This is a genomic window from Geobacillus sp. CCR (assembly GCF_052906625.1).
Genome location: NZ_JBREBQ010000012.1, coordinates 1 through 57,671, shown reverse-complemented (window position 1 = coordinate 57,671; position 57,671 = coordinate 1). Strand labels below are relative to the sequence as shown.

Annotated in this window: 54 protein-coding genes and 2 pseudogenes (1 of these 56 running past the window's edge); 13 read left to right on the top strand and 43 right to left on the bottom strand. The window is 52.3% G+C overall.

What is annotated here, in order from left to right; translation table 11 throughout:
* Positions 1-404, bottom strand: the 5' portion of a protein-coding gene (locus tag ACVBDQ_RS08185; RefSeq protein ID WP_011231316.1) for a metal-dependent hydrolase. The gene continues 100 nt to the left of window position 1, outside the view; 404 of the gene's 504 nt are visible here — the first part of the coding sequence; it begins with the start codon at positions 402-404; its stop codon lies beyond the left edge, outside the window.
* Between the two features lie 171 nt (positions 405-575).
* Between ACVBDQ_RS08185 and ACVBDQ_RS08180 the strand changes: the two genes are divergently transcribed.
* From ACVBDQ_RS08180 to narI, 4 genes are read left to right on the top strand one after another with little or no spacing between them, the layout of a single operon-like run.
* A complete protein-coding gene (locus ACVBDQ_RS08180) occupies positions 576-4,262 on the top strand; it encodes a nitrate reductase subunit alpha (RefSeq protein WP_021322597.1) in 3,687 nt (1,228 codons plus the stop codon).
* A complete protein-coding gene (narH, locus tag ACVBDQ_RS08175; protein ID WP_021322596.1) occupies positions 4,252-5,721 on the top strand; it encodes a nitrate reductase subunit beta in 1,470 nt (489 codons plus the stop codon). The genes ACVBDQ_RS08180 and narH overlap by 11 nt, the downstream gene beginning before the upstream one ends.
* A 53-nt stretch (positions 5,722-5,774) precedes the next feature.
* Complete coding sequence (gene narJ, locus ACVBDQ_RS08170) at positions 5,775-6,350, top strand: nitrate reductase molybdenum cofactor assembly chaperone (protein WP_014195921.1); 576 nt, start codon at positions 5,775-5,777, stop codon at positions 6,348-6,350.
* Positions 6,326-7,030 (top strand): respiratory nitrate reductase subunit gamma, encoded by a 705-nt coding sequence (gene narI, locus ACVBDQ_RS08165; RefSeq protein WP_014195922.1) that lies wholly within the window; start codon positions 6,326-6,328, stop codon positions 7,028-7,030. Before narJ ends, narI begins: the two co-directional genes overlap by 25 nt.
* A gap of 217 nt (positions 7,031-7,247) precedes the next feature.
* On the opposite strand, the gene ACVBDQ_RS08160 is transcribed toward narI, so the two are convergent.
* The 5 genes and pseudogenes from ACVBDQ_RS08160 to ACVBDQ_RS08140 form a co-directional block, all read right to left on the bottom strand.
* Positions 7,248-7,775: a hemerythrin domain-containing protein gene (locus tag ACVBDQ_RS08160; protein WP_021322595.1), complete on the bottom strand. Its 528-nt coding sequence runs from the start codon at positions 7,773-7,775 to the stop codon at positions 7,248-7,250.
* A 111-nt stretch (positions 7,776-7,886) separates the two neighbouring features.
* Positions 7,887-7,988, bottom strand: a pseudogene (locus ACVBDQ_RS08155) (pyruvate synthase alpha chain); the annotation flags it as partial.
* A gap of 22 nt (positions 7,989-8,010) precedes the next feature.
* A complete protein-coding gene (locus ACVBDQ_RS08150; RefSeq protein ID WP_014195925.1) occupies positions 8,011-8,805 on the bottom strand; it encodes a uroporphyrinogen-III synthase in 795 nt (264 codons plus the stop codon).
* Positions 8,806-9,014: 209 nt separating this feature from the next.
* Entirely contained in the window at positions 9,015-9,260 is a 246-nt protein-coding gene (locus ACVBDQ_RS08145; protein WP_094238742.1) for a hypothetical protein, read from the bottom strand.
* A gap of 159 nt (positions 9,261-9,419) precedes the next feature.
* Positions 9,420-11,786: an immune inhibitor A domain-containing protein gene (locus tag ACVBDQ_RS08140; protein ID WP_158534153.1), complete on the bottom strand. Its 2,367-nt coding sequence runs from the start codon at positions 11,784-11,786 to the stop codon at positions 9,420-9,422.
* Positions 11,787-12,055: 269 nt separating this feature from the next.
* Between ACVBDQ_RS08140 and ACVBDQ_RS08135 the strand changes: the two genes are divergently transcribed.
* Both ACVBDQ_RS08135 and map read left to right on the top strand, forming a co-directional pair.
* A complete protein-coding gene (locus ACVBDQ_RS08135) occupies positions 12,056-13,360 on the top strand; it encodes an ATP-binding protein (RefSeq protein ID WP_014195931.1) in 1,305 nt (434 codons plus the stop codon).
* A gap of 263 nt (positions 13,361-13,623) precedes the next feature.
* Positions 13,624-14,373, top strand: coding sequence for a type I methionyl aminopeptidase (gene map / locus ACVBDQ_RS08130; RefSeq protein WP_014195932.1), 750 nt, complete (start codon positions 13,624-13,626; stop codon positions 14,371-14,373).
* A 126-nt stretch (positions 14,374-14,499) separates the two neighbouring features.
* On the opposite strand, the gene ACVBDQ_RS08125 is transcribed toward map, so the two are convergent.
* Entirely contained in the window at positions 14,500-14,901 is a 402-nt protein-coding gene (locus tag ACVBDQ_RS08125; protein WP_014195933.1) for a secondary thiamine-phosphate synthase enzyme YjbQ, read from the bottom strand.
* A gap of 90 nt (positions 14,902-14,991) precedes the next feature.
* Between ACVBDQ_RS08125 and ACVBDQ_RS08120 the strand changes: the two genes are divergently transcribed.
* Entirely contained in the window at positions 14,992-15,999 is a 1,008-nt protein-coding gene (locus ACVBDQ_RS08120; RefSeq protein ID WP_069304260.1) for an MBL fold metallo-hydrolase, read from the top strand.
* A gap of 43 nt (positions 16,000-16,042) precedes the next feature.
* Here ACVBDQ_RS08120 and ACVBDQ_RS08115 read toward each other — a convergent pair whose 3' ends face one another.
* The 8 genes from ACVBDQ_RS08115 to ACVBDQ_RS08080 form a co-directional block, all read right to left on the bottom strand.
* A complete protein-coding gene (locus ACVBDQ_RS08115; RefSeq protein ID WP_014195935.1) occupies positions 16,043-16,891 on the bottom strand; it encodes a TIGR03943 family putative permease subunit in 849 nt (282 codons plus the stop codon).
* Positions 16,892-16,906: 15 nt separating this feature from the next.
* Complete coding sequence (locus tag ACVBDQ_RS08110) at positions 16,907-17,773, bottom strand: permease (RefSeq protein WP_031213405.1); 867 nt, start codon at positions 17,771-17,773, stop codon at positions 16,907-16,909.
* 132 nt (positions 17,774-17,905) lie between these two features.
* On the bottom strand, positions 17,906-19,777 hold the full coding sequence (locus ACVBDQ_RS08105; protein WP_020278816.1) for a PTS fructose transporter subunit IIABC: 1,872 nt from the start codon (positions 19,775-19,777) through the stop codon (positions 17,906-17,908).
* Between the two features lie 25 nt (positions 19,778-19,802).
* Positions 19,803-20,714 (bottom strand): 1-phosphofructokinase, encoded by a 912-nt coding sequence (pfkB, locus tag ACVBDQ_RS08100; RefSeq protein ID WP_014195938.1) that lies wholly within the window; start codon positions 20,712-20,714, stop codon positions 19,803-19,805.
* A complete protein-coding gene (locus tag ACVBDQ_RS08095) occupies positions 20,711-21,463 on the bottom strand; it encodes a DeoR/GlpR family DNA-binding transcription regulator (RefSeq protein WP_446663166.1) in 753 nt (250 codons plus the stop codon). Before ACVBDQ_RS08095 ends, pfkB begins: the two co-directional genes overlap by 4 nt.
* A gap of 335 nt (positions 21,464-21,798) precedes the next feature.
* Positions 21,799-23,625, bottom strand: a complete 1,827-nt coding sequence (locus ACVBDQ_RS08090) for a bifunctional diguanylate cyclase/phosphohydrolase (protein ID WP_110107763.1) — start codon at positions 23,623-23,625, stop codon at positions 21,799-21,801.
* A gap of 242 nt (positions 23,626-23,867) precedes the next feature.
* On the bottom strand, positions 23,868-24,464 hold the full coding sequence (locus ACVBDQ_RS08085) for a DUF5317 domain-containing protein (RefSeq protein WP_015374932.1): 597 nt from the start codon (positions 24,462-24,464) through the stop codon (positions 23,868-23,870).
* Positions 24,465-24,865: 401 nt separating this feature from the next.
* On the bottom strand, positions 24,866-25,060 hold the full coding sequence (locus ACVBDQ_RS08080; protein ID WP_023634432.1) for a hypothetical protein: 195 nt from the start codon (positions 25,058-25,060) through the stop codon (positions 24,866-24,868).
* A 191-nt stretch (positions 25,061-25,251) separates the two neighbouring features.
* Between ACVBDQ_RS08080 and ACVBDQ_RS08075 the strand changes: the two genes are divergently transcribed.
* Both ACVBDQ_RS08075 and ACVBDQ_RS08070 read left to right on the top strand, forming a co-directional pair.
* A complete protein-coding gene (locus tag ACVBDQ_RS08075) occupies positions 25,252-25,533 on the top strand; it encodes an AbrB/MazE/SpoVT family DNA-binding domain-containing protein (RefSeq protein ID WP_013523845.1) in 282 nt (93 codons plus the stop codon).
* A 20-nt stretch (positions 25,534-25,553) separates the two neighbouring features.
* The gene (locus tag ACVBDQ_RS08070; protein ID WP_013145233.1) at positions 25,554-25,976 is read left to right on the top strand and encodes a type II toxin-antitoxin system death-on-curing family toxin; all 423 of its coding nucleotides are present in this window, start codon (positions 25,554-25,556) and stop codon (positions 25,974-25,976) included.
* A 178-nt stretch (positions 25,977-26,154) separates the two neighbouring features.
* On the opposite strand, the gene ACVBDQ_RS08065 is transcribed toward ACVBDQ_RS08070, so the two are convergent.
* The 4 genes from ACVBDQ_RS08065 to ACVBDQ_RS08050 form a co-directional block, all read right to left on the bottom strand.
* Positions 26,155-26,364: a hypothetical protein gene (locus ACVBDQ_RS08065; protein WP_021321482.1), complete on the bottom strand. Its 210-nt coding sequence runs from the start codon at positions 26,362-26,364 to the stop codon at positions 26,155-26,157.
* Positions 26,365-26,477: 113 nt separating this feature from the next.
* Positions 26,478-26,624, bottom strand: coding sequence for a FeoB-associated Cys-rich membrane protein (locus ACVBDQ_RS08060; protein ID WP_075261408.1), 147 nt, complete (start codon positions 26,622-26,624; stop codon positions 26,478-26,480).
* A 14-nt stretch (positions 26,625-26,638) separates the two neighbouring features.
* Positions 26,639-28,630, bottom strand: coding sequence for a ferrous iron transport protein B (gene feoB / locus ACVBDQ_RS08055; protein ID WP_446663165.1), 1,992 nt, complete (start codon positions 28,628-28,630; stop codon positions 26,639-26,641).
* Positions 28,631-28,852, bottom strand: coding sequence for a FeoA family protein (locus ACVBDQ_RS08050; RefSeq protein WP_050367315.1), 222 nt, complete (start codon positions 28,850-28,852; stop codon positions 28,631-28,633).
* 226 nt (positions 28,853-29,078) lie between these two features.
* Here ACVBDQ_RS08050 and ACVBDQ_RS08045 point away from each other — a divergent pair, with 226 nt between their 5' ends.
* Complete coding sequence (locus ACVBDQ_RS08045; protein ID WP_446663164.1) at positions 29,079-30,038, top strand: bile acid:sodium symporter family protein; 960 nt, start codon at positions 29,079-29,081, stop codon at positions 30,036-30,038.
* Between the two features lie 163 nt (positions 30,039-30,201).
* Here ACVBDQ_RS08045 and ACVBDQ_RS08040 read toward each other — a convergent pair whose 3' ends face one another.
* The 10 genes from ACVBDQ_RS08040 to ACVBDQ_RS07995 all read right to left on the bottom strand — a co-directional run bounded on the left by ACVBDQ_RS08040 (position 30,202) and on the right by ACVBDQ_RS07995 (position 39,698).
* A complete protein-coding gene (locus ACVBDQ_RS08040; protein ID WP_289666657.1) occupies positions 30,202-31,128 on the bottom strand; it encodes an endonuclease I family protein in 927 nt (308 codons plus the stop codon).
* A 64-nt stretch (positions 31,129-31,192) separates the two neighbouring features.
* On the bottom strand, positions 31,193-32,698 hold the full coding sequence (locus ACVBDQ_RS08035) for a Na+/H+ antiporter NhaC family protein (protein ID WP_446663163.1): 1,506 nt from the start codon (positions 32,696-32,698) through the stop codon (positions 31,193-31,195).
* 173 nt (positions 32,699-32,871) lie between these two features.
* On the bottom strand, positions 32,872-33,720 hold the full coding sequence (locus ACVBDQ_RS08030) for a metallophosphoesterase (protein ID WP_014195957.1): 849 nt from the start codon (positions 33,718-33,720) through the stop codon (positions 32,872-32,874).
* Between the two features lie 60 nt (positions 33,721-33,780).
* Entirely contained in the window at positions 33,781-34,356 is a 576-nt protein-coding gene (locus ACVBDQ_RS08025) for a YkoP family protein (RefSeq protein ID WP_144329590.1), read from the bottom strand.
* Between the two features lie 445 nt (positions 34,357-34,801).
* Positions 34,802-35,515 carry a GntR family transcriptional regulator gene (locus ACVBDQ_RS08020; RefSeq protein ID WP_023634484.1) on the bottom strand — a complete coding sequence of 238 codons (714 nt, stop codon included), beginning with the start codon at positions 35,513-35,515 and terminating at the stop codon, positions 34,802-34,804.
* A gap of 158 nt (positions 35,516-35,673) precedes the next feature.
* Positions 35,674-37,086, bottom strand: coding sequence for a glycoside hydrolase family 1 protein (locus tag ACVBDQ_RS08015; RefSeq protein ID WP_081130700.1), 1,413 nt, complete (start codon positions 37,084-37,086; stop codon positions 35,674-35,676).
* A 26-nt stretch (positions 37,087-37,112) separates the two neighbouring features.
* Positions 37,113-38,432 (bottom strand): PTS cellobiose transporter subunit IIC, encoded by a 1,320-nt coding sequence (celB, locus tag ACVBDQ_RS08010; protein ID WP_021321473.1) that lies wholly within the window; start codon positions 38,430-38,432, stop codon positions 37,113-37,115.
* Between the two features lie 15 nt (positions 38,433-38,447).
* Entirely contained in the window at positions 38,448-38,780 is a 333-nt protein-coding gene (locus ACVBDQ_RS08005) for a PTS lactose/cellobiose transporter subunit IIA (protein WP_020279317.1), read from the bottom strand.
* Position 38,781: 1 nt separating this feature from the next.
* Complete coding sequence (locus ACVBDQ_RS08000; RefSeq protein ID WP_011231349.1) at positions 38,782-39,093, bottom strand: PTS sugar transporter subunit IIB; 312 nt, start codon at positions 39,091-39,093, stop codon at positions 38,782-38,784.
* A 299-nt stretch (positions 39,094-39,392) separates the two neighbouring features.
* A complete protein-coding gene (locus ACVBDQ_RS07995) occupies positions 39,393-39,698 on the bottom strand; it encodes a MerR family transcriptional regulator (RefSeq protein ID WP_011231350.1) in 306 nt (101 codons plus the stop codon).
* A gap of 180 nt (positions 39,699-39,878) precedes the next feature.
* Here ACVBDQ_RS07995 and ACVBDQ_RS07990 point away from each other — a divergent pair, with 180 nt between their 5' ends.
* Positions 39,879-40,094 carry a Fur-regulated basic protein FbpA gene (locus ACVBDQ_RS07990; RefSeq protein ID WP_041467865.1) on the top strand — a complete coding sequence of 72 codons (216 nt, stop codon included), beginning with the start codon at positions 39,879-39,881 and terminating at the stop codon, positions 40,092-40,094.
* A complete protein-coding gene (locus ACVBDQ_RS07985; RefSeq protein ID WP_011231352.1) occupies positions 40,054-40,191 on the top strand; it encodes a hypothetical protein in 138 nt (45 codons plus the stop codon). The genes ACVBDQ_RS07990 and ACVBDQ_RS07985 overlap by 41 nt, the downstream gene beginning before the upstream one ends.
* 81 nt (positions 40,192-40,272) lie before the next feature.
* On the opposite strand, the gene ACVBDQ_RS07980 is transcribed toward ACVBDQ_RS07985, so the two are convergent.
* The 9 genes from ACVBDQ_RS07980 to ACVBDQ_RS07940 form a co-directional block, all read right to left on the bottom strand.
* Positions 40,273-40,779 (bottom strand): MarR family winged helix-turn-helix transcriptional regulator, encoded by a 507-nt coding sequence (locus ACVBDQ_RS07980; protein WP_014195965.1) that lies wholly within the window; start codon positions 40,777-40,779, stop codon positions 40,273-40,275.
* A 276-nt stretch (positions 40,780-41,055) separates the two neighbouring features.
* A complete protein-coding gene (locus ACVBDQ_RS07975) occupies positions 41,056-42,258 on the bottom strand; it encodes a nitrate/nitrite transporter (RefSeq protein ID WP_011231355.1) in 1,203 nt (400 codons plus the stop codon).
* Positions 42,259-42,493: 235 nt separating this feature from the next.
* Entirely contained in the window at positions 42,494-44,641 is a 2,148-nt protein-coding gene (gene nasC, locus ACVBDQ_RS07970) for an assimilatory nitrate reductase catalytic subunit NasC (protein ID WP_446663162.1), read from the bottom strand.
* Between the two features lie 11 nt (positions 44,642-44,652).
* Positions 44,653-44,955 (bottom strand): nitrite reductase small subunit NirD, encoded by a 303-nt coding sequence (gene nirD, locus ACVBDQ_RS07965; protein WP_446663170.1) that lies wholly within the window; start codon positions 44,953-44,955, stop codon positions 44,653-44,655.
* 221 nt (positions 44,956-45,176) lie between these two features.
* The gene (nirB, locus tag ACVBDQ_RS07960; RefSeq protein WP_446663161.1) at positions 45,177-47,603 is read right to left on the bottom strand and encodes a nitrite reductase large subunit NirB; all 2,427 of its coding nucleotides are present in this window, start codon (positions 47,601-47,603) and stop codon (positions 45,177-45,179) included.
* 336 nt (positions 47,604-47,939) lie between these two features.
* Positions 47,940-48,344, bottom strand: a complete 405-nt coding sequence (locus ACVBDQ_RS07955; RefSeq protein ID WP_042380773.1) for a DnaA N-terminal domain-containing protein — start codon at positions 48,342-48,344, stop codon at positions 47,940-47,942.
* 18 nt (positions 48,345-48,362) lie between these two features.
* Positions 48,363-48,764 (bottom strand): acyl-CoA thioesterase, encoded by a 402-nt coding sequence (locus tag ACVBDQ_RS07950; protein WP_446663160.1) that lies wholly within the window; start codon positions 48,762-48,764, stop codon positions 48,363-48,365.
* A gap of 219 nt (positions 48,765-48,983) precedes the next feature.
* A complete protein-coding gene (locus ACVBDQ_RS07945; protein ID WP_446663159.1) occupies positions 48,984-50,171 on the bottom strand; it encodes an iron-containing alcohol dehydrogenase in 1,188 nt (395 codons plus the stop codon).
* A 75-nt stretch (positions 50,172-50,246) separates the two neighbouring features.
* Complete coding sequence (locus ACVBDQ_RS07940) at positions 50,247-51,281, bottom strand: nitronate monooxygenase (protein WP_138187051.1); 1,035 nt, start codon at positions 51,279-51,281, stop codon at positions 50,247-50,249.
* Positions 51,282-51,482: 201 nt separating this feature from the next.
* On the opposite strand from ACVBDQ_RS07940, the gene ACVBDQ_RS07935 reads away from it, so the two are divergent.
* Complete coding sequence (locus ACVBDQ_RS07935; RefSeq protein WP_138187049.1) at positions 51,483-52,007, top strand: hypothetical protein; 525 nt, start codon at positions 51,483-51,485, stop codon at positions 52,005-52,007.
* Positions 52,008-52,050: 43 nt separating this feature from the next.
* On the opposite strand, the gene xylB is transcribed toward ACVBDQ_RS07935, so the two are convergent.
* The 5 genes and pseudogenes from xylB to ACVBDQ_RS07910 form a co-directional block, all read right to left on the bottom strand.
* Positions 52,051-53,550, bottom strand: coding sequence for a xylulokinase (gene xylB / locus ACVBDQ_RS07930; protein WP_446663158.1), 1,500 nt, complete (start codon positions 53,548-53,550; stop codon positions 52,051-52,053).
* Positions 53,551-53,563: 13 nt separating this feature from the next.
* Complete coding sequence (gene xylA / locus ACVBDQ_RS07925; RefSeq protein ID WP_446663157.1) at positions 53,564-54,901, bottom strand: xylose isomerase; 1,338 nt, start codon at positions 54,899-54,901, stop codon at positions 53,564-53,566.
* 259 nt (positions 54,902-55,160) lie between these two features.
* Positions 55,161-56,207, bottom strand: coding sequence for an aldose epimerase family protein (locus ACVBDQ_RS07920; RefSeq protein ID WP_011231367.1), 1,047 nt, complete (start codon positions 56,205-56,207; stop codon positions 55,161-55,163).
* 16 nt (positions 56,208-56,223) lie between these two features.
* Complete coding sequence (locus ACVBDQ_RS07915) at positions 56,224-57,219, bottom strand: Gfo/Idh/MocA family protein (RefSeq protein WP_446663156.1); 996 nt, start codon at positions 57,217-57,219, stop codon at positions 56,224-56,226.
* Positions 57,220-57,281: 62 nt separating this feature from the next.
* Positions 57,282-57,545, bottom strand: a pseudogene (locus ACVBDQ_RS07910) (alpha-L-arabinofuranosidase C-terminal domain-containing protein); the annotation flags it as partial.
* Between the last annotated feature and the right edge of the window lie 126 nt (positions 57,546-57,671).

Genomic DNA, 57,671 nt, shown 5'->3' with positions numbered 1-57,671 from the left:
ATCCCTTTTCCCGTCCGATAGAGCGGCACTTTCCACCGCTTGGACGAAAACGGCCAAAACAGCGGCACCCCTTGAACAGAAAAAAAGTCTTCCACAATATGAAACAAGTAGCCGAGCACGAGCCCAGCGGTAAACGGCGACGCCGAGTCGCGCCAGACGAGGGCGGCAAGCACCCCCCAGACGATGAGCGAATGCGTCATGCCGCGATGGCCGAACGCTTCTTTTACTTTCCCCGCGACGCCGAACGAACGGCGGCCGACGTATGACGACGGCTCGTCAATGTCAGGAAGAAGGCTGCCGATGACAAGCCCCGCCGTATAGGCGGCGGTAAACGGCAGCTTTGTATGCGCGGCCGCCGCCGCGCCGAGGCATAATGTGGCAATGACATGGCTGGAGTATCGCAACGAAATCCCCTCAAACTTTTATCGTTTTCCCCATTATACCACAGAAAAGAATATTTGTTCGTTTCTTTGACGGATTTGTGACAATGATGCCAAGTGTGACAAAGTTAACATCGCGTTATTGACATCATGGCTATAGTTAAAAGTACACAACGCTAATAAGGAGTGAAGCAAATGAAACGAAAACGATCTCCGCTTGCCAACCGTTTCAAATATATTCGGCCGATCGAGCGCCAAGCCGACGGCCATAGCGAAACAACCTACGGCGACCGCGCCTGGGAAGATGCGTACCGTCGCCGCTGGCAGCACGACAAAGTCGTCCGCTCGACCCATGGCGTCAACTGCACGGGGTCGTGCAGCTGGAACATTTACGTCAAAAACGGCATCGTCACCTGGGAAGGACAGCAGCTCAACTATCCGTCGACCGGGCCGGATATGCCGGACTTTGAACCGCGCGGCTGCCCGCGCGGCGCGAGCTTCTCATGGTATATGTACAGCCCGCTGCGCGTCAAATACCCGTATGTCCGCGGCATCTTGCTTGACATGTGGCGCGAGGCGCTCTCCCATCATCCAAACAACCCGCTTGAGGCGTGGAAAAGCATCGTTGAAGACCGCGAAAAAGCGAAGCGCTACAAACAGGCGCGCGGGAAGGGCAGATTCGTGCGCGTCAGCTGGGATGAAGCATTGACGCTTGTCGCCGCTTCCTTATTGTATACGGTCGTCAAATACGGCCCGGACCGCAACGTCGGCTTCTCCCCGATTCCAGCCATGTCGATGGTCAGCCATGCCGCCGGATCGCGCTTCATGCAGCTGATGGGCGGGCCGATGTTAAGCTTCTATGATTGGTACGCCGACTTGCCGCCGGCGTCGCCGCAAATTTGGGGCGACCAAACGGACGTGCCGGAGTCAAGCGACTGGTACAACGCCGGCTACATCATCACCTGGGGCTCGAACGTCCCGCTCACCCGGACTCCGGACGCTCACTTTTTAGCCGAAGTGCGCTACCGCGGCACGAAAGTCGTCTCCGTCAGCCCAGATTACGCCGAGTCGACAAAATTCGCCGACGACTGGCTGTCGGTGAAGCAAGGGACGGACGGCGCCTTGGCGATGGCGATGGGGCATGTTATTTTAAACGAATATTACGTCAAACGGACCGTTCCATATTTTGAACGATATGCCAAAACGTACACCGATTTTCCGTTTGTCGTCACCTTAAAACAAAACGGCGGCGCATGGACGGCCGGCCGCTTCTTGTTGGCGAAAGACCTTGGCAAACAAACGAACAATGCCGAATGGAAGCCGGTCATCTATGATGAAAACACCGACTCGTTTGTCGTGCCGAATGGAACGATCGGCGCTCGCTGGGAAGACAAAGGAAAATGGAACTTGCGTCTTGTTGATGAGGAAACAGAACAGCCGCTTGAGCCACGCCTGTCGTTTTTAGGGAGCGAAGATGAAGTCATCTCGATCCAGCTTCCATATTTCACCGCTGAGGGCGGAAAAACGATCGAACGCGCGGTTCCAGTGAAAAAAGTGCAAACCGTAACAGGAGACGTTTACGTCACGACCGTCTATGATTTGATTTTGGCCAACTACGGCATTGACCGCGGCATCGGCGGCACAGTCGCCCGCTCGTACGATGACGAGGTGCCATTCACGCCAGCATGGCAAGAAGCGATCACCGGCGTCGACCGCGAACTCGTCGTGAAAATCGCCCGTGAGTTTGCCGACAACGCGATCGACACAAACGGCCGGTCGATGATCATCGTCGGCGCCGGGATCAACCATTGGTTCAACTCCGATACGATTTACCGCGCCGTCTTGAACCTTGTCTTGTTCGTCGGCGCCCAAGGGGTGAATGGCGGCGGTTGGGCCCATTACGTCGGGCAGGAAAAGCTGCGGCCGGTGGAAGGATGGCAGACAATCGCCACCGCCCGCGACTGGGTCGGACCAGCGAAATTGCAAAACGGCACGTCATTCTTTTACTTTGCGACCGACCAATGGCGCTATGAAGAGCGGCCGGTCGATGAGCTCATCTCACCGCTGGCCAAAAAAGCGCGCTATTCACACCCTGGCGATTACAACGTCTTGGCCGCGCGGCTTGGCTGGCTGCCGTCGTACCCGACGTTTAACAAAAACGGCATCGAGCTGTATAACGAAGCAGTAAGCCATGGAGCCCGCACGCCGGAAGAGATCGGCGCCTACGTCGCGAAACAGCTGAAAAAGAAAGAATTGCAGTTTGCGATCGAAGATCCGGACAACGAGGCGAATTTTCCGCGCAACTTGATCGTCTGGCGCGCCAACTTAATCTCAAGCTCCGGCAAAGGGCACGAATACTTCTTAAAACATTTGCTTGGCACGACGAACGGCTTGTTAAACGATGACCGCGACAGCCTGCGCCCGGAAGAAATCCGCTGGCGCGATGAAGCGCCGGAAGGCAAGCTCGATCTGCTTGTCAACTTGGACTTCCGCATGGCCGGCACAGCGCTCTACTCCGATGTCGTCCTGCCGGCAGCGACATGGTATGAAAAACATGACTTAAGCAGCACGGATATGCATCCGTTCATCCATCCGTTCAATCCAGCCGTGCCTCCGCTCTGGGAAGCGCGCTCGGACTGGGATATTTTCAAATCACTTGCGAAAGCCGTATCTGATGTCGCCAAACAAGCCGGCTTAAAGCCGATGAAAGAAGTCGTCGCCACTCCGCTGTTGCACGATACGGCGCAAGAGCTGGCGCAGCCGTTCGGTGAAGTGAAAGACTGGAGCAAAGGCGAAACCGAACCGATTCCGGGCAAAACGATGCCGAACATTCACGTCATTGAACGCGACTATACCCTTCTTTACGACCAAATGACCGCCTTAGGTCCAAATGTCGCCCGCCAGCCGATCGGCACAAAAGGGATTGCCTGGTCAGCGAAAGACGAGTATGAACAGTTGAAACGCCGGCTCGGCACTGTCCGGCGCGCTTCCATCGCCGACGGCTGCCCGGATATCAGCGAAGCGAAAAAAGCGGCTGAAGCGATTTTGACGCTGTCATCAACTACAAACGGCAAAATGGCGGTGAAAGCGTGGGAGGCGCTTGAGAAAAAGACGGATTTGAAATTGGCCGATTTAGCGAAAGAACGCGAGGAAGAATGCTTTACGTTTGAACAAATCACCGCCCAGCCGAAAACGGTCATCACCTCGCCGGCGTTCAGCGGCTCGGAAAAAGGCGGGCGGCGCTACTCGCCGTTTACGACGAACGTCGAACGGCTCATCCCGTGGCGGACGTTGACCGGCCGGCAGTCGTTTTACATCGATCATGAACTGATGCGCGAGTTTGGCGAAACGATGGCGACGTTCAAGCCGGTGTTGCCGCACCGTCCGTTTTCAAACAAACGCCCGAAAGAAAACGGAAAGGAAGTCATCTTGAACTATTTGACGCCGCATAACAAATGGTCGATCCACAGCATGTATTTCGACTCCTTGCCGATGTTGACGCTTTTCCGCGGCGGGCCGACCGTGTGGATGAACAAAGATGATGCGGCCGAAGCCGGCATCAACGACAACGACTGGATCGAATGTTTCAACGAAAACGGCGTCGTCGTCGCCCGCGCCGTCGTCTCCCACCGGCTGCCGCGCGGCATGGCGTTTATGCACCACGCGCAAGACCGCCATATTAACGTGCCGGGCACGAAGCTGACAAACAACCGCGGCGGCACGCACAACAGCCCGACGCGCATCCACGTAAAGCCGACGCATATGATCGGCGGATATGCACAGTTAAGCTACGGATTCAACTATTACGGACCGACGGGCAACCAACGCGACCTGTACGTCGTCATCCGCAAACTCGAGGAGGTTGATTGGCTTGAAGATTAAAGCGCAAGTCGGCATGGTGATGAATTTGGACAAATGCATCGGCTGCCATACGTGCAGCGTCACGTGCAAAAACACATGGACGAACCGCCCCGGCGCTGAATACATGTACTTTAACAACGTTGAAACGAAACCCGGAATCGGCTATCCGAAACAATGGGAAAACCAAGAGAAGTATAGAGGCGGCTGGGAGTTGAAAAACGGCGAACTGCGGCTCAAATCCGGCTCGAAAGCGATGCGGCTCGTCAACTTGTTCTACAATCCGTACCAGCCTACGATCGACGATTACTACGAACCGTGGAATTACGACTATGAAACGTTGACGAACAGCCCGCTAAAACAATACCAGCCAGTGGCGCGGCCGAAATCAAGCATCACCGGCGAATGGATGGAGCTGTCATGGGGGCCGAACTGGGAAGACGATCTGGCCGGCGCCCATATCACCGGTTTGCGTGATCCGAACGTTGTCAAAATGGAGCAGGCGATCCAAGCGGAATTTGAGAATGTCTTTATGATGTACTTGCCGCGCATTTGCGAGCATTGCCTCAATCCGTCATGCGTATCGAGCTGCCCGTCAGGCGCCATGTACAAACGCGACGAGGACGGCATCGTCCTCGTCGACCAAAACGCCTGCCGCGCTTGGCGGTATTGCGTCACAAGCTGCCCGTACAAAAAAGTGTATTTCAACTGGCAAACGAACAAAGCGGAAAAATGCACGCTCTGCTTCCCGCGCATCGAAGCCGGCATGCCGACGATTTGTTCGGAAACGTGCGTCGGCCGCATCCGTTACATCGGTGTGATGCTGTATGACGCTGACAAAGTGAAAGAAGCGGCGAGCGTCACAGATGAGAAACAGCTGTACCACGCCCAGCTTGATATTTTCCTTGATCCAAACGATCCAGCCGTCGCCGCCGCCGCGAAAGAAGCCGGCATCCCGGACGAATGGATCGCCGCGGCGCAGCGCTCGCCGATTTACAAAATGATCGTCAACTGGAAAATCGCTTTGCCGCTGCATCCGGAATACCGGACGCTGCCAATGGTATGGTACATTCCGCCGCTGAGCCCGATCATGAATACGATCGAAGGAAAAGGAAGCCAAGCGAGCGCCGATGACATCTTCCCGGCCATTGATGAAATGCGCATTCCGATCGAATATTTGGCGAATTTGCTGACGGCGGGCGATACGGCGCACATCCGTACGACGTTGAAAAAAATGGCGGCCATGCGTTCGTATATGCGGGCGAAACAAACGAACAAACAGCCGGACATCCGCCTCATTGAATCGCTCGGCTTAAGCCGTGAAGACATTGAAGAGATGTACCGTTTGCTCGCGATTGCCAAATACGAAGACCGCTTCGTCATTCCAGCATCGCACCGCGAAGAAGTCGCTGACTTGTACGCGGAACAAGGCAGCTGCGGGCTTGCATTTGCCGGCGGCCCGGGCGCTTGCGGCACGCTGTAAAAGGAGAAAGAAGGCGAGCCCCGCCCCTTCAACAATGAAATGGAGGATTTACGATGAACAGCGAACAACAACAAACGGTCTTTCTATGTGTATCGTATTTGTTGTCTTACCCGGACGAACAGTGGGCCGAATCGCTTCCTGACTGCCTAGACGCCATCCGCTCGCTTGACGATGAAACCGTCCGTGCGCCGCTTTTGGCAGTGGCCGAACAGCTCGCGGTCACCCCGGCTCGAGAGCGGATGGAGCAATATGTCGAAACATTTGATTTCGGCAAAAAAACGAATTTGTACTTGACGTATATGACAAACGGCGAGCAGCGGGAGCGCGGAATCGAACTCGTCGCCTTAAAAGCGCGCTACGAGGCGGCCGGATTCGCCGTCTCCGATCACGAGCTGCCCGACTACTTGCCGCTCATGCTTGAATGGATGGCCTATGCAGATCAAGAGCATACGACCGCCTTGCTCGCCGATTATGCCGGCCATATCCGCGAAATCGGCGACCGGCTGGCAGCGGCAGGCAGCCCGTATGCACAGCTGTTTGACGCGCTCAATCACACATTCACTCAACTCGGCGTGACGCCGCTCCCGAAAGGAGGTGCAACGGCATGGCCAGCCAATTTCTCTGGGTGATTGTTCCGTATTTGGCGCTTGTCCTATTTGTCGCCGGCCATATTTGGCGCTACCAGCGCGACCAGTTTGGCTGGACATCCAAATCAAGCGAACTGCTTGAAAAACGGCAGTTGCGCCTTGGAAGCCTTCTCTTTCACTGGGGCATTTTGTTCGTGTTTGTCGGCCACGTGATGGGCATTCTCATTCCCGAGCCGTTTTACGAGGCGCTTGGCGTGACAGAAGAGATGTACCACGCCCTCGCCTTGGCAGGCGGCATTCCGGCCGGCTTGGCGGCCTTCGTTGGTTTCGTGATCCTTTTTCGCCGCCGCTTGACGGTCAAGCGCGTACGGGTGACAAGCAGCACCGGCGACTGGGTCGCGCTCGGATTTTTGCTTGTCGTGATCGCCAGCGGGTTGTCGTCGACGTTTCTGAACATCGATTCGCACGGGTTTGATTACCGGACGACAATCGGCCCGTGGTTTCGCGGCCTTCTTACGTTCCGTCCGAACCCAGCTTATATGGAAGCGGTGCCGCTTTGGTTTCAGATTCATATTCTCGCTGCATTCGGTTTGTTCGCCGTCTGGCCGTTCACCCGTCTCGTTCACGTATTCAGCTTCCCGCTCCGCTACTTGCAGCGCAGCTACGTCGTCTATCGAAAGCGAATGCCAAAACAAGCAGAGCCGGTCAACCGCGCCAAGTAAGCGAGCGGCGGGCGTCACATCAGGAACCCTAAACTGAACAGGCGGAGGGGGCAAACCGATTGCCTAACAGCCTGCCTGTCAACTTTAACGGCGGCGGGAACGAAACAACGTGCGCTTCCGCATACCCTAACGATCGCATAACAACCTGCCAACAAATGAACCAATAATAAAAAACAGGATGCCCGTCGTTTGGGGCATCCTGTTTTCCATTTGTTACTTAGTTAATGCGCGCAAACAGCTCCTCTTTCTCCGCATCGGACAACAACTGCTCGGCCATCGGGAAGAGCACGTTCTCCTCTTTCATGAAGTGCTCATCCAAAATATGATACGCCTCAATCACCGCGCCGGCAAGCGTCAACGCCTGCCTGCTGTCGATGTTCTCCGGCAGCTGGGCGGTCTTTTCTAAAAACATGGAAAGGCGCGTTTTCGCCTGTTCGTGTTCGTATTCCATAACGGCGATAGGGCCGGTCGTCCGCCCGATGTACCGAGCCATCATTGGGAACAATACGCCTTCTTCCCGCTCCGAATGCGGATCTAGGGCGGCGACGAACGATTCAACTTTTTCTCTCAAATCAGCGAGCGGCTCACGCCAGTTGCGGTCATTTTCCCCGCGGCCGATCGCCTCCGCTGCGGCAAGCAGCTGCTCCATTTGGGCGCGCAGCGGGCCGTGTTCTTGTTTTAATTGCGCCAGACCGGCGCATAATTTCACCCCTTCAGGGCCGCCCATATGGCAAAATGAATGCATCATCAATTCCTCCTTTTTATGATCCGTCCGTTGTTTCCATTATACTGTGTGCAGCATCTCCATCGTTGTGAGTCATATCACACCGCCGACAGGCAAGCGCAAAAAAAACAGCACGCTCGCCCCCATGAGCGACGCGCCGTAGCAAATCCCCGCCGAACCGTGCTCGCCATCTGCTGGAATGAGCTTCGTTTCATGCTCGCCCCGCCCTTTCATATAAAACAACCCTCAACAGGGCTTATTGTTGAAAATAACGGGCAAGCGTCACAATCATCGCTCCCATCCGCTCATGTTCCGGGGCGATGACGCGATCGACTCCCTCTTCTTCCAATGCTTCTTTTGTCACTTTGCCAACGGCGCAGGCCACGACATCGGTGCGAAACGCGTCAAGCAGCGGTGCAATCTCTTTTTTCTCGCGGGCGAACGAAAAGAAAAAGCGGACTTGCATCGCCGATGTAAAACAGACGGCATCGACTTCGCGCCCGACGATTTCTTTATACAATGTCGCCAGTGTCTCCTCATCCGGAGCGATATGCCGGTATGGCAACAATTCCGTATACAAAGCGCCTTGTTCAAGAAAAAACTGCTTCAAGGCTGGCGCGGTATCGCCGTACAGCTGTACAACAACGTTTTTTTCCGCAAAGTCGTGCCCATAAAGAGCAGCAATCAACCCTTTCGTCGTCCCGTCCTCGCTTGCGGCCACCGGGGTGACGCCGATTTGTTTCAACGCCGTCACCGTTTTATAGCCGCGGGCAGCCACGTTCGCTTCCTTGATCGTTCGATGCCATTGAGCAGCCATTCCCTCCCGGTCGGCCGCTTCCAACAGCGCCTCAAAGCCGATTCCCGTCGTAAATACGATCCAGTCCGGCCGCATGGCGATGACGGTTCGCATTTCCTCTCCCAGTTCGCTTCCCTTTGAAAAGACGGTCCCTTGCGCCGGACGAATGATGGCCGTTCCTCCTTGCTTTTCAATAAGCGTTGTCATTTCGTCCAGTTTGCGTGACGCGCACAAGGCAATCCGTTTGCCATGCATGTCCCTTCCCCCTTATGGTCAGTCGTTCGTCCTTTCCATTCTAAAAGATAGTCTTTGCCTATGCAACAAAAACCATTCCGCTCCCTGGCACATCGCAACGCGAATGCCGCCTTCATTGGGTATAGAGCCCAGCGCAACAGAACAGACCGCAGGCAGAAACAGCCGACCACCATCAAAAAAACACGCGCCCAAAGACGCGTGCCCTCCGTTCAACGAGTATGTACCATGGCCTCTTCTCCCCGACGGTCAAAGGAACCGATGATGCGCGTCGGCTCGACGGAAATGAGCCGGTCCAACGGAATGTTCATTAGACGCATTTGCCGGTTGTAAACAAACAGTTTGCGCGTGTCCTGATACAGCTTGACCGGCAGCACGACCGCTTCCCCTTGATAGGTTTTTACACGCACCGGCTGCTTCTCGGCAATCCACGCCGACAGCTGTTCATACCATTCCATTCTGATTGTTCCCCCTTCTCATCCGATCCTACTTATGATTATAAACGGAAAAAGCGGAAAAAAGGGGGAAAGAAAAATCAACAAATTCGACGAAGGGATGACAAACCGTGTCGATAAATGTTCAGCGCACGGAAATGTTCCGTGCGCCTTTGGAGGTGGTCAGCGGTGGATCAACACACGCGCTGCCGTGCGGTCAACGCTTTCACCGATGACGCGGATTTTTAGGCCATAGTTGGGCACGTTCCGGCCGGCGTCGACGGCCCCTTTATTGTCATACGACCGGCTGTCGTCAAACACCGGCGTCGGCGATGTATCGTTGTCGATCAGCTGTGAGCCATTGATTGCCACGCGGAATGGGGCTCCTTTTTGCAGGCTGAACGCCGCATCGTGCACTTGATAGCGAGTCGACGCTGTCGTATTGCCCGACCATTTTAACGTATGCTGGTCGGCATCCACAACGCCAAGAAACCCTTCGCCCGGATGGACGCCCGTCCAGTTGTTGTCATAGCCTTCATCCACATACCAGACGACAAGCCCTGGATCGTACGAAAGAAGCCGGTCGCCGCGCAAAATATGGGCGAGCCCTTCATCGACGCCGCGGTGGTTGCGCCATTCAAGCAAATAATAATGCTTCGAGCGCGCGATGCCGTCGCTTTTCGCAAAACCGTCCAACGCGAAAGCGCTGTCGCCCTCTGCATCGTCTGTGAGCGCGATTGTTCCATCTGCCGTCACTTGAATGTTGTCAACATACCAGCCAGCTTCCGACACCGCCACATCGGTGATGTAATGGAAGCGAAGGTCAATCGTTTGTCCTGCATAGGCCGACAAGTCAAATTCCGCCTTCACCCAGCCGTTTGACGTACCGGTAATGCCGTTGCCCGGGTTTTGCCCGTACGGATTGTCGGGCGTCGTAATGTTTCCTTGAATTGTTGTCCATTCGTTGCTGCCATGCGGTTTTACTTCTACCGCCCCATAATCCCAGTCTTTCTCAATCGCATACCATGTATCAAATGCCAGCGTCGCCTTGGACGCTCTCGTCAAATCGATCGTCGTTGACATCGTATGATCTAAGTTGTTTCCACTGCCGGAGAAATAGGCATACGCACCGCTTGGCGGGGTCGTGATGACCGTTTCTTTGTCCGGCAAGTTGATGCGCACGGCATCGTTGTTCGTCCCTTTCGTGTTCGCTTCATCGAGCACGACTTCAACACCGTTTGGCGTTACTTCGTTCCACTCAACGGTCGTTCCGCTCAGCCAGTTGCTGCCGGGCATGGTCGACTGCAAAAACTGTTTCGCCCAGGCGCTGAAGCCGGTCGGCTCGGTGCCCGGAATGCGTCCCGCCCAACTTCCGCTTGACATAATCGACCAATAGGCAACTGGCTCGCCCAGACCGGAGTAAATCGTATCGTATTCATCCGGCAGCCCTAAATCGTGGCCGTATTCGTGAGCAAACACTCCTGCCGCCCCGTCAGCCGGCTCAATCGTATAATCGTAAGCCGCCAGTTGGCCGCGCCAATACGGCACATCCGTCGTCGTATTCGGAATGCGGTACACCGATCCTAAATTCCAGCGGTGCGACCAAATGGCATCGCCGCCGAGCGAACCGCCGCCCGATTCTTCTCCGACGCTGGAGTGAATGATCATTAAATGGTCAATCAAACCGTCCGGTTCGCGATAATTGCCGTCGCCGTCTAAATCGTAGCGATCCTCTTGGTCAAACTCACGCAAATCAATGGTCGGATCCTGGGCGGCTGCCGCCAGCGCTTCGCGCACAAGCGCCCGTGGATTGACGTCATTGCCATCCGGCGCCGGTACATTTCCGCCATAGTATTTAGCCGGATACTTCGCCTGATACCAGCCTGCCACTTTTCCTTCAATGGAATAGCTGCCGCCTGATTGCTCTTCATAATATTTTTTTACTGAGATAAGCTTCTCGCCATTCGGTCCATCGTAATAGCCGTCATCGCCGCCGAAAATCATATCTTCATAATGTTCGCGTGTATAATCTTTATAATACATATCCGTTTCAGTTGGCTGAATGTTGTTATGCGGAAAGTCCGGATACTCGATGAGCAAAACGAGTACACGGTCGACCCGCTTGCCGCCGTTCCATGGCTCCGGCTTGACGGATGGCACGGAAGCCGTTTTCGATTGTCCGAGCTTTTTCCCTTTCCCGTTCAGCACGCCATTTGTCTGCTGTCCGTCCTGCATCGCCTCGGCGCGCTTTGCCTCTTTATCGTATAATTCTCCTTTTCCCCGCGGCATATGAATCGCCTTTTGCCGCAAATAGTCGCGCACTGCTTGTTCCACCTCAGCAGGAGTCGCATCAGCGCGAAGCTTTCCGCTCCGTTTCAACATTTCCGCCAGCTTTTCCTCATTGGCAATCGCAAAATCGACCGGTCCCCCTTGCTTCACAGCTGGAATGCCGGGGGCGTTAGCCGCTTTCGGCGCTTCCGCCGGAGATGCCCACAGCCCGATGCCGAGCGACAGCGCCGCAACAAGTGATGGAATCGACCGTTTTTTCAAAAATATCCCTCCATATCAAATAAAAGGTTGATAGAAAATATATACAATTAAAATATTATAGAATAATATAAAAAAATAAAGGGTATTTTTTATCAAGAACAAAATAGTTCTTTTTACCTATATTTGTCGAAAAAACGAGATTTATAGCAAAAAAAGGCTATCGATTTCACCTTAACATCCAGACAGTTTTCCAGTTACAATGTAATATATTCGCAGTTTTTGTAGAAATTCTGGTTATGCAGCTTGACGATGGGAAAGAAGGTGCCGCGATGCTGAATATTTTCAAAGACTTTTTGCTCAACTTGTTTTTCATCCTTCTGCCGGTGTTCCTCGTTCCCCTCTGTACGGAGCAGGAGAAGAGACCAAAACGATTCCGCCTTTATTTGCCGACCATTTGTTACGCCGTCGTGATCATGTTATGCATCACCCTCCCGGTCGGAACAGAGAGCGATTTCATCTTCGACTTGCGGCAAATTCCTCTGTGGCTTGGCGGTTTGTACGGCGGAGCGGGGGCGGCGACGGTTTTAGCGTTTACGGCGATCGCCTACCGCTCGCTGTTCGGCGGAGCTGGCGTCTTCGTCACCGTCGTCGTTTCCATCGCCATCGCTGCAACAAGCAGTTTATTGACAAAACGGTTTGTCGAGCTGCCAACCAAACAGCGCACGCTGTTCGCTGCATCGCTCAGCTTCGGCTCTGGCCTATTGACCGTCGCCATAGCGGAGTGGATGGCTGCTGCGGTTTCTCCTCCGCCTTCCGTTGCGCTTATCTTTTTGTTTGTACAGCCCATCAGCATGCTCATCGTTTGTTCGTTTCAGGAAATGGTGCACCATAACATCGCGCTGCGCAAACGAGTGATTCGCGCCGAGAAAATGGAAGCCGTCACCCATTTAGCTGCTTCCATCTCTCATGAAATTCGCAATCCACTCACCGCGGCGCGTGGGTTTATCCAACTGATCGAAGAGCAGCCGCTCGCTGCCGACAAACGCCGCCAGTATGCGCGCATCGCCATTGAGGAGCTTGACCGAGCTGAAGCGATCATCACCGATTACTTGACGTTTGCCAAGCCGGCGCCCGAGACGCCGGAAAAGCTGAACGTGAAGCTCGAAATCGAGCGAGTCATTGACATCCTCCGCCCGCTCGCCAATATGAGCTGCGTCGATATTCAAGCGACGCTTGCCCCATTTTCCGTCATCGGTGAGCGCGAAAAATTCCGTCAATGTTTGCTCAATGTAATGAAAAACGCCATCGAAGCGATGCCTAACGGCGGGACGTTGCAAGTATACGTCTCCATTGACAACGGACGTGTGCTCATCCGCATCGCTGATACCGGCGTTGGCATGACGAAAGAACAGCTCGAACGGCTTGGCGAACCGTATTTTACGACGAAAGGCGTCAAAGGCACGGGGCTCGGAATGATGGTCGTCTACCGCATCATTGAATCGATGAACGGAACGATTCGCATCGAAAGCGAAATACATAAAGGAACGACGGTGTCGATTTATTTGCCGCTCGCACCGTCTCCTTCTTCCTCAACGATTTCTGATAAAGAAAAACAGCTGTTTGCCGCCTTATGATATAGCGAAGACCGGCCGCAAGGGCTCTTGTGAACAAAGGTCAACATATCGATATCCTGTATGCCCAGCCATCAAAGGGCCTTTTCTTTTGGTCTGGGCATCTTTTCCTTTAGCCGCCCTTCGCACAGATGAGTAAACTATTTTTGGGTAAAATTCAGGAATAGATCCCCAGTTGCGAACGGATCGCCCTAGTTTAACATCACAGCGGTTTCTGCTACAATACTATCGAAGCGAAACACATCGAGGGAAAAGGAGACAGTTGCATGATTCACGTCAAAACGGAACGGGAAATTCAATTGATGCGCGAGGCGGGGAAGCTGCTCGCCGCCTGTCATCAAGAGATCGCCAAACGCATCGGACCGGGCGTCACAACGATGGAAATCGACCGGTTCGTTGAAACGTTTTTGGCCAAATACGGCGCCAAACCGGAACAAAAAGGATACCGCGGCTATCCGTATGCGACATGCGCTTCCATTAACGATGAAATTTGCCACGGGTTTCCGCGCAATGAGCCGCTGAAAGAAGGCGATATCGTCACGATCGATTTTGTCGTCAATTTGCGCGGAGCGCTCGCCGATTCCGCCTGGACGTACGCCATCGGCGACGTCGGCAAAGACGTGGAAAAGCTGCTTAACGTCACCGAGCAGTCGCTCTATAAAGGAATCGAGCAAGCCGTTCTCGGCAATCGGATCGGCGACATCGGCCACGCCATTCAAACGTACGTCGAAGCGCACGGCTTTTCCGTCGTCCGCGATTTCACCGGACACGGCATCGGCCCGACGATTCACGAAGAGCCGTATGTCCCCCACTTCGGTGAAAAAGGAAAAGGGATGCGTTTAAAGGAAGGGATGGTCATCACGATCGAACCGATGGTCAACATGGGGGCATGGCAAAGCAAAATGGATCCGAACGGCTGGACGGCGCGAACGATCGACGGCTCGTATTCAGCGCAATATGAACATACGATCGCCATTACAAAAAACGGGCCGCTCATTTTAACGACGCCGGCGTAACGGTAACCCCCGGACAAAACACTTTGTCCGGGGGTTATCCATAATTCGCCCAAACTTCTTGCTAACCTATCTATCGTCTCTCCGCCTTATTCTTTTCCTTTTGTTTACATAATAAAATTATGGTTGCTAACCTTCGATCACCTTCACATACAACGTCCGCTGGCGCGGCCCATCGTATTCACAAAAATACACACCTTGCCAGCGTCCAAGCAGCAGCCGGCCTTCGTGAATAATGACGTGCTGCGACGCGCCAACCGTGCTCGCTTTCATATGAGCGGCCGTGTTTCCTTCCATATGGCGGTCAAGCGGATGCTCCCACGGATACGTTTCATCAAAACGGCGCATCATGTCGCGCTTGACATCTGGATCCGCGTTTTCGTTAATGGTGATGCCAGCCGTTGTATGCGGACAATAAACGACAGCGATCCCTTCCGTCACGTTAGCCTGGCGCACCGTCTCCTCGACGAATGAAGTAATGTCGATCATGTCATCCCGCTTTGCCGTGCGGATTGTAAACGAACGAAGCATACATTCCACCACCTGGGCAAACATTTTGTACTTCGCAAAAAAGGTTTGCTACTCTAAATAATATAATACAAAAAATGGAGTGAGAAATCATTGGCCAAGCGCTATGAAAACTTAGACGGCGTCTCGACGCACAAAACATGGGCCGATTTCCGCCGCTGGCAGCGGGAGCGGAAACAAAAACAAAAAGATTTGTCCTACGTCGTGCCGCATGTTTCACCGCCTCAATACGAGCGGCTTCAGAAGCCGAACGGACGGCCGCAGCTCTGCTGGGTCGGCCATTCGACCTTTGTCGTTCAACTTCATGGCATCACCATCGTCACCGATCCCGTCTGGGCGAATTGGATGGGCGCGGCCAAACGCTTGACGGCTCCTGGTGTTCCGCTTGACAAGATGCCGCCCGTGGACGTTGTGCTCATTTCCCACGGCCACTATGACCATTTGCATTTCGGCAGCCTCCGCCGTTTGCACGGTGACCCGCACATATTCGTGCCCGAGGGGCTCGGCCGCTTGTTCCGCCGCCGCGGCTATCGCCGTGTCACCGAACTGTCATGGTGGGAAACGGCCTCCTTTCACGGCGTATCGCTCACATTTGTTCCCGCCCAACATTGGACGCGGCGAACGCTTTGGGATACGAATACGTCGCACTGGGGCGGGTGGGTCATTGAAGCGGACGACGCACCGACGGTTTATTTTGCTGGCGACAGCGGCTACTTCCGCGGCTTTCGCGACATCGGCGAACGCTTTTCCATCGACTATGCGCTCTTGCCGATCGGCGCGTACGAACCGGAATGGTTTATGGGGCCGCAGCACACCACACCGGAAGAAGCAGTGCAGGCGTTTTTGGACTGCCGGGCCCGCCTGTTTGTGCCGATGCATTACGGCGCGTTCCGCCTCGCCGATGATACGCCGAAAGAAGCGCTCGACCGTCTATGGACCGAGTGGCGGCGGCGCGGGTTGGAAGAGGAGCGCTTGCTTTGCTTGAAGCTCGGCGAGGTGATCGATGCCGCCCAAGCGTTGACGGCCCTTTCCCAATTCGACAATTCGTTCAGCCAAACAAGCGCAATCACCACGGTGAAACAAGCGCGGCAAAAGGAATGAGCGCAACTTTATCCAAAAGAGCAAGCCAGTCCGCGGCTCGCTCTTATTCATTGAATTGGCGGTATACGTACGGCTCCTTCGGTTTGGCCACCCTCTCCCATGACGTCACTTTTACATACGGAAGCGTCATATGAAACGGCTGGTAATACATGGTGGATAGCGTACCTTTCACATGAATCCATTCATCATTTTGAAGCGGCACCGTCTTTGGAAACTGAAGGAGCAGCCCGTACACCCCTGAATCCGCAACACAATGAATGATTCCAAAGCGAAGGAGAAACGCCTCATTGGCGCGCGTCGTTTCCTCACGGTAAACAAACCCGGTGAATTCAATGTCGCGGGCGGCGAATGCACCGGGAAACTGATAAATCGTTTCCATGGCATTTAAATAGTTTTGATCATTCAACTCCAAGCGAGCAAGACGACCGTATTTTTTCAGCTCTTTTTCCATGGCATTTTGATAATCGTCCCGCCCATAATACATGCTCGTATCCGGACGCAAAAACTGCCGCTGGGCAAACGGATCGCTGCCGTCAGCCGCCATCCCAGGAACATGAATCCCTTTCGCCTTTACGACTTCAGAATCCAGCGTCGCAACGGGAAACAAGAAGGCGGAAGCCAGCGGAAAAACAAAAATAAGGTAATTTACCACCCGCTTCCAGCGTGCGGACGGCTCATGATGGTGATGGCCACAGCACTCTTCCCCATGATCACGCGGTTCCTCGTTGCGGCTTGCCAGCACAAATTGCACAATCGTTAAAAAAGCAAACACAAACATCGCACTAAACGAAATATACGAATACCGCATATTAATGTATTTGCTCAACTCTCCAGTAATATATAAATGAAAAAACAAAAACGCAAACCCAAGCAAAATATACATGCGAATCATGCCGCCACCTCCTTGCTAGATCAATAGCGATCCGGCAAACACAAACAACGTGATATAGGAAATCAGTTTCCACACAAACCGGGCTCGGAATGACTGAAACAACATGAGCGTATTTTTCACATCGAGCATCGGCCCGTAAACGAGAAACGCTGCCAGCGCGTGAAACGGAAATGTGCTTTGAAACGACGAGGCGATAAATGCGTCCGCCTCGGAACAGAGCGACAGCACGAAGGCGAGCGCCATCATGACCAAAGAGGCCGCCACTTTCCCATTGCCGATCGCCACAAGCGCCGACGTTTTCACATACGTTTGCATCGCCGAAGCAATGAACGCCCCAATGATCAAATACTTCCCGGTCGCAAAAAATTCATCGATCGTATGGCGCAGGGTGCCAACGATTTTCTCTTTCCAAGTACGGGGCATCATCGGCATCTCGCGCCGTTCATGGCGCAACTCGCTGCCTTCATGCCGAATCGCCATCACGGCGCCGACAGCGACGGCGACAGCGCAAGCAAACAGCGCCCGACACAATACCATCGTCCAACTGCTTCCGAAAGCGATATATGTCGAAAACAGCACAACCGGATTGATGACGGGCGCCGTTAACATAAACGGCACGGCCGCGTAAAGCGGCACCCCCTTGGCGACGAGACGGCGGGTGATCGGCACGATGCTGCATTCGCATGAAGGGAAAAACACCCCAAGCAATGTGGCATAAACAATGGCCAAAAGGCGGTTTTTCGGTATCCACCGTTGTACGGCCTCTTCACTGACAAACATTTGAATGACTCCGGAAACAAACACCCCGAGCACAACGAACGGCAATGATTCAATCAATATGCTGATAAAAATCGTATTCAGCTGCAAGAATGTGTTCATCATGGGTTCTCCTCTCATTTACAACCGTTCATTTTATCATGATAAATGACCATTGTCATGAAAATTTGGTAAGAAAAATAGCAAACTCCATAACAAAAAAGGCGCTCCGCCTTTGGCGAAACGCCTCTTCTTCTATTATTCTTCCACTTCTTTTTTCCACAACCCGACCATCAATGCGGTTACGATGGAACCAATCAAAATAGCCAAGATATAAAGCCATGCACTGCCTTTGACGATCGGGATGACGAAAATCCCTCCGTGCGGCGCCGGCAGCCCGATATGGAACCACATCGTCAACGCTCCCGCAACGGCCGATCCGACGATAATCGATGGAATGACCCGCACCGGGTCAGCCGCGGCAAACGGAATCGCCCCTTCGGTAATGAACGAAGCGCCCATGATATAGCACGTTTTTCCGGCTTCCCGCTCGGCTTTCGTGAATTTCTTTTTAAAGAACGTTGTCGCCAGCGCCAATCCGAGCGGCGGCACCATCCCGCCAGCCATAATCGCTGCATGCGGCGCAAAGTTGCCAGCTTCAATCATCGCCAGGCCAAACGTATACGCCGCTTTGTTGATTGGTCCGCCCATATCGACCGCCATCATGCCGCCCAACACCGCGCCAAGCAGCACTAAGTTGGCGGTTCCCATGCCGGAAAGCCAATGTTTCAGCCCTTCATTCAACGCCTTGACAGGATCGATGACCACATACATCATAATGACGCCGGTGAGGAAAATGCCGAATACCGGATAGAGCAGCACCGGTTTAATCCCCTCAAGCGACTGCGGCAAGCGGCTGAACAGTTTGCGCAGCCCGACGACCAAATACCCGGCCAGAAAGCCAGCGATCAATCCGCCCAAGAAACCCGCCCCGCCGTTCGCCGCCAGAAAACCGCCGACCATCCCCGGCGCAAACCCCGGCCGGTCGGCAATGCTCATGGCGATGAATGCAGCCAGCACAGGAACCATTAACGCAAACGCATTGCCGCCGCCAATGTCCATTAACAGTTTGGCAAACGGATGATACGACGGATCTTTCGGATCAAACGCTTTAATGCCGAAGGTGAAGGAAAGCGCAATCAAAATCCCGCCGCCGACGACAAACGGAAGCATATTCGATACACCGTTCATCAAATGCTTGTAAAAACCGGTGCGCGGCTTCGCCGCTCCCGCGCTGCCTCGCGCCGTGCTGCTCGCCCGATAAATCGGTGCATCTTGGCGCAACGCCTGCTCGATCAGCTTCTCCGGCTGACGAATCGCCTGGGCGACTGGCACTTGAATGACGTGTTTGCCGTTGAAGCGGTCCATTTCGACTTGTTTATCGGCTGCGACAATGATCGCCGTTGCCTCTTCAATCTCCTGCGCCGTCAGAGCGTTTTTCACTCCATCGGAGCCGTTTGTCTCGACTTTGATCGCCACCCCCATTTCCGCCGCTTTCGCTTTCAGTGCATCAGCGGCCATATACGTATGAGCGATTCCTGTCGGACAAGCGGTCACCGCCAGCACTTTCCGTCGGCCGCCAGATGGGGCGCCTTGCAGAGACGGTTCTTCCCTTTTGTTCTCTTTCTCTTTGAACAAACGGAGGATCTCCTCTTCATCCGAAGCACGCTCCAACCGGGTGCGGAACGAGGCATCCATCAACAGCGACGATAGTTTCGCCAACGCCTGCAAATGCGTCTGTTCCCCGCCTTCCGGGGCCGCAATCATGAAAAACAAATGGCTTGGCTGGCCGTCCAGCGACTCGTAATCAATCCCGGCGGTCGAACGGCCAAACGCCACCGCCGGGCGCTTGACCGCCGCCGTTTTGGCGTGCGGAATGGCAACGCCATCTCCAACGCCGGTCGTGCTTTGTTGTTCGCGCGCCCAAATCGCTCGTTTGAACGCCTCCACATCGCTGACCGCCCCCGCCTCGGCGAGTTTCGCGGCCAATTCATCAATCACTTCCTCTTTTGTCTTTGCCCGAAGTTCAAGAATCATCGTTTCCTTTGTTAACAAATCCGTGACGTTCATCTGTACGCCCCCCCTTGATTTCCTCCTATAAACGCACGACGCGGACGCGGTCGACGAGCGCTTCGACTTCCTCTTTCGTGCATAAATCTTCCGAAAACGCGGTCGCGCTTCCGGCGGCGACACTGTAAGCGAACGCTTCCTCGATCGGTTTTCCGCTCGTATGGGCGGCTAAAAACCCAGCGACCATCGAATCACCCGCCCCGACCGAATTTTTCACCGTTCCTTTTGGCGCTTCGGCAAACAGCGTTGCTTCCCGGCCGAAGTAAAACGCCCCCGCGCCGCCCATCGAGACGATGAGATGCTCTACTCCTCTTTCAACCAATCGGCGGCCATAGAGGATGATGTCTTCTTTCGTCAGCACAGCGGCGCCAAACAGTTCGGCCAGCTCATGGTGATTCGGCTTGGCAAGAAACGGCCGGCAGGCGAGCAGCGCCTCGAGCGCCGGACCGCTCGTATCGACAACAAGACGAACACGCCGTTTCACCGCTCGAGCCGCCAATCGCTCGTACATGTCCGCCGACAGCGACATCGGCGCGCTTCCGGCGAGCACAAGCACATCACCGGCCGAAAGCGCTCCGATTTTCGCTATCAATTGCGTTGCATCGTCATCGGCAATCATCGGGCCTTCACCGTTAATTTCCGTCTCCCGCCCAGCTTTCAGTTTGACGTTAATGCGCGTTTGCCCTGGGACATGAACAAAATCGCAGGCAATGCCTTCTTTCCGAAGCTCGCTTTCAATGAACCCGCCGGTAAATCCCCCGACAAATCCAAGCGCCGTGCTGTCAACATCCAAACGCTTCAACACGCGCGATACATTGATCCCTTTCCCGCCCGGAAATGTGAACGTTTTCACCGAACGATTCAGTTCACCAACATGCAGCTCATCGAGGTGAACGATATAATCAACAGATGGATTCAACGTGCATGTGTAAATCACGGAGCCACAACCTCTACTGTTGTTTTTGTTCGATACAAATCGTTCCACTCTTCATCCAATTCATCGGTGATCAACACCGCTTCATGCAAATCCGCAATTTTTGCGAACGCGCTTTCATTCAACTTCGAATGGTCTGCAAGCACATACGCACGCTGCGCCAACTGCATCGCCGTATATTTCACCAGTGCCTCTTCCGGGTCCGGCGTCGTATAGCCATAGTCGTAATGAACACCGTTCGCGCCGATGAAACATTGGTCGAAGCGGTACTGCCGCAGCGACTCGATGGCGCCGCGCCCGATCAACGCCTTCGTTTTTGGCTTGATCATGCCGCCGACCAAATACGTCGTGACGTTATGCTCAAGCAGCCGCTCGACATGCATCACGCCGTTCGTGACAACGATGACCTCTTTGTCAGCTAAATGTGGAATCATTTCCCACGTTGTCGTTCCCGCATCTAAATAAATGCAGTTTCCTTTTTGGACCAAACTGGCCGCATACGCGGCAATCCGCCGCTTTTCTTCGATATATTTCAACGACTTTTCCGATACGCTTAACTCTTCGCGCTTCTGCTGCAACAAGGCCGCCCCGCCGTGCACACGGCGCAGTTTCTTTTCGGTTTCAAGCTGCGTCAAATCGCGGCGAATCGTCGACTCCGACGCCCCAGTCGCCTCCACGAGCTCTTGCAGCTTGATGACTCCTTTTTGCGCCAACAGGTCCAAAATGAGGCGGTGACGTTCTTCTGTCAGCACACTCCCACCTCCGATCATCGGGGATATCGCTTACAACTCTATCATATCCCAAGATAGTGAAAAAATCAATCAAAAACATTCATTTTCTATCAATATAAATCAAATAAATAATTCAATCAATCAAAATCGATCAAAATCTCATCCATAAGTAAATGTTCCTCTCTACTCCCAGCACATGAACGTCACAGCCCACCGACGCTTGATTTTTCACAGAAAGGTCCATGGGCAATGGTTTGCCCTCCACCCGGGGATTGAAAATCACCGCTTGCCGGCGCAGGATTTTCACGGAAAGCCAAAAATAAAAACACTTGCCATCGGCAAGTGCCTTCTTTCACTTAATTCAGTTGCTCCATCTCGGCAAGCGGCAAATAATGCTTCCGCACAAACGCGATAAACTTCGCCGCATACACCGGATCAAACTGCGTTCCTGCGCAGCGCTCGATTTCCTCAAGCGCCTCTTCAAACGTTTTCGTCGGCTGGTACGGCCGCTCGGTTGTCATGGCGTCAAACGAATCGATAATACACAAAATGCGGGCCAGTTTCGGGATTTCTTCCCCTTTCAGCCCGTACGGATACCCTTTCCCATCATATCGTTCGTGGTGCAGCTCGACAAGCGGAAGCAAATCATCAAACCGCTTCTCCGCCGCCACAATCTCGCGTCCCCACGTTACGTGCTTTTTAATGATCTCCCATTCATGCTTCTCCAACTTTCCCCGCTTATTTAAAATATCGCGCGGCACTTCAATTTTGCCAATGTCATGGATGAGCGCCCCTAAAATGAGCGTCTGCCGTTCATGGTCGGTCAACTCATCAAGACGACTGCCAAACTCCAACGCATATTTAAACACCCGTTTGCTATGGCGGTATGTATAGACATCTTTGGAAAGAAAAAATTTCACTTGCTGCTCGAGCGCTTCCAAATCTTGCTTAAACTTAATCTCATCCAAACACATATTGTGCTTATCATACAGCTGCACGTTGTTTTTCCCTTGCGCCTTGGCGTAATACAGCGCTTGATCGGCGCGATGGATCAATTCCTCGCTTTCGTACATATCTTTTTCCATCTCGGCGATGCCGCACGAAAACGACAGGCAACGATACGGAATATGCTCGACGCCTTCAAAATATGTATCGTTCACTTCTTTGCGCAACCGGTTTAAAAACGCGTACGCGTCTTCTTTCGTCGTGTTGGGCATTAAAATGGCAAACTCTTCTCCGCCATAGCGGGCGACCGTGAAGTTCATCCCTTCGACTGCTTTTTGCAGTAGTTTCCCGAAAAAAGTCAACAAACGATCGCCTTGCAAATGGCCGTTTCGGTCATTGTATTTTTTAAAGTCGTCCAGATCGAGGAACGCCAATGTCAACGGCTGTTTAAGCAGTTTGCAGTCGGAAAACTGCTCCTTGAGCGTTTCTTTGAAAAAGCCATGGTTGTAAAGACCGGTGAGGTGGTCTTTGTTGGCGCGGTTGGAGACTAGTTGGTATAATTGCAAAAATTTTTTAAAGATAAAAGATAACAATGTCACTAAAATAATCAGTAAGAATAGCCCAAAGTATTTTGCTTCCCATAACAAAATAGCTAAAACTAATGAAAGTAATAGAGTAATAGAATAGCTGACACATGCCTCTTTTAAAATTCCTAGTTCTAGGGCCCCTTTAAAGATTTGACCCACGCAGAGAAAGAAAAGCAATATCAAAATAACATTAATCCCGAAATAAACCAGTAAACTAACTAAATAAGGCAGGAGATTGTAGTAATTTATCTTTCCAATTTCTCCGTGGAAAAACAAAAAGGAATAATAGGCACCTGATATCATCAAACAATACATTGAAAAATTAAATAAATGTCTCCAAAAAGACATTTTTCGTCTGTAAAACAGTTCCACAACACTATAAATAAACAAAACTTTCAGAGTAAAACTAATGCCATATAAAAATAAAATAGCAAGATAAATAGATGAGTCCATTGAGAAAGAATTAGCTTTAGGAGGTAAACTAATCGGAAAAAAATTCAACAAAATAATGGAACCAACTAACATATAAATTAAAACCCAATCCCAAAGGGATTGAGCAAAGAAATCAAGATTAATCCAAAAGCTGGACAAACCTAAAAATGAAATTATGATAATATAAATTTTTTCTGTTTCTTTAAAATTCAACGCCATATATAACCACTCTCATGTGAATAAAATTCGATTAATAAGACTAAAAAGAGACGCAATACATGAAATCATTTTCTTAATCAAGTGTTGAAAACATCTTGAATCAAATCTTGCAGAAAAGCCACAACTATTCAATCAGTCTAAATCCAGAAGTCAATGCCACAATCACCGAACCGAGGATGAACAAATTGATCAATACTTGTTTTGCTTTGAATTTCATGTCCTTTTCCCCCTTAAAAATTAGTTTATTGATTCGCAGGAGCGGCCGTTGTTTCTTTCTCAGCATCGTCTGCCCCATGGCGCGGTGCACTGAGCATCAGATGCTGGATGAACAAGAACGCCCCTACGTTCATCACAACGTCGCCGATGCTGATGACTTGTTGGCGCGGGTACGGCGGAGACAGCGGGATGATGTCGCCAAGAAACGGCAGAAGCGTATCCGATGTGATCGCCTGGTGCTTGCCGTACAGACCGGCTTTTAACGCTTCGATGTATTCGCGGCCGAGAAATTGGGCGGCTTCGATCGATACCGGCATCCGTCCGCCGTTTACGGCCATGACGATAAAGTTAAGCAAGACGCCGGCGAAGATGACCGGAAACCCCGGCTGATGGCGGTTGAGCCACAGAAATGCGAGTCCTGTGATATAGACGAGAAGAAAAATAACGTTGCTCATTTTGGCGATCCACTCGATGCGTTCTTGAAGGAAAAAGACGATAAACTGCACCGCCAACAAGAGCGGAAACAACCAACCGCCGCGCAATTTCATGTTGGCCAACCCTTTCAGGCTTCCGCCGCGAAACCAGCCGATCAACAACGACAAAATGATTCCATCGTAAACCATAATGCTGTCCCCTTGATAAACAGAATTTTCTCTTTTTTCTAAACTACTGTCCTCACTTCTATTTTTACCGTTTTTTTCATTCCATGTAAATAGTCCGTTCGTCCTAACTACAAACAAATTTTGATGAATATCGTTTCCTTCTTTTCGTTTTCGTCATTCTTTGAAACAAGAAACGACAAAAACAGCGTCATGTATATCCATTGAATAGTGAAAAAGAACCTACCCTCAATGGAATGATCCCCCGACTGCGCAAACACTTAGCGGCAGGAGATTCTTGGGCGCGCCTGCCCACAGCCAGCAAGCCATCCTCGTTCATCTCACCGTTCCGCTTCCAAGCTTATGTGGATTGGCTTCACGCGCAAGATAATAAACGGATGGTCCGTCGCAACAATGAATATCCCTCATTCCTTCTGCAAGACAAAGATATTTGATAAACCAACTAAATCCCCCCCAAGCAATAATAAAGATAGCCGTCGTTGATCCGTTCCGTGACGCGGCTGTTTCATGTTCCACTGCTTGACGCTTCCGACCTCACTATGTCCGGCATGGCATAACACACAGACGGCATATCCGTACAAGCTCACTTTATGCGGCACTCCTCTTTCCCTCCTAACGACATCGATTCTAGAAATGCGGCATGCGTTTTTCTCGTTGAAAGACAAAAAGCCCTTTTTTATTATTCCGTATTGCTTTTCGGAAGATTATTGTTATAATTGTTTATACAGTAATAATTTTATGGATAAAAACGTCCTTTTTGCCCATTATATGGAAAGGAGATGAAAAAGAAATGGACGCGGAAATGTTGGGAAGCAAGGATGACAAAACGTATACACGTCGGATTAGCCAAGTCGGGAATAGTTTGTCCGTTAGCATCCCGAAAGATTTAGCCACGATGCTAAACCTAAATAAAGGCGATGAAATCGAAATATATTACGACAAGGAACGAGGGGAAATCGTGATGAAACGCGCAAACCGAATTCCAAAAGAAGTCCGTCCTGAAGTCGTGATGGCGATGAACCGCGCGATCTCCAAATATGACGAAGCGCTGCGCAACTTGAAATATAGATAAAGGAGCAACCGGAGGAAAACATGGTTTATTATTTGACAGCGGAAGAAATCCTATTTATCCATTACACGGTCATGGAAATGTACGACGACGCAGAACAAGCGGGGATCCAATTCCCCGATAAATTCGCGTGGATGTTGGAAAGACCGAAAACGAAATTGTTCGGGGAGGAACAGTTCCCTTCGATTATTGAAAAGGCTTGCTGCTATTACCATTCCATCGCGACAGGTCATATTTTCCACAACGGCAATAAGCGGACGGCTTTAACCGTATTCGTCACGTTCCTTGATTTGAATGGATATGAGTTCACTATGACCAATAAAGAAGCGGAAGATTTCACGGTGTACCTTGTCGAGGATGCCAAGTTCCGGGGAAATGATTGCATCCAGCATCTTGCCCACGAATTAGAGAGTTACATCCGTCCCATCCAAAAACGAAAAGAATGAGGAAAAGAGTGAGGAAAAGAGCGGGCCAAAGCCGGGTCAAGTTCAATTATTGCGTGAAATTCCATCGCCAACCCAGTAAACTTGGATGACAGGACAACAACATCGTTTTTTGCTGCTTTGTTTTTACGCAACTGTGCGAACCTTGATCCAAAGACGCCTTTTCGCTATTCGCAGCTTTTCATACTTTTACCTTGCGGCAGGTATTGAGTATTGTCAAAAGTTTATCCTCCACACTCACGGTCTTCCCTTGAGTTTCAACGGTTGAACGAAAAAAGCTTTCTACCCCCGGTGTTTCGGCCATCATTGAGGCAACAACACCCAACAGCCAAAACAAAGAGCGGCCTGATCTTTTGTCCTCCAGAGCCCGTTGAAACGAAAGTTTGCCCATTGCATCCCCGCTTATTTTTTGGCTATCCTACAACCATGGAAGCGAAAGTCTTTCGTCGGAAAATGAAAAAACGGATTCCGATCATCGTCAGGAATCCGTTTGTCTTGAACGGATTATCTCTCCGTCCCGCAGCTGCCTCGGCAATGGTCCGCTGCATGGCATGACGCGCACGCCCCTTTGGCGCTTTTTTTCACGTGTCGGACCAGCGTCCAGCCGGCGTAGGCAAAAATCGCTCCGCCAATGATGATATTCGCCATCATCATATTCTCTCCTTTCATGGAAAACCTACTATCTTTCCAGCTTGGTAGACAAGAAGTGAAATCATATAAGCAACCGTTAAGGCGATGCCAATCGACAACAGCGTCCATTTCCACGATCCGGTTTCTTTGCGGATCGCCGCCACGGTTGCCAGACACGGAGTGTAAAGCAAAACGAACACCATAAAGCTGAACGCCGACAGCGGCGTAAACTGGGCAGCAATCACTTTCTTCAGCCCGCTTGCTTCATGAACGTGGTAAATAATATTCATCGTCGACACCACAACTTCTTTCGCCAAAAAACCGGTGATCAACGCGGCGCCTGCCTGCCAGGCGCCAAAGCCAAGCGGCGACAACAACGGTGCGATCAACCCGCCGATCGCAGCCAGCAAACTGTCATCCATTGGAACGCCAACCCCACGCGGCCCGACATACGTCAGCAGCCAAATGGCGACCGAACCGCCGAAAATAAAGGTTCCTGCTTTGCGGATGAATCCTTTCCCTTTTTCCCATGTGCTTCGCCATAGTGTGAGCGCCTGCGGCACGCGGTATGGCGGCAATTCAATGACAAACAGCGAATTTTCGTTTTTCAAGAGCGTCGATGAGAACAACTTGGCAAGCCCCAAAGCCACTACAATGCCAAGCACGTAAAGCGAAAACACGACAAGCGCCTGCTCGCGGGCGAAAAACGTGCCGGCAAACAAGGCGTACACCGGCAAGCGGGCGGAACATGACATGAACGGCAGCGCCAAGATCGTCATGAGCCGCTCTTTCGGCTGCTCAATCGTCCGCGCCGCCATCACTCCAGGAACGTTGCAGCCAAAGCCAATGATCATCGGGATAAACGCCTTGCCGTTTAACCCGATCGCTTCCATCATCCGGTCCATCACCATCGCCACGCGCGCCATATATCCGGAGTCTTCAAGCAAAGAAATGAAAAAGAACAAAATGAAAATTTGCGGCACAAACACCAACACCCCGCCGACCCCAGCAACAACGCCGTCCAAGACGAGCGCCTTGATAAACGGCGATGCCCCTGCCCAGTCGAGAAAACGGGACAACCCATCTGCCAGCGGACCGGAGAAAAACGCATCAAGCCGATCGGCAAGCGGCGTCCCCAGCCAGTTAAACGTCAGCATAAACACCACATACATCAGCGCCAAAAAAATCGGCAGCCCAACGTAGCGGTTCGTCACCACCGCATCGATTTTTTCCGTCCATGTCAACGGCTTATGTTTGAACTCAATGGCTGAAGCAGCGATCACCTCAGCGATCCAACGGTCGCGCGCCTCGTAAATATGCTTGGCGAGCGCGCCGCCAAGCGCCCGCTCCGTCTCCGCGCGAATCGCCGCGAGCGGCGAAAGGTCCATGCTATTATGCAAATACGCAGCCATGCGTTCATTTCCCTCAAGAAACTGCAGCGCCACCCACCGTTTGTCCCCTGGCACATCGTCCGGCAGCTGCTCGGCAATGCGCCTGATGGCGTCCTCCACCTCGGCGCCGTAATCGATCGCGATTGCCGGGTGCGGCTTATCTTTTGCCGCCAAAACGGCGTGAACCAATTCGTTCGTTCCTTTTCCGGTTCGGGCGATGACCGGGATAACAGGAACGCCAAGATACTTCGACAGTTTAGCGGCGTCCACTTTCACGCCTCGTTTTTCCGCCACATCAACCATGTTTAGCGCGATGACAACGGGACGGCCAAATTCCAGCAGCTGAACGGTCAAATGCAAATTGCGGCGCAACTGCGACGCGTCAACGATATTGACAATCGCTGAGCACGGCTCGGTCAATAAAAAATCGGTCGCCACTCCTTCATCGCGAGACAGCGGCTGAAGCGAATACACGCCGGGCAAGTCGACCACCGAAACCCCGTGCTGGCGGAGCACTCCGATTTTTTTCTCGACCGTCACCCCGCTCCAGTTGCCCACATATTCATAAGACCCAGTTAAGCAGTTAAACAATGACGTTTTGCCGGTGTTCGGATTGCCAAATAGAGCGACATACATTTATCTCACCTCAATCGACGCCGCCTCTTTGCGCCGCAAGCCGATTGCCTGCCCATCGACTTCGACCATCACCGGTCCGCCAAACGGCATCGCCGCTTTCAACCGCACCATTTTTCCTTCTTTCACCCCTAGATGAAGAAGACGCTGTTTCAGTGCCTCCTGCTCCATGGCCAGACGGACGACGACCGCTGTTTCCCCTTTATGCAAATCAGTCAGCACCATGATCATTTCCCCCTGTTTTTCTATCCGCTCTCCTGTGGTTCAATAATGATTCTTCTTCTCAATTTCAATCATACCATAAGCTAAGAAAAAAGGAGTGACATTTTTCACAATCATTCCTCATTGTCACCATTTCTTCAAAATTCGCCACCTCATCAGTTGAATTTTTTTGAAAAGTATATATAATTTTTTGTATATCTTTCCCATCTTTGCTCAAGGAGGAAGCTCAATGAACACACTAGGAAAAATCAGCAACTTTGTCGGCAACACCTTTGCCATCTGGGTGCTTCTGTTTGGAGCGCTCGCCTTTTTCGCTCCCAGCGCATTTACGTGGATCGCTCCGTATATCGTGCCGCTTCTAGGCATCGTGATGTTTGGCATGGGATTGACGCTGTCAGCGAACGATTTTAAAGAGGTGTTCAAGCGTCCGCTTGATGTGTTGATCGGCGTCGTTGCCCAGTTTCTGATCATGCCGCTTATCGCGTTTTTGCTCGCTTATTTCTTGCCGGTTTCGCGTGAAGTAGCGCTTGGCATTATTTTAGTCGGCTGCTGCCCGGGCGGAACGGCGTCCAACGTCATGACGTATTTGGCGAAAGGGGACACGGCGCTGTCGGTCGCCGTCACCTCGGTTTCGACGATTTTGGCGCCGATTTTGACGCCTTCGCTCATCTTGCTTTTAGCTGGAAAATGGCTGTCCGTATCCGCTGCCGCGTTGTTTTGGTCAATCGTCAAAGTCGTGCTGATTCCGATTGTTTTAGGGCTCATCGCCCAGGCGCTGTTCCAAAAGCAAGTCAAAGCGTGCATCCCGGCGCTGCCGCTCGTTTCGGTCATCGCCATCGTGGCCATTGTCGCCGCCGTCGTCGGACAAAACCAAGCGGCCATTGCCAAAAGCGGACTGCTTATTTTTCTTATTGTCGTTGTTCATAACGGATTGGGCTTGCTGCTTGGGTATTGGTTTGCCAAACTGTTTCGCCTGTCACCGCCAAAACAAAAGGCGATTTCCATTGAAGTGGGCATGCAAAACTCCGGGCTTGGTGCGGCCTTAGCGACCGCCCATTTTTCGCCGCTCGCCGCCGTTCCAAGCGCTATTTTCAGCGTCTGGCACAATATTTCCGGTCCGATTGTCGCAACATACTTCCGCAAACAAGCAGACCGCCACGCGGCGGACGAACAAACCATTTCCGCTTGATCTCTTTCACACTTTGTCTAGCAGCAAGGCAAAAAGCTGTCCCCGAAAGACGGTCGTTTATTTCGGGAGACAGCTTTTTTGCCATCACTCTTGTTTCTCCACTTCCAAGCGATTCAGATGCGCTTTGGAAACAAAAAAGCCGATATTCGCCTTCAACCTCATTTCACAACGCCCCCTCAAACGGAAACACCATCCTTCCCGCTAGTTCCGGGAAATCAATGAACGGATTGCGGTTGCCTTGGATGAAGAAAATCGCGCTGTTGCGATGATGCTCATACACTGTCGGCGGAAATTGTTCGTGCCAACGGACAAGGAGCGGAATATCGATTTTGCGCCGAAACGACTTTGCGATCGCCTTCGGGTAGCGAAGCAGAAAGTACAACATCGCCCTTGCCGCCGTCCCTTTGCCGTATTCCGGCTCGAAATAGCCGTTATGGACGACGCCGCAGCGGTTTTGGATTTGTTCGTCGGGATCTTCCGGATTGTAAAACGGGAAATCCGCGTACGGAAAATTCGACCGCATCGTATTGCACTCCGGCTGGCAGACGAACAAATGATGCAAATCGCCTTTCATCGGTTCACGCGCGCCAAACCACGACTGCGGAACGACATGTTCCGCATTGAATTTCCATTGCTGCTCGATCGTGTTCACCCGCTCGTGCACCTCGCCCGGCCCTTGTTTGGCTTTTTTCAGCAGCTGGCGGAATTCGTCATAACGCCGCTTCATCGTTTCCACATCTTGGACGATTAACGTTTTCGGATCTTTCCGCTCGCCCGAATACAAACTGCGCACCGTTCCGTCCGGCTGCAAGTCGACCCATGTGTACAAATACTCATCCTTGCTGAAAAAATACGGCAGCCGCCGCTTATGGGTGCGCGCCACCAGTTCATGATAGCGGACAAACAACATCAATCCGTCCCCTTCAAGCGGCAGACGGCGGTAATACCGTTCGCGCGCCCGCTCATCTTCTGCGGCCTGATAATACGCATCCTCCACCGCGAGCCGCTCATTCAGCTGCTCGAGCCGTTCTTTCGGATCTTCCTCCCGCCATTGGCCGAGCTCCTCAAGCCGCCGTTCCGCCTCTCCCATCAGCGTTCCCCTTCTCTTTTTTCTTTTAGTGTATCACGGAAGACGAAAGAGGACGACAACAGCGTTAATGCAAAAGAAACGATGTCGCGCCGAACAAAACGGCGGCGATGCCGGCGGCGATCAACGACGGAATCAGCTTCGTTCGCGCGTATTCCATCACCGGCAAATCCAAAATAGTGCAAAGCGTCACCGTATTGTCGCTAAGCGGCGACGCAAACGCCCCGAACGTCCCACTCGCAAACACCGCGCCGATGACCGGCAAAATGTTCGTTCCCGACTGGCTCGCGAGCGTCACACCAAGCGGCATCAACATCCCCCACGTCCCCCATGACGAGCCGATGAAATAGGAAATGACGGCGCCAAGCAAAAACAAAATCGGAGCGACGAAAAACGGCGGAATCCATTCTTTGACATGGCCCGTAATGTATTGCGAAAACCCTAAATCCTCCGCCACAGCCGACAGCGCCCAAATGAGCGCCAGCATTAAAATGACGGAAATCAGCTCATTGCCGCCTTTAACAAAATGAGTCAATAAATCGTTCAGCTTAAACTTTTGCCAAAGGAAAAAGGCCACTGTAATGATCACGGTAAACAACAGCGCCTCCAACATCGCACCGAGCGCATCGCTTTGCAAAAACGCCTGCCAAAACGTTCTTGCCCCCCGGCGGCCGTCCCACCAACTTAAAAACAACGTCAAGACAAGCACGATCGAAAGCGGAACGATCAAATTCCACGGCTTGACCGGCGTTTCTTTTTGGTAAGCGCGCGGGCATGTCTGCATCGCGTCTCCTTCTTCCCCTTGCGCTTCATTGGGCTCATTGTCAGCCGGCCGCTGTTCTTCCGCCATTTCGAGCGCCAACCGCTCGTTCCAGCTTCGAATCGGCGCCTCTTTCCGCTTTTCGCTTACTGCCGCTTGTTTTTTGCACGAATAGACAAAAAAACTGTAGTAGAGCCCAACCGCAATAATGGCATACGAGAAAAAGTTAAACGGAATGCTTCGGACGTACACGATGTACGGCTCCGCTCCGATGCCAGCCGTATCAAGCGCCTTATCGATGACCGACACCATATAGCCGACAAACGCGGTGGCAATTGGGATGAGCGCGACAACCGGGTTGGATGTCACCTCAATGGCAAAGCCGATTTGCTGGGACGACAGCCCAAGCCGTTTGCGCAGCGCCTTCATGATCGGCGCGACGGTGACGATGCGAAAATCGGGGTCGCTAAACGTCACCATCGTCGAAATCCACGTCAGCAGCATGGCGGTTTTGGCCGATTTCACTTTTTTGCTGACGAGATGGACGAATCCTTTGATTCCGCCGGTGTATTTGATCATGCTGACAAGACCGGCGAACACATACAAGAAAATGATAATGCGAATGTTGTTCGTCTGCATCAAGTTATCGACGACGTAATGAAGCATCGTCCGCAGCCCGCCAAGCAACGACGGCGTCATGAAATAGCTGCCGACCAACAGCCCGACAAACAGTCCAGGGATCACTTGCTTCGTCCAAATTGAAATCGGGATGACAACTAAAAATGGCAAGAGAGCTTTCCACGACGGTTCCATTGGCCATTCACTCCTTTCTTTAAAAAGTATGGCGATTGTTTCCCTTGTCTATGCAAACGGTCATTGATTTCCCCCAACAACAGGGAGACGAGTCCACACAAAAAGCGCGCCGCATGGTGGCACGCGCAAGCGAAACCGCTTTCCTGCCTAATAAAAAAATAAAAAGCTGCCAATTAGACAGCTTTCACTGCTTCTCTTCGGGACGGCAGCGCCAACAAGTGGAGCGTCACTTCCGGCTTCGAGCCGATTCGAATGTTCACCCCGGTTTGCCCAAGCCCTTCGTTGATATAAAACGGTTTCCCCTCCCATTCATGATAACCTTTGATCATGTTCCGCTCGGTGAGCGTTTTGCTCATTTTCGCCAAATGGTACGGCTTTGGCCAATGAATTTGCCCGCCGTGGAAATGGCCGGACAACAAGTAGTCAAAATGATAGTCTTTCATATGCGGCACGATGTCCGGATCGTGCGTCAACACGAGGTTGATGCCGTCTTTCACGCCGGCGTATGCCTTTTTGATGTCGCTGCGCCCCGTGTAAAAGTCATCGATGCCGATGATATTGACGGTTTGACCGTTGACGGTGATCGTTTTCGTCTCGTTTTGCAAGACGACGCAGCCGTGCGCCTCAAGCGTCGCTTTCAAGCGCGCAAACGGTTCGCCTTGAAGCACGTAATCGTGGTTGCCAAACACCGCATACATGCCGTACGTCGGTTTCAATGCATTCAGCGCGGCCAAATACGGACTGAGCTTGGCGATGCTTTCCTCACGGTCCAAAAAGTCGCCCGTCAACGCGATCAAATCGATCGCTTCCTCTTTCAGCTTTTCGTATAAATCGTCCGGGGTGATCGACAGTTTTTCAAGATGCAAATCCGATAGCTGCAAAATCCGAAGGGCTCCGTCTCCATCCTCTGAACGGCCGACTTGGACTTTATGCAAAACCGCTTCATACGTGTTGCGGTGGGCTTTGCGAATGGCCAAAGCAAGCAATAACAAGATTGCAAGAAAAACAAAAAAGAAAGTCATCGTCTTCTCTCCTCCCTCGATACCCATTATAGTGAAACGGAGGAGAGAAGAAAGAGGGAGTTAGTGGATGAGATGGCAGCCGTACAACGAAAACAATTTTTCCTTTGACATCACCAAATATTTCGGCGGGCGGACAAGCGGCATGAGACGGTGTTGGGCCACTGTCATCATCGGCCAATGGGATGCCATTTTAAACCAACGGTAAAATGAATTGCCAATGTCAATGGCATCAAATCCGAGTCTCTCACAACCTTTATTTAACATCGTCACGCCGATGATCCCTTTTATGCGGGAGGACTGTTTGTGATGGTAAAGATGATGAGCGACATGCGGCAAACCGGCTTTCACTTGTTCGAAAATATAACGTCCTTTTTGAATATCGCTTCGATACTGCATCAGTTCGCGAAGCAGACGAACATTATGAAGGTGAATTTTCAACAGCCAGTCATTGGCCGCGATCGTCGTTCCGTCCGAAAGGTGAATGGTTTCACCCTTGTATCGAAGCAAACGGACGCGGAAAATGGAACGACAGCCGTTCTCTTTCCCACCAACATATTCGAGGCGGGAACATGCATAATAGAGCGGATCCATCAGTCCCCATACAGACAACAGCCACTGCGTCGCTTTGCTTCTCATTGGCGGCATCCTTCCCTGCTCGTTCTATCCATTTACATTATGGAATCGATCGAGCGCCATTATAAATGGAGAAAAAAGGAGAAAAAATCGCTGCATAACCAGTCGGGAGACGCGCGTACTGAGGTCCAGTTCCATTTCACCCCCTGCCCCAGGCTGTATCCCACCCGAACACAAGCGGAGCTGATCAACCAAACGATCGGGTTTTTGCAGGAAGGGCTTCGTTTGCTGTCGTTGTAGGGCAGTCGAACCGTGGGACGCACGGGGATGGCTTGGTTCATAGCCTGCCGTTGGGCGGGTGTTCCCAAGAATCTCCCACCTCTAAGCGTTAGCGTAGGTGGGAGAGCGTTCAATAAACCACCAACTCTCTAGAAGAAAGACGGAAAGAACAACCCTGAACGGCAAACAAAACGCGCCTGCCTTCCCGGATCGCGAAAGCAGGCGCCGTTTAGCGGCGGGTGCTGACGGTGACGAATACGAATTTGTCGTACCGATGACGGGAAAAGGAGTATTCAAAGGGCTCTCCATTGTTCAAAAAACCAACCTGTTCCAATTCCAACACCGGATCGTCGGGTGCGCACTGCAAGTACTGGCGATCAAGCTCATTCGGCTTATCCGCGCGGATCTTTCGGTGCGACCCTGCAATCGTTAAGCCGAGTTCGTGAGTGATGTAACGATAAATCGAGCCATGAAGCACCGTTTCGTTGAGCCCCGGGATCAAATGGACGGGCATATACGTCCGTTCAATGACGTACGGTTCGCCATCCACATTGCGCAGCCGGATTAAGTGGTACACCGGTGTGTTCGCGTCGATGCACAAATGAGCAGCCACCTCATCAGATGGAAACAGCACTTCAAACGTGATAATATGGCTTGTCACCTTTCGACCTTTCAATAAACTCGTCAAGCCGAGCGTTTCGTTGCTGACGACGTTCACCAATCCATCAAGCATGGCGGATTTTACAATAAACGTGCCATGGCCGCGCTTTCGATACAACAGCCCTTCGGACACAAGCAGATCAAGCGCCCGTTTCACGGTCATCCGGCTGCAGCCAAACTCCTCAGCGAGCGAGATTTCATCAGGAATCGGCTCGTCTAGGGAATACACTCCCTCTTTAATTCGTCTGCGTATTTCGTTAGAAATTTGCTCATATTTTGGCATCGTTTTCATCCCTCGTCATTGTCCTATTTTCATTGTACGAACAATCATCTGTTTGCACAATAGCCAATGCGGCTTTCTCCTTCACTGCTTTTGCGTTGCCGCTCCGTCCTCCCAACCGACAAAAAGCGCCCCGCTGCCCGGGACGCCTTGCTTTCCGTTTAAAATCCGTTGTTTTCTGCCAACGATTTAAACCAATAACCACTTTTTTTAATGGTTCGTTTCAAACCGTTCTCCAAGTCGACTGCCACGAGCCCATACCGATTTTTATAGGCATTGGTCCACGACCAATTGTCCATAAACGTCCAAATATGGTAACCTTTAACATTTACTCCTTCTTCAATCGCGCGATGCACCCATTTTAAATGCTCTTGAATGAATTCAATCCGGTAGTCATCGTGAATCATGCCGCTTTCATCACGGAACCGTTCTTCTCCTTCAACACCCATCCCGTTTTCAGAAATAAAGCACTCAATGTTTCCATATTTTTCTTTTATATTAATTAAAATATCATAAATACCTTTTTCATAAATTTCCCAACCGCGATACGGATTCATTTTCCGCCCCGGCATGGCATAGTAATCGAAAAACCGTTCAGGCAAAAACGGGGCGTCCGGATTTGGCATATTTTCTTTTGCCTTGACGCGGCGCGGTTGATAGTAGTTGATGCCGAGCAAATCAATCGTGTTTTCTTTGATCAGCTCGCGATCACCGGCTTCCGTTACAGGCAAAAATCCATGTTCATCCAACAGTTCAATCAAATCTTGCGGGTATTCTCCTTTCACCGCAGGATCTAGGAAGCTCCTGTTAAACAACAAATCGGCAATATGCGCCGCTTTCACATCAGCAGGGTGCTGGCTGCGCGGATAAGACGGCGTTAAATTCAAAATAATGCCGATCTTTCCATCCGGTATCGCCGCCCTGCGGAAGGCGGCAACCGCTTTGGCATGAGCAATCATCGTATGGTAAGCCACTTGTACAGCGCGGCGGAAGTCTACGATGTTGGGGTAATGAAAATCATATAAATACCCGCCTTCCACCGGAACGATCGGTTCATTGTGGGTAAACCATTTTTTTACCCGATCCCCGAACAAATCAAAACAAATGCTGGCGTAGCGGGTATATGCATCCACGACTTCGCGGCTTTCCCAACCTCCGATATTTTGCATTGCTAACGGCATATCAAAATGATACAAATTCACAAATGGCTCGATCCCACTCGCCAATAGTTCATCAATGACTGCATTGTAAAACCGCACGGCTTCCGGATTGACCTCACCGACTCCATCTGGAATCAAGCGTGACCACGAAATCGAAAACCGGAATGAATTATGCCCGATCTCCTTCATCAAAGCAATATCCTCTTTGTAGCGGTGATAAAAATCTGATGTGGTTGACGGACCGACACCGTTAAAAAAGCGATGTGGCTCCTTCTCATACCAATGATCCCAAATGTTCTTCCCTTTCCCCCCTTCGTTTGCCGCTCCTTCGATTTGCGTCGCTGATGTCGCACTTCCCCACCAAAATCCGGCAGGAAAGCGATACGTGATTGGTTGCTTTGATCGTTGTTCCATCGTGATTCACCTCATTTGCTGTATCGTTATGATGCACTTTTCGCAGCGTCTTGCCCCTCTTCCCGCTCTTTTTGCAAGTTCATCCGGTCAATGAACTTTAAGAATGGAAACCAAATGACAAGCACAATCAGGAAATTGACCACTTGCAGCAATCCGCCGGCCAGCGAGTTCGTCGCCATAATGCCGTTGATGAAAATCGGCACCGTCCACGGCACCGCTACGCCGTTAGGCGGCGGTACAAGGCCTGAGGACATCGCCAAATAGGTCACCAACGTGACGACCATCGGTGCCAAAATCCACGGGACGATGACGAGCGGATTCATCACGACCGGCAAACCGAAAATAATCGGTTCATTGACGTTAAAGATTCCGGGTCCGAGCCCGAGCTTAGCCACCTGCTTCATTTGCTTGCTCTTCATAAAGAGCAAGATGGCGAAAATGACAGCGAGCGTCATTCCCGTTCCGCCCATGCCGACCGTGTAAATTTCAATAAACTGTTTGCTGACGACATGCGGAACTTCCCCCGTTTTTGTATACGCATTTAAGTTTTCGAGCGACAGTGTGTTCCAAATCGGATCCATCACCGAGTTAATGATGATTTGCCCATGCAATCCGAAAAACCACAAAATTTGCGTGACAAAAATCGCGATCAGCGTTGGAATAATGCCGCTTCCCAGCCCGACAAGCGGTGCTTGCACTGCATTGTAAATGACATCATGCATGTTTGTCTTAAAAATTTGTGTTACAATGATATTAACGACGAGGAAGAAGGTCAGGGTGACCACCGCCGGAATCAACGCCGCAAACGACTTCGCAACCGCCGGCGGCACCCCGGCCGGCATTTTGATTGTAATATTTTTTTGCACAACCTTCCGGTAAATTTCACCAGCAGTAAATGCGGTAATCATGCCAAGAAACATCCCTTTCGCTCCTAGGCGGTCGAGCGGGATGACTCCTTGCACAGCCTCTTTCCCCTCAACCTGCAAAACGAATGGCGTCAACAAGAGAAAAGAAGCTAACGCGATCGCACCGCCAAAAACCCCTTCGACTTCATAACTTTTCGATAAATAGTAACCAATGCCGAATACAACAAAAATCGTCATCACGCCCATCGTTGCATTTGGAGCAACGCCGAGCATCCCCTTGAATGTATTGAGGCTGTTTTCACTCATCACCTTGTCCAAAAACGGCAAGTTGGCGATGACGACCGCGATCGAACCGAAAATCGTCAGCGGAAATGCTAACATAAACGCATCGCGCAACACTTGCAAATAACGGCTATTGTTCAACTTTCCTGCGATCGGAACGAGAACTTTGCTTAGTTTTTCGAATAATGCTTGGTTCATGTCGCCATCCTCCCTTTACACGTTTCGTTCCTTCAACAGCGCAAGCATTTCTTTTACAATTTCTTTCATTGCCAGCGTTGACATGACATGGTCTTCCGCATGCATAAGAAGCAACGTAAGATTTGTTTCTTCTCCACCCGCTTCTTTTTGAATGAGCTGAAAATGAACATCATGGGCGATGCTTAAGTCTTGCTCTGCTTCTTGAATCAGCCGCTCCGCTTCTCCGACCTGTCCGTTCCGGTATTCACGGATGGCTTGGACGATTTTGCTGCGGGCATTGCCGCTATGCAAAATCAACTGGAAAGCGACTTGTTCATTGGTGAGTTGATTGACATCGATTTTTTCCATCTTACTTGTCCCCCATCAATTTCAATGCCTGCTCATACACTTTTTTGCCATCCGCCATCCCATAAGCCACCATGTCAATGACATCGACTGGAATGCCGTATTTTTGCGCTTCTTTTTGCAATTCCTCTTTCAAAAAGCTCATTTGTGGGCCAATAAGAATGACATCGGCTTGGGCCATCTCTTTTTTCGCCTGATCTTGGCCGACCGCCCAAATCTCTGCCTCCTCACCGACGGATTTTGCATACTCCTGCATTTTCGTCACTAGCAAGCTTGTCGACATGCCAGAACTGCACGCCAATAAAATCCGTTTCATGATTCATTCCTCCTCTTTTCATTGAGTAAAATAAATGATATCGTTTTCAATTTAAATTATATACATTTATTTTTATTTGTCTAGTCATTTAATAAAAAAGATTAATATTTTTAAAATCAACCTTTTAATCCTGCAAACAAAAAAGCACGCACGAATCTCTGTGCGCGCCAAACAACTATGCTCTTACGATTGGACAAACGCCGCTGTGTTTACATCCTGTTGGCACACGGCCAGGCGGTTTTCTGCATGCTTTGCTTCCAAGCAGGGGATGCATCCAAAATTCGAATCTGCCCGCGCCCCTAGGAACGCCGCCGAAAATGCGCATTCATTTGCCCTTTCAACATCCGCTCGCGCAGCTCTTTCGTCATCTCTTGACGGATTTCCCACGTCGATACCCCTTCCTCGCGCTGATTGGCGATTTTCATCAACTGCTCCACATCGGCGAACGAATATTTGCGGATGCCTTTCGAACGGTCAGGGAACACCAGCTTCCGTTCCTCGTAATAACGAATTTGCCGTTGCGACAGCCCGGTCAGTTCGCTGACAACCCCGATCGAAATGACTTTTTTGTATTTGTAGTGATCTTCTTGCGGATGAGCTGTCATACTCCTCACCTCAATACGTTATATTTTCTAACGTAATTATACAAAAAATGATGTTAGCTCGCTAACTTTTGTAAATAAAATTAACATATTTTTTAAATTTCCTGTAAATGAGCTTAACACATTTGCTGTACACTGAAGAAAAAGATAGTATGGTAAAGGTAAAAACAGGGAGGGAATCGAATGGGGACATGGATGAGAAGCGCCGTGCGGAAGAAAAAGCAATTTTATATTGAACAGCTCGTACGGTTCGGCTTAGCCGCTGACCGTGAGCGGCTTGAAGAATGGACAATGGCCGAACTGCGACGCGAATACGAACGATTCCACCCCGCCCAGACGATCGAAGGAGGACGCCGCCATGGACAAACAAGCGCTCGAACTGGCCAAGCGCATCATTGAGCTCGATCTGGAGCGCGATGCGATGTTTGAGCAACTGATCGCGCTCATCGGCAACCGAGCAGATGAACTGCTTCGATTTTTGCAAAATCGATTGTAAAACGATCGCAAATGAGAAAGTGCCCTGAATTTCTTCACGGGCACCTTTTCTCATCATCATTCTTCAATAGACAGGGTTACATCAATATTGCCGCGGACAGCTTTGGAGTACGGGCACATTTGACCAAGAAGAATGTTGTTCATCATTCAGCCGCACAAGCAACGACCGCAGCAACATCAACAATTCGCTCCACTCTTGATTGGAAAGCCCTACTCGTTTGACAATTTCTTCTGGTATGCATTGTGCCTTTTGTTTGATTTTCTCGCCCTGTTCTGTTAAAACAATGCGCACAACCCGTTCGTCTTCTGGCGATCTCAACCGTTGAACGAGACCATTCTCCTCCATTCTTTTCAACATTGGCGTCAGTGTGCCAGAATCCAAATACAATCGTTTTCCAAGCTCTTTCATCGTTGTCTCCCCTTGTTCCCACAACACGAGCAAAACGAGATATTGCGGATATGTAATCCCTATTTCTTCAAGAAAAGGACGATATAACTTCGTCAATTCACGAGAACAAGCATAAATGGCAAAACAAAGCTGATGGTCTAAACGCAGCGCATGATCGTTTGACACGATTTCTTCCTCCATTTCTTTTCAAGGTTGGACACCTGCCTCCTTCTCCCTATTATATCGATCTCCCTCTTCGTCTGAAACCCGTTGGAGGCTTTCTGAAGGAAGATGATGAAGAAGGCTCCGCCTGTTTCCTTACAGAGGCGAGAGCCTTCCGAAATCAGTGATAAGGGTGGACGTCGCAAAACCGCACCCTCTTTGTCAGCCTAAAGAAAGGACTGTTTTCCACCAGTTTTTTCGTTCAATCAAACGATTTCCTTTGAAAGTTTGCAGCGCCTCTTTGGGTTGCCCCATTCATTCTGCTGCTTTTTGAGAGAAATGTTCGATCGTAACCGTCGTCCCTTGAAGGCGACGAGCAGCCATCACCGCGATCGCGAAAACGAAAGCAAGCATCCAAAACCCATACGCCGAAGAGCCGGTCCACTGCTTCATCACCCCGAGCACGTTCGGCAGCAAAAACCCTCCCAGTCCGCCAGCGGCGCCGATGATGCCCGTCAACAAACCGACTTCTTTCGGAAACCAGGTTGGAACGACTTGGAACAAAGCACCGTTTGCCGCACCAAAGCAAAGAAAAAGAACGACCATCAATCCGAACACGATGAGAAGGGGCGGCAATGCGCCGATGAACGCAAGCAAAACCGCACCAACGGCAAACAACAAGGAAAGAAGCCGCATTCCGCCGATCCGGTCAGCGAGATAACCGCCAATCGGGCGGATGAAACTGCCCGCAAACACGACGGCGGTGACGAAATCGCCGGCCGTGACTTTACTGACGCCGTATTCATCAAAGAAGAAAATGCCTAAGTATCCCGTCAGCCCGACAAATCCGCCGAATGACAAGCTGTAGAAGAAACAAAACAGCCATGCTTCTTTTCGACGGAGAACGGCTCCGTATTCACGCAACGAAACGGGTTTCACCGCTGTTGGACATTCACGCGCCAGCCAAGCGAATAGAAAAAAGACAACAACTAGCGGGACGAGCGCCAATCCGAACACCGCGTTCCACCCATACGCCTCCGCCAGCCGCGGGCCAAACAGCGTTGCCAGCACCGTCCCGCTGTTTCCGGCCCCAGCGATCCCCATGGCCAGCCCTTGATATTCTTTCGGATACCAGCGGCTCGCAAGCGGCAACGCAACGGCAAAGCTGGCTCCGCCCACCCCTAATAAAAATCCGAGCGCATACACATCCGACATCCGGTCAGCGAACTGCCACCCCCACACAAGCGGCACAGCTGTCACCGCCATGCCAAGCAGACCAGCCCGCTTCCCGCCCCAGCGGTCGGCGAGCATCCCCATCGGAATGCGAAGCAGCGCCCCGCCCAACACGGGAATGGCGACCATCATCCCTTTTTCCGCCGGCGTGAGCGCAAACGACTCAGCGACAAATACACCAAGCGCGCCAAGCAAGTTCCAAATCATAAAGCTGATATCAAAATACAAAAACGACGACAATAGCGTCGGCGCATGCCCGACGCGCCAAAACGATTTCCTCGCCATCTTCCCCCGACTCCCCCTTGGCACAGAGTGTTTGTTATGTTAAAATGGAAATGAAAGCGATTTCTCCACCTACTTCCCGCCGTATTGCCGGGAAGTTTTTTTTCTGCATTCGTGATTCATTGAAAAATTCGGCGATTGACTAGACCCATCACCATAGCGTTCCCCGCTCGCGAACCTTGATGAGTGCGGTTTCCAACTGCTGATGAGAGGCAGAACGATGTTTGAATCTTGATGGCTAATTTCTCCCTAAATCGACCACCGGCCGCACCCGAGCTGCGCACCGCTTAAACGCCGGCATCCGGCAATGCGGATCGAGCTCATCGGATGTGACGTTGTTGATTTGCCCAAGGCCGCTCCAGTGGAATGGGACAAAAATGGTATCCTCGCGAATTTGATCATTGTAACGGCTGCGGACGACCGCCGCACCGCGCCGCGTTTCAATGCGCACAAGCATCCCTGGGCCGATCCCGTATCGTTTGGCTGTCCTCGGGTGGATCTCGACGGTCGCCTCCGGCTGCCGCGCCGCCAGTGCTGGACTGCGCCGCGTCTGCGTTCCACTTAAATAATGGGCAAGCACCCTTCCTGTCGTTAAATAAAGCGGATAACGTTCATCCGTCTCCTCTTTGTCCATCCAAAACGGCAAAACCGCAAACCGCGCCTTGCCGTCCGGATGAGCAAACCGTTCCGTAAACAACCGAGGAGTCCCAGGATGATGCGGATCGGGGCAAGGCCAGTAGACACGTTCGCGCCGAAGCCGCTCATACGTCACACCGTAATAATCCGCTTTGCCGCCGCGGCTCGCCAACCGCAGTTCATTGAAAATCTCTTCGGCTGACGTGAACGGGAAGAAGCGGCCCTTGCCAAGCTTGTGCGCAATCGCGCATAAAATTTCCCAATCATGTTTCACCTCCCCAGGACGCTTCCGAGCCGCCGGCCGAAAGCACACCCGCCCTTCGACGTTCGTCACCGTCCCTTCATCTTCCAAATACGAGGAAACAGGCAACACGAGATCCGCCAGCTCGGCTGTTTCCGACAAAAACATATCCGCAACGACAAGAAACTTCAGTTTTTGCAACGCTTTGGCAACAAACGCCGCGTTCGGGCTGGAGACGACGGGATTCGATCCCATGACCAACAGCCCGGTAATCTCGCCCGCACCGATTTTTTGCATCATTTCATACGCTGACACTCCCTTTCGCGGCAGCTCATCCGGCGAAATGCCCCATATGTTCGCAATATACCGGCGGTGTTCCGGATGCTCAATGCTTCGATAGCCCGGCAGCTGATCAGCTTTTTGTCCATGCTCGCGGCCGCCTTGTCCGTTTCCTTGCCCAGTGATCGATCCAAAACCCGAACCGGGACGGCCGATTTTCCCTGTCGCCAATACGACATTCATCCAGTGTCTGACCGCCGCATAGCCGTCCGCTTGCTGTTCAAGGCCACGCGCCGTGAGCACGATCGCATCGGCCGCCTCCCCGTACTTTCGCGCCGCCAAGCGAATCTTCTCTTCCGGCACGTCAGTCAGCCGGACGATCTCATCCATCTCCACTGCTTCTATGTGCTGTTTCCATTCGGCAAACCCAACCGTCCGCTCGCACACAAACGCTTCATCGATATATCCTTCGTCAAGCAGCACTTTCCCGATGCCGACGGCCAGCGCCGCATCCGTTCCGGGCTTGAGCGGCAGGTGCAGATCCGCCAACGCCGCCGTTTTCGTTTCCCGCGGATCCACCACGATGATAAAAGCGCCGTTCTTCTTCGCTTCATAAAAATACGGCATCAACGTCGGCTGGCATTCGGCGACATTGGTCCCAGCCAAAATGATCGTCTGGGCGAGTGGAATGTCGGAGAGCGGATTCGTCAACCCGCGGTCAAGACCAAACGCGTCGTTCATCGCGGCCGCGGCCGCCGACATGCAAAAACGGCCGTTGTAGTCGATGTGCCGCGTCTTGAGCGCCACGCGGGCAAATTTCCCGAGCAAATACGCCTCCTCGTTCGTCAAGGATCCGCCGCCGTAAACAGCAAACGCATCGACTCCATCTTCCTTCTGAATGGAGATGATTCGTTCCGCGATCAGCGAAAGCGCCTCCTCCCAACGGACCCGCACAAACCGGCCGTCCACTTTCGCAAGCGGAACCAACAGCCGCTCGGGATGCAAAGCGTGCTGGTGGGCGTTCATCCCCTTTAAACAAAGGCGGCCGTTGGACGTCGGGTTGTCGGTCGGGACCGCCTTGTAGCGGCGCCGCTCTACAATCCGCTCCTCCACCAGCTGAAGCGTGCACTGGACGCTGCAAAACGGACATTGCGTCGCGGCAGCCGTTTCTGACGCCCGTTCTTTTTCCTTGGCGCGAAAGTAGCGCAGCAATTCGTTCGTCATCGCCATTCCCCCGCTTCCTACAGCTCGACATATACCAAGCCGTCTTTCACCGCCGCGCGGTACGTTTTGACACACCCTTCATCCGGCGCCTGCGCCTGACCGTCTCTTAAGCAAATTTTCCAATCATGAAGCGGACAAAACACAAACTCGCCGCTCACAATACCTTGTGACAAATCGCCTCCTCGATGCGGACAGCGGTTTTCAACGGCAAATACTTGATCGTCACCCGTCCGGAACAACGCCAGCTCACGATTCCCGACCCGCACGCATTTTCCGAGCCGCTTCGGCAGCTGTTCCAATGTTCCCACTTCCACCTTCATCCTCTCTTCGTCCTCCCCCTGCATCGATGTCTGATCCTGTTTGGCCATTCCTTTACAAACTTTCATGAACAACAACGTAAAATCGTCGTTTCGCAAACGAAAACCTCGTTTCCGGCTGGACGATGGCCATCATTTCCCTCTCTTCGTTCCAGCATTGATCCTAACCCATGATCAATCCAGGCGGCGGAACATCAACTTTTTCCGCCCGCCGCCATCCCCCTTCATTCCACCGGCACCGGCTCTTTGTCGCCGATATCGCGGAACAACATTTGTTGCAGTCTCTCGTTTTCGACGATTTCCCGCCACGGATCTTTTGTCGCCGAAAGAGCTTTGTGAAGCCGTTCGAGCAGCGCGCGGCGCGTTTCCACATCGAACAACACTTCGCGGATATGCTCAAGCCCAACGCGCTCGACCCATTTGGACGTCCGTTCCAAATAATGCGCGGACTCGCGGTAATATTGCAAAAAAGCGCCGGTCATCTCGATCACCTCGTCTTCCGTCTTGACCGTGCAAAGCAAGTCAGCTGCACGCAAATGGGTGCCGCCGTTGCCGCCGACATAAATCTCCCATCCGCCCTCGACGCCGACGATGCCGACATCTTTAATGCCCGATTCCGCGCAGTTGCGCGGGCAGGCGGAGACGGCCATTTTCACTTTATGCGGCGTTTTCAGCCGCTCAAATGTTTGTTCCATCCGAATGCCAAGCCCGGTTGAATCTTGCGTGCCAAAGCGGCAAAACTGCTTGCCGACGCACGTTTTCACCGTCCGCAGCGCCTTGGCGTAGGCGTAGCCTGACGGCATGCCGAGATCGGCCCAAATGCGCGGCAAATCTTCTTTTTTCACCCCAAGCAAGTCGATGCGCTGCCCGCCTGTGATCTTAATCATCGGCACGTTGTATTTTTCCGCGACATCGGCGATGTTCCGCAGCTGCTCGGCTGTCGTCACCCCGCCGTATATGCGCGGCACAACGGAGTACGTGCCATCGGCCTGGATGTTGGCGTGCAGCCGTTCATTGACAAACAAAGATTCCGCTTCTTCATCGTACTCACCCGGATAAAGCATGCCCAGGTAATAATTGAGCGCCGGACGGCATTTGGAACAGCCTTCCTCGTTTTTCCATCCCAATACGCTCATGACTTCTTTGACCGTCATCAACCGTCTTTGTTCGATGGCCTCGAGCACTTCCTCACGGCTTAGGTCCGTGCAGCCGCAGATCGTTTCTTTCACCGTATACCGATTCGCTTCTTCACCGAGCATATGCTCAAGCAGCTCGGCGACAAGCCCTTTACACCCGCCGCATGAGCGGGACGCGTTCGTATAGTCGCGCACCTCGGCGACCGTCTTAAGCCCGTGTTCGGCAATCGCCTGACAAATCGCGCCTTTTGTCACCCCGTTGCAGCCGCAAACAACATCGGTGTCGGCCATCGCCGCCGCAAGGCTTCCCTTCCCGCCTAAAGCGGCTGGGGCAAACAGCGACAGCGAGAGCGCCTCAACCGAATCGCCGCGCTGGATCACATCGAACAGCTTTCGACCTTCGCTCGTATCGCCAAACAGCACCGCCCCAACGATTTTCCCTTGGCGAACGACGACTTTCTTGTACACCGAGCGCGCTTCGTCATACAGTTTGATCGACTCCGTCCCTTCGCCATCCATAAATTCACCAGCCGAGAACACGTCGACACCGGACACTTTCAGCTGAGTCGCAACGACAGATCCTTCATACGGCTTTCCTTTTCGGCCGCAAATCGCCTCTGCCAGCACTTTCCCCTGCTCATAAAGCGGAGCGACGAGCCCATACACAACACCGCGATGTTCCGCGCATTCACCGACCGCGTAAATGTGCGGCACGCTCGTTTCCAAGTAGTCATTGACAACGATCCCTCGATTCACTTCAATGCCGCTTCTCCGCGCTAAATCAACATTCGGACGAATACCGACCGCCATCACCACCAAGTCGGCGGCAATGGACGTACCGTCCTTAAACCGCACTCCCTCCACACGGCCGTTGCCGAACAATTCGGCCGTCTCCTTGCGAAGCAAAACGTTCATCCCTTGTTTCTCCAGCTCCCGCTGCAGCAGCTTCGAAGCGGTCGGGTCAAGCTGGCGTTCCATCAAATAGTCGAAAATATGGATGACATCGACATCCATCCCTAAGTTAAGCAGGCCGCGTGCCGCCTCCAATCCAAGCAAGCCGCCGCCGATGACCGCCGCTTTTTTGTACGTCTTCGCATATTCGATCATCCGCTCGCAATCTTGGATGTCGCGAAACGCCGTCACCCCGGGCAAATCCGCTCCCGGCACCGGCAAGATAAACGGATTCGACCCCGTCGCGAAAATCAATTCATCGTATTCGACTACCCGCCCACGGTCGGTCCGGACAAGCCGCCGCTCGCTGTCGACTTCCGTCACCGTTTCACCGGCAAACAGCCGAATGCCATTTTGTTCGTACCATTCCCAACTGTTCAAGGTAATCTCATCAATGGACGTATCCCCTTGCAGCACCTTCGACAACAAAATGCGGTTATAGTTTGGATGCGGCTCGCTGCCAAAAATCGTAATCTCAAACGCCTCGCGATCGAGTTTTAAAATCTCCTCGATGCAACGAACTCCCGCCATGCCGTTGCCGATTAACACGAGTTTTCGTTTCATATCGTCATCCCTCCATACTTCTTGTCATCGATGCAGCCAAAGCCGGATCGTCATCACCAGCATCTCCCATAATCCGACCGTTCTTGTTTTCATCACCCTCACATTCCCCCTTTGCCTTGGCTGTGCCCATCATATCACGTCAAACATGAAGCATGCATTTTTTATGTTAGATTATATAACGCGATTTTAACAAAAAAACATAATAATCATATAAAAAATCAGATTAATATACGTATTTGTCGGAAATATGTAACTTTTTATAACATAAAAAAGCGACCTTCCGCTTGATGGAGCGGAGGCCGCTTCTTGTTGGAGGTTTGCTCGTTAAGGGGATCATCAGTGAATCGGACGGGATTCCAGCAGTTCATCGATGATGCGCGCGTAGTGGTCAATGCGCCGCTCCAGCTCCTCCATCTGCCGCTCAAGGCGGGTGACGTATTGACGGAAGGTCATCGGAGCGCCGAATCGCTGTTCGAGCCGCTCTTCGATTTTCTGCCGCTCGCCGTGGACAGAGACGAAGATGCGCATCTCGCGGCCGAACACTTCGCGGACGGTTTCACTGATGAGTTCGCCGTATCTTGTTTGCAGCCATTCACATTGAATGTCGTTGAGGCATTCAATGATGAGCCAATCGTCATCCACCGTCGCCGACGTCGAGGCAAACCACGTGTCAAACGACGGGCCGGGCAGCTTTTGCGCAAGCTTCGTTTTCACTTGCTCCCACAGATGATACTCCTTCACACATTCACCCCCTTTCGTCTACTCGCCTGGCTGCCATAGATGTTCGCGCAATTTCGCCCGAATGTCATCCGGAATCGGCTCGGGCCGCCCGGTGTCAAAATTGAAATTGACATACACCGACCGCCCTTTCGCGCAGACCACACCGTTTTGATGAATTTCTTCATAAATCGTAAGGCTTGTGTTGCCGATGCGCTCAATGCCGGTATACACGGTCACATCTTGCCCATAATACAGTTGGTTGACGTAGTCAACCTCCATGCGGATGATCACCATCCGCCAACGTTTGAATGACAAGTCAGGCGTAAACAGCTTGAAAATTTCATGCCGCCCCGCTTCAAACCAAACGGGCACGGTCGTATTGTTAATATGGCCGACGCCGTCCGTTTCTGACACGCGCGGCGTAATGACAGTCGTAAACACGAACGCCCCTCCTCCACAAGAACTGGAATCGTCTTTTGTCGAATTTCGGCGGCTGATGTATATGTGTTCGCTTCACGACGTGGAAATTCCTGCTTCACCATCAAGAAAACATGAAAACGTCGCCCCTTGAGCGGAAGGGGGATCCAACTTGAGAAGTGAGACCCTATTTCCAACAGCCAAAGAAAAAACAGGAGCCTGAAGCAGCCCCTGTTTTTCTCCTCATTCGTTGTTCGGTTCGACGATCGTGCCGGCGAACGCGGCTTGATAAATCGTGCGGATGTCGTCTTCCGAAAGCGGCATCGGGCTGCGGGCGAGCAGCCGTTTTTGCTGGACGGCGTCTTTCGTCAGACTTTCTAACGCACTTTCCGGAATGCCAAAACCGCCGAGCGTCTTCGGGATGCCGACATCGGCGACGAGGCGCTCGAGCTCCTCGACGCAGCGGCGCGACGCCTCCTCCTCTGATAAAAAGCTTGAGTTGCCGCCGAGGGCGTTTAAGATATCAGCCATTCGTTTCGTGCAGCTTTGGCGAATGTAGCCCATCACATACGGCAAGAGCACGGCGTTCGATTCACCATGGGCGATATGAAACTGCCCGCCGAGCGGATACGCGAGCGCATGCACGCCCGCCACCCCAGCGTTGAAAAACGCCAACCCAGCCAGGTAGCTGCCGTTCGCCATATCGATGCGCGCCTGTTGGTCCGCTCCATGTTCCACCGCCTTGCGCAATGAGCGAGAAATCAGGCGCATGGCGGCGATGGCCAACCCATCCGATGTCGGACTCGCGTTGACCGACACGTACGCTTCAACCGCATGGGTAAGCGCATCAATGCCCGTCGCCGCCGTCACCCGCGGCGGAACAGAAACCGTGAGTTGCGGGTCGACGATCGCCACATCGGCCAGCAAGTAGTCATGCGTCACGACATCTTTCGTCGTGTCTAGCGACAAGACGGAGATGTTCGTCACCTCCGACCCGGTGCCTGATGTCGTCGGAATCAATATTTTCGGCAATCCTTTTTTCTCAAGCGTTCTCGTCCCCGTCAAGTTTAAATACTCGGCGACCGATCCTTCGTGGACAGCCAGCACCGCCGCCAGTTTCGCCAAATCCATCGCGCTGCCGCCGCCGACCCCGATGACGAGATCAAACTCTCCGCCGCGGGCAAACGCCACCGCCTTTTCCCCCGTTTCAAGCGGCGGCTCCGGCACAACATCCGTATACACATGCACGCTGCATCCTGCTTGCCGGAGCGGGGACGTCACTTGCTCGACGAGGCCGAGTTTTTCAAGCGCTGGATCGGTGATCACCAACACGTGTTTTGCCCCAAGCCTTTTTACTTCTGGAACTAACTGCGTAAGCGCCCCCCAGCCGACATGGCTGAGCGGCGGAAAGACGATGCGGGATGCGGTCATGGTTTTCTCTCCCCCTTATTCAACATTTTTTCGGAAGAATGAACGCGTTTTCTTTCCATCCGCATAACCAAACTCCTATGCTCGCCAAGCTTCCTCGAGCTCCCTCTTCAGCTCTTCGACAAGCTCCGCGGCCGGAAGCTCCCGCGCCAGCCGATATCCCGTCCCGGCCCAAAGCGACATTCCCTCCGGGTCGCCCGCCTTGGCGGCAGCAGCTCGCAGCGGCTTCGTCATATGGTGCACATGCGGATACGCTGCCGGCGCCAAGGCGCGATACTCCGCCATAAACCGGTTCACAAGCCCGCGCGCCGGCCGGCCGGTAAACGCCCTCGTCACGGCCGTCTCCACAAACCGCGGATCGGCAAGCGCCTGTTTATGAAGCGGGTGCGCCCCGCTTTCCGGGCAGCGCAAAAACGCCGTCCCGAGCTGCACCGCGCTCGCCCCGGCTTTAAGAGCCGCCGCAATGCCGCGCCCATCCATGATCCCGCCCGCCACCACAAGCGGAACCTGAACCGCCGCCCGCACTCGGGCCAGCAGCGGAAACAACTCAAGCGCCTCATCCTGTTCCGGATCGTTGCCAAACGACGCCCGATGCCCTCCCGCTTCCGCCCCTTGCACACAAAGCGCATTCGCCCCGGCTTCGGCGGCCATGCAGGCTTCTTCCCTTGATGTCACCGTCACCATGACAAACGACCCGGCCTTTTGCAAGGCGGCGATCACTTCCTTGTCCGGGCAGCCGAACGTAAAGCTCACGACCGGCACCCGCTCCTCAAGAAGCACATCAAACTTCGCCGCCCAGTCGTCGTCCTCCCATTTCGGCTCGCCGACTGACGCCCCAAACCGCTCCGCCTCCGCCGCCAGTGCTACACGGTACCGTTCGACCGCCTCCTCATCCACTGTTTTGTCCCCCGGCACAAACACATTTACCCCAAACGGCCGATCCGTCAACGTCCGAAGCTCGTGAATTTCCTTCCTCATGGCCTCCGCTGTCTTGTACCCGCCGGCCAAAAACCCAAGCCCTCCGGCGTTCGACACCGCCGCGGCCAGTTCAGGCGTCGACACCCCGCCTGCCATCGGCGCTTGAATGATCGGGATGGGAAGTGTAGAGAACATGGCAATACCCTCTTTCTGCATTAGCGGTTGTCCTATCCTCGTTTACGGTTTCTTAACTCTTTCGCGTTTTACTCAAGAAATTCCTTCATCGTTGCGTATAGGAGCATTTTGATTCTCCTACAAAGGGATAAAAAACTGATACGGCGAAGAAATAACGAGACACAGGCTGTCTTTATGAAAGACTATGACGGGGATCAAATAATGAAGCAACTAAAAACCAAAATCGAAAACAACGAGGAACTAACAGAACGAGATGAGTTGAATCTTATCTTTTTACCCTTGATGAAAAGTACTGTAGACTGTTCAGAACGAGCAATTGAGGCAGTAGAATTAGCCCAAAAGATTACAGATCCAGAAAAACAATTCCGCTTATTGTCAACGATTATTGCTGTGTCGGACAAATTTATCGATGAGAAATACGTTGAAAGACTAATGGAGGCGATCAAAATGGTGAGAGTACTTCGGGAATTGGAAAAAAGAGCAGAGCTGAAAGGGAGAATTTTTGAAAGCCAACAAGCCATCAAAAAATATATGAAAGCCCGGTATGGAGTAGCGGCAAAAGAAATACAGGACAAAGTAGATACGATCACCGATTTGTATATATTGACCCATCTGTTAGATGACATTTTCGGAGCTGAAACACGTGAAGAAATCGAACGACTAATCGACGAAGCGATCACAAAACAATCACAGATGAACCAAAGCACAAAACAGTTGGAAAAATAAAATGCTTCTCCCCCAACCCACCAGCCGGTTTGGGGGAGAGAAGTCACGGCCGAAACGCCTTTAACTGTTTCGCCAGTTCTTTCGTATGCGGATATACATCGCGATAAATCGCAAACAGCTCTTTGTATTTCGCCGCCGCATCCGGCCGCGGTTCGAAGACGGATTCGACTTGTTTGAACGCATCCGCGCATTGCTTGAGCGAATCGAACCAACCGACGCCGCACGCAGCGATCATCGCGGCGCCGAGTCCCGGCCCTTGTTCGTTCTTCAGCTTTTCCACCGGGAGATCGAAAATATCGGCTTGGATTTGCAGCCACTCAGCGCTTTTCGCCCCGCCGCCGATCGAGACGACCGAATCGATCGTTTTGCCGCTCGCTTTGATGATCTCCACCGACTCGTTGAGCGAGAACGTAATCCCTTCCATGACCGCGCGGGCGAAATCCCATTTCGTCTGCCGCGAGTCGATGCCGATAAACGACCCGCGAATATCAGCGTCCGCATAAGGCGTCCGCTCGCCGACCAAATACGGCGTAAACAACAACCCGTTCGCACCGATCGGCGACTCGGCAGCGCGCTGGACGATCTCGGCAAACGGCACGTCCTCGGCAAACGTCCGCTTCCACCAGTCAAAGCTGTAGCCCGCCGCCAGCGTCACGCCCATGATATAGTAAGCATTTGGCTCAGCATGGTTGAAATAATGCACTCGTCCAGCGAAATCTTTTTCCCCACTTTGTTCATACGCCAAGACGACGCCGGATGTGCCGATGCTTGACATCATCTTCCCTTCCGCCAAAATGCCGGCGCCCACCGCGCCGCAAGCGTTGTCCGCCCCGCCGGCGAACACGTTCACCGATACCGGCAGCCCGGTCTGTTCCGCCACCTCCGGACGCAGCGTCCCGACCCATGCCGTCGCCTCAACAAGCGGCGGGCAAAGCGAAAGGTCGACATCCACCGCCCGGGCGATCTCCTCGCTCCATGTTTTCTTTTCGATATCCAGCAACAGCGTCCCCGCCGCATCGGATACATCCATCGCGATGTGCCCAGTCAAACGGAAACGGACATAGTCTTTGGGCAATAAAAACGTCCGCGCCCGCTCATACAGCTCAGGTTCATGGTTTTTCACCCACAACAGTTTCGGCAGCGTAAACCCTTCGAGCGCCTCGTTTTTCGCCGCCGCAAGCAGCGTCTCTCGACCGACTTTCGCTTCAATTTCCCGGCACTCGGCTGTCGTTCGCGTGTCGTTCCATAAAATCGCGTTGCGCACGACGTTCCCGTCGCCATCAAGTAGCACAAGCCCGTGCATTTGCCCAGAAAAACTCAAGCCCACGACCGACTCCGGAGAAATGCCCGCCGTCTCCCACACGCGGCGGAGCGCGACGATCGTTTTTTTCACCCAATCGTCCGGGCGCTGCTCACTATAGCCGGAATGCGGCTGGTAGAGAGGATAGGACTCGGTCCATTCCCCTCTTACCTGCCCGTTTCGATCGACAAGCAATACTTTGACTGCACTCGTTCCTAAATCGACGCCAATGACGTATTCCAAAGTCATCCCTCTTTCACGAACGAGATCCACTCGGCGCGCTGACTTCGAGCAAATATTGATTCAGCAACGTTTTCAAGCGTTCGAGACGGCCGGACGTATTGCGAATTTCGCCGAGCTGCAAGGCATACTCCTCGAGTTTTTTGAAATCGGCCGTTCCTTCGACAATTTCGCGGCCAATGCCTTCCGTATAGCTTTTGTACCGCTCTTCGATGAACTGTTCAAATACGCGGTCTTCCAACAAGCGATGCGCGACTTTCAACCCGATCGCAAAGCTGTCCATCCCGGCAATATGAGCGTAGAACAAGTCTTCCGGTTCAAACGAGCCTCTTCGCACTTTCGCGTCAAAGTTCAAGCCGCCGCGCCCAAGGCCGCCGTTTTGCAAAATTTCATACATCGCCAACGTCGTCGTATACAAATCGGTCGGGAATTCGTCCGTATCCCAGCCAAGCAGCGTATCACCTTGGTTCGCATCGACCGAACCGAGCATGCCGTGGATGCGGGCGACGCGCAGCTCATGTTCAAACGTATGGCCCGCCAACGTCGCATGGTTCGCTTCGATGTTGAATTTGAAGTAATCCTTGAGCCCGTACGTTTGCAAGAACGCCAGCGCCGTGGCCACGTCAAAATCGTATTGATGCTTCGTCGGCTCTTTCGGCTTCGGCTCGATCAAAAACTGGCCGTCAAAACCGATCTCTTTCGCATAGTCGACCGCCATGTGCAAGAAGCGAGCCAAATTGTCAAGCTCCAACTTCATGTCCGTGTTCAGCAGCGTCTCATAACCTTCCCGTCCGCCCCAGAACACGTAGTTTTCCGCCCCGAGCCGCTTCGCGATCTCCAACCCTTTTTTCACTTTTGCCGCCGCATAGGCGAACACGTCAGCGTTACACGACGTCGCCGCCCCGTGAACGAAGCGCGGATGGCTGAACAAGTTCGCCGTATTCCAAAGCAGCTTCGTTTTGCTTGTTTTCATGTATTCTTCAATCATATCGACAATTTCATCCAAATTTTTGTACGTCTCGCTGAGCGTCTCCCCTTCTGGGGCGATGTCGACGTCATGGAAGCAGAAAAACGGAACGTTCAGCTTTTCAAACAGCTCAAACGCCGCCTCGACGCGCGCCTTCGCCAGATCCATGCCGCTGTACTTATTCCATGGACGAATCATATTGCCGACGCCAAACGGATCCGACCCATCCCCCGTAAACGTATGCCAATAGGCCACTGAAAAGCGCAAATGCTCCTCCATTGTTTTGTCGCCGACTTTTTCTTCTGGATTATAAAACTTAAACGCCAACGGATTGCGCGACTCCGGCCCTTCATATGGAATAGTGCCGATATTCGGGAAATATGCCATTTCAAGTCCCCCTTCATAAGCGAGAGTGATTTGCTTCAGTTTCATTATAACGCTTTCATGTTTGTTTGTCTATCATATAAACAAAGTGTTTTCACCTGTAAAACCACAACTATGTTAGTTGAAGTTTTACAGGGGGGATGGGCATACGATCCCCCACACTCTAGATATTACCGTTTTTTATTACATAATGCTTTACATTCCGACGCTTGTTATGATGACTTTCTGTTTCCACAACTACTTTCAGATTTTAAAATTCAACTTAGTCAGCACTAAATCGATACCTTGTCATCGACACCTGCTCCTTGTCAGCCGGCAATACGATCGACGGAAACTGCGGATGATGGATCGCATCCGGCAGCCCTTGCGTTTCCAGGCAGATGCCTAAATATTTCCGCGACGGCACGCCGCCTAGATCCAACCCTTCCGGCAGCTGGTTCGATGTATACACCACCACGCCGACCTCATCCGTCTCCACCGTCAGCACCCGCCCGCTCTCCGGGTCGGAAAGCACAATCTCTTTGTCATGATGCCGATCGAGCCAAAACGGATGGTCATAACCCCCGCCGACGAGTGCAATTTGCGGATGCCCCGATTCGACCGCCTCCCGGATCGTCTTTCCTTGCCGCAAATCAAACGGCGTGCCAGCCACATCCAAGACGCGGCCCGTCGGAATCAGCTCCTCATTCAATTCCAGCACACGCGAGCTTTGGATGGTCAGCGTGTGATCCAAAATATCACGCTTGCCGTTGCCGCTTAGGTTAAAATACGTATGGTTCGTCAAATTGAACAAAGTGGTTTTGTCCGAACGAGCCCGGTGTGTGATCGTCCATTCGTTGTCATTGTTCAGCCAATATTCCACTTGAACATGAACTGTTCCCGGGTACCCTTCCTCCCCGTCTGGGCTTGTGTACGAAAAGACGACGCCGACCGCATCGTCGCGCTGGACGGGCTCGGCCTGCCAAAGCACGCGGTGGAATCCGTTCGGCCCGCCGTGCAAGTGGTTGTTGTGTTCGTTTTTCGCCAGTTGATATGTGATTCCATCAAGTTCGAAGCTCGCTCCACGAATGCGCCCCGCCACCCGGCCGATCACCGCGCCAAAGTAAGGGGCGTTGGTCAAATACGGTTCAAACCGGCCAAACCCTAGCACGACATTTTCGATCTTGCCGTTCCGGTCGGGAACGCGGATGTCCGTCACGATGCATCCGTAGTTTGTCGCCGACAGTCCCATGCCGCGGTCGTTTGTCAAGGTGAATAAGAACACGTCGTTTCCATTCCATTCGGACCACTTTTCGTATGTAATGTTCATCTCGATTCTCCTCCCTTTATAACCGCACGATCGCTCCCGTTTTCATCGATGTGCGGCAAGCATCAAGCGTCCGTGCTTGTTGGATCATGCGCTCCGGGGAATACAACAGCGGCGTTCCTTCGAGAATGGAGCGCGAAAAGTGCTCGATTTGCAGCGCGTATTGGTCGCCTGCCACCGTTTCCTCGCGTACGTTCCCATCAGCCGTTGCGACCGTAATCCGCCCCTCACCGCCATCGACATCTGGTCGATACGCCCGCGAGACAACGATTTTTCCCTTCGTGCCCACTACTTCGTATTCGTTCTGAAAGAGCATATCAAAACTGCACGTGAACTGCGCAAGAACACCGTTTTCCATCCTCATCCAACCGCTCGTCGTCAAATCGACCGAATGGTGTGGATCAAAACAAGATTGGACGAACAGCTCAACGGGCTCGGTATCAAGAATGTGTCTCGTCGAATGCACACAATAGCAACCGACATCGAACAGACTTCCCCCGCCAAGCTCATCGTTCATGCGGATATTCGTTTCCCGGTCTTGCAAGTAAAAGGAGAAATGGGAGCGCATGTACTTAACTTCGCCGATCTCGCCAGCGGCCAAAAGCTGTTTGACCCGTTCGTGCTGTGGGTGGAACTGGTACATGAACGCTTCCATGAATAAAACGCCATTTTTCTCGCATTCCTCAATCATGCGCCGGACATCTTCTGCGCATAAAGCGGCAGGTTTTTCACAAAGCACGTGCTTTTTCTTCTTCGCCGCTTTGATTGTCCATTCAGCGTGCAGGCTGTTTGGAAGCGGAATATACACCGCATCGATGTCACGATCATCGAGCAGCTTTTCATAGCTATCATACGCCTTAGAAATTCCGAGCTCCTGCGCTACCTGATCTGCCCGCCCGCTTTCACTGGCGATCGCCACCACCTCGGCATAATCCGCCCGATGAATGGCAGGAATCATCACGTCTTTCGCAATGGCGGCCGTACTTACGATTCCCCAGCGGGCTTTGCGTTCCATTTTCGGCCCTCCTTCCTGTTTCTCAAAGGGATAGGCTGGCCCTCAGACCAGCCTTCATTTCCTTATCGTTTTCCTAAACGAATAACGTTCCACGATAACTTCGGCAGCGTCGCCGACACTTTTCCAGCGGACAGCTGAGCGTCGCCGTTGCGGTGCGGAACCACCGGGGAAGATTGCGCGGAATTCGTTTGTTTCACGTTTTCATGCTCCAAAACGATATGCTCAATGACGCGATAGTCTTCAAAACTGCGAACATCGCATTCGAGCAGCAACGCATCGTCCATATCACGGTTGACGGCAAAAATCGTCACTTCTTCTTTTTCTTCGGTATTGTCAAAAGTTTATCCTCCACACTCACGGTTTTCCCTTGAGTTTCAACGGTTGGAAGAAAAAAAGCTTGCCACCCCCGTTGTTTTCGGCCATCATTGAGGTAACCACACACTCAACAGCCA

Coding starts and splice junctions, on each gene's coding strand:
- ACVBDQ_RS08180 (WP_021322597.1), top strand. CDS start 576: ATGAAACGAAAACGATCTCCGCTTGCCAACCGTTTCAAATATATTCGG.
- narJ (WP_014195921.1), top strand. CDS start 5,775: ATGAACAGCGAACAACAACAAACGGTCTTTCTATGTGTATCGTATTTG.
- narI (WP_014195922.1), top strand. CDS start 6,326: ATGGCCAGCCAATTTCTCTGGGTGATTGTTCCGTATTTGGCGCTTGTC.
- ACVBDQ_RS08160 (WP_021322595.1), bottom strand. CDS start 7,775: ATGCATTCATTTTGCCATATGGGCGGCCCTGAAGGGGTGAAATTATGC.
- ACVBDQ_RS08150 (WP_014195925.1), bottom strand. CDS start 8,805: ATGCATGGCAAACGGATTGCCTTGTGCGCGTCACGCAAACTGGACGAA.
- ACVBDQ_RS08145 (WP_094238742.1), bottom strand. CDS start 9,260: ATGGAATGGTATGAACAGCTGTCGGCGTGGATTGCCGAGAAGCAGCCG.
- ACVBDQ_RS08135 (WP_014195931.1), top strand. CDS start 12,056: ATGCTGAATATTTTCAAAGACTTTTTGCTCAACTTGTTTTTCATCCTT.
- map (WP_014195932.1), top strand. CDS start 13,624: ATGATTCACGTCAAAACGGAACGGGAAATTCAATTGATGCGCGAGGCG.
- ACVBDQ_RS08125 (WP_014195933.1), bottom strand. CDS start 14,901: ATGCTTCGTTCGTTTACAATCCGCACGGCAAAGCGGGATGACATGATC.
- ACVBDQ_RS08115 (WP_014195935.1), bottom strand. CDS start 16,891: ATGATTCGCATGTATATTTTGCTTGGGTTTGCGTTTTTGTTTTTTCAT.
- ACVBDQ_RS08110 (WP_031213405.1), bottom strand. CDS start 17,773: ATGATGAACACATTCTTGCAGCTGAATACGATTTTTATCAGCATATTG.
- ACVBDQ_RS08105 (WP_020278816.1), bottom strand. CDS start 19,777: ATGAACGTCACGGATTTGTTAACAAAGGAAACGATGATTCTTGAACTT.
- ACVBDQ_RS08090 (WP_110107763.1), bottom strand. CDS start 23,625: ATGGCGTTGAATTTTAAAGAAACAGAAAAAATTTATATTATCATAATT.
- ACVBDQ_RS08085 (WP_015374932.1), bottom strand. CDS start 24,464: ATGGTTTACGATGGAATCATTTTGTCGTTGTTGATCGGCTGGTTTCGC.
- ACVBDQ_RS08075 (WP_013523845.1), top strand. CDS start 25,252: ATGGACGCGGAAATGTTGGGAAGCAAGGATGACAAAACGTATACACGT.
- ACVBDQ_RS08070 (WP_013145233.1), top strand. CDS start 25,554: ATGGTTTATTATTTGACAGCGGAAGAAATCCTATTTATCCATTACACG.
- ACVBDQ_RS08065 (WP_021321482.1), bottom strand. CDS start 26,364: ATGGGCAAACTTTCGTTTCAACGGGCTCTGGAGGACAAAAGATCAGGC.
- ACVBDQ_RS08060 (WP_075261408.1), bottom strand. CDS start 26,624: ATGATGGCGAATATCATCATTGGCGGAGCGATTTTTGCCTACGCCGGC.
- feoB (WP_446663165.1), bottom strand. CDS start 28,630: ATGTATGTCGCTCTATTTGGCAATCCGAACACCGGCAAAACGTCATTG.
- ACVBDQ_RS08050 (WP_050367315.1), bottom strand. CDS start 28,852: ATGGTGCTGACTGATTTGCATAAAGGGGAAACAGCGGTCGTCGTCCGT.
- ACVBDQ_RS08045 (WP_446663164.1), top strand. CDS start 29,079: ATGAACACACTAGGAAAAATCAGCAACTTTGTCGGCAACACCTTTGCC.
- ACVBDQ_RS08040 (WP_289666657.1), bottom strand. CDS start 31,128: ATGGGAGAGGCGGAACGGCGGCTTGAGGAGCTCGGCCAATGGCGGGAG.
- ACVBDQ_RS08035 (WP_446663163.1), bottom strand. CDS start 32,698: ATGGAACCGTCGTGGAAAGCTCTCTTGCCATTTTTAGTTGTCATCCCG.
- ACVBDQ_RS08030 (WP_014195957.1), bottom strand. CDS start 33,720: ATGACTTTCTTTTTTGTTTTTCTTGCAATCTTGTTATTGCTTGCTTTG.
- ACVBDQ_RS08025 (WP_144329590.1), bottom strand. CDS start 34,356: ATGAGAAGCAAAGCGACGCAGTGGCTGTTGTCTGTATGGGGACTGATG.
- ACVBDQ_RS08020 (WP_023634484.1), bottom strand. CDS start 35,515: ATGCCAAAATATGAGCAAATTTCTAACGAAATACGCAGACGAATTAAA.
- ACVBDQ_RS08015 (WP_081130700.1), bottom strand. CDS start 37,086: ATGGAACAACGATCAAAGCAACCAATCACGTATCGCTTTCCTGCCGGA.
- celB (WP_021321473.1), bottom strand. CDS start 38,432: ATGAACCAAGCATTATTCGAAAAACTAAGCAAAGTTCTCGTTCCGATC.
- ACVBDQ_RS08005 (WP_020279317.1), bottom strand. CDS start 38,780: ATGGAAAAAATCGATGTCAATCAACTCACCAATGAACAAGTCGCTTTC.
- ACVBDQ_RS08000 (WP_011231349.1), bottom strand. CDS start 39,093: ATGAAACGGATTTTATTGGCGTGCAGTTCTGGCATGTCGACAAGCTTG.
- ACVBDQ_RS07995 (WP_011231350.1), bottom strand. CDS start 39,698: ATGACAGCTCATCCGCAAGAAGATCACTACAAATACAAAAAAGTCATT.
- ACVBDQ_RS07990 (WP_041467865.1), top strand. CDS start 39,879: ATGGGGACATGGATGAGAAGCGCCGTGCGGAAGAAAAAGCAATTTTAT.
- ACVBDQ_RS07985 (WP_011231352.1), top strand. CDS start 40,054: ATGGACAAACAAGCGCTCGAACTGGCCAAGCGCATCATTGAGCTCGAT.
- ACVBDQ_RS07980 (WP_014195965.1), bottom strand. CDS start 40,779: ATGGAGGAAGAAATCGTGTCAAACGATCATGCGCTGCGTTTAGACCAT.
- ACVBDQ_RS07975 (WP_011231355.1), bottom strand. CDS start 42,258: ATGGCGAGGAAATCGTTTTGGCGCGTCGGGCATGCGCCGACGCTATTG.
- nasC (WP_446663162.1), bottom strand. CDS start 44,641: ATGGCGATGACGAACGAATTGCTGCGCTACTTTCGCGCCAAGGAAAAA.
- nirD (WP_446663170.1), bottom strand. CDS start 44,955: ATGAAGGTGGAAGTGGGAACATTGGAACAGCTGCCGAAGCGGCTCGGA.
- nirB (WP_446663161.1), bottom strand. CDS start 47,603: ATGAAACGAAAACTCGTGTTAATCGGCAACGGCATGGCGGGAGTTCGT.
- ACVBDQ_RS07945 (WP_446663159.1), bottom strand. CDS start 50,171: ATGACCGCATCCCGCATCGTCTTTCCGCCGCTCAGCCATGTCGGCTGG.
- ACVBDQ_RS07940 (WP_138187051.1), bottom strand. CDS start 51,281: ATGTTCTCTACACTTCCCATCCCGATCATTCAAGCGCCGATGGCAGGC.
- ACVBDQ_RS07935 (WP_138187049.1), top strand. CDS start 51,483: ATGAAGCAACTAAAAACCAAAATCGAAAACAACGAGGAACTAACAGAA.
- xylA (WP_446663157.1), bottom strand. CDS start 54,901: ATGGCATATTTCCCGAATATCGGCACTATTCCATATGAAGGGCCGGAG.
- ACVBDQ_RS07920 (WP_011231367.1), bottom strand. CDS start 56,207: ATGAACATTACATACGAAAAGTGGTCCGAATGGAATGGAAACGACGTG.
- ACVBDQ_RS07915 (WP_446663156.1), bottom strand. CDS start 57,219: ATGGAACGCAAAGCCCGCTGGGGAATCGTAAGTACGGCCGCCATTGCG.